Source organism: Bacillus sp. JKS001846 (assembly GCF_900176455.1).
In the GTDB taxonomy this organism is placed as follows: Bacteria; Bacillota; Bacilli; order Bacillales; family Bacillaceae_G; genus Bacillus_A; species Bacillus_A cereus.
In genome coordinates, this window is sequence record NZ_FWYG01000001.1 from 150,001 (window position 1) to 206,195 (window position 56,195).

Here is a 56,195-nt window from a genome sequence, read left to right on the forward strand (position 1 = left end):
CCACTGTCTCTAATAATTTGAAAGGTGGAGATATCGTCTTATTACACGCATCCGATTCTGCCCTTCAAACAAATAGAGCTTTACCGCTGCTCCTGCAAAAAATAAAAAGTGATGGATATGAGCAAATATCCGTATCACAACTTATTTCCAACACAAGTACGAAAAGTGAAGATGTGAAGTAGCTTCTTCCCTACCACTCTTCACGCATAAAAAGCTCTACTACCTTTCAAGAAGGTGGTAGAGCTTTTTGAATCATACCATTTCCAGCATTATAACTGCTGGTGTATAAAATCTCTCTATTAAGCTGATTTACTTGTTTTTCCGATTAAACGATGTAATACAAGTAATTGATATGCGTTACATAACAATAGCGGTATAACCATTAAATATAACCAATCTGTATCATTAATCCGAAGCGCTGGTACCCATTCAAGGATCGTTACAACAACCATAAAGAACAGAGCTGGCACAAATGCTTTTTTATTTGTTTCTTTGCTTTTTACATAAGCAACAATTGCTCCAAACACAAATAATATTCCAGCAACAAGTATGTTATTCCCTAACGAGACTTCCCCATTTGCAATAAGTACAGATCTTAAATACACAAAATCAAATAATACGAATGCAATAAAGAAGAGCTGGACTGCATTCCATAAAGAAGATGAGCGGAACATCCCTAGTCCAAAACGGTGGATTGTTAAATATGCAAAGAATCCCATTTGACTTATAACACTAAAAATAAATCCTACACCCATCAGCCAGAAAGATACTGCTAAAATCTCCTTACCGTCGAAATTTTGAAAAAATTTATTGTACTTGTCCCACTCCAAAACAAAACCAATAATAACTGTGCTAATTCCACCAAGAAACAACGTCGTTAAAAATAGTCGTACCCACTTGCGGCTATTCACAACACATCCCCCATTATCCTTATATTTCTAATTAAATTGTATCAATGACAATTTCAAAAAGCTAGCCATGTTCATGTATAAATTCCTTAAAGATATTTATATTAAAAAGAGAGAACTGTGCTGAAAGGAGTTCCAACTTATGAAACGGATGCTATTCATTTTCGTTTCTTCTTTTCTACTTATCGCACTTGCAGCATGCGCACAAGGAAAAGAAACGAAATCCGAACTAGATTACGATCAAACAAAGAAAATGATTGTTGATATTTTAAAAACAGATCAAGGTAAGAAAGCTATTCAAGATGTATTAACTGATGAAAAAATGAAACAAGCACTCATACTAGATGAAACAGTAGTAAAGAAAACGATTGAAGATGCCATGGTATCCGATAAAGGGCAACAATTCTGGGAAAAGCTCTTTAAAGATCCTGAGTTCTCATCGAAGTTCGCTAAAAGTATGGGGAAAGAACAAACCCAATTAATGAAAACCTTATTAAAAGACCCTGAATACCAAGCAGGCGTTATAGAAATTATGAAAAATCCTGAAGTAGAAAAAATGATGTTACAAACAATGAAGAGTAAAGAATACCGTCAATATCTACAACAAGTACTAACAGAAACTGCTGAAAGTCCACTCTTCCAAGCCAAGATGATTGATATCATTAGTAAAGGTGTGCAAAAAGCTGAAAAAGGCGGATCTGGTAAGAAAGAAGCAGGCGGTGACGGTGGTTCTCAAGGCGGGAAGAAGGAAGAATAGTAAAAAATAATAACTATAATAACGAGTGGACAATTTATACATTGTTCACTCGTTATTACTTTATCTTGCTATTAACAGACGAAATGGCCCCCTCTAGTTAAGCGAAAGGTTTACTAGCAACAAAAGCCTTATTGTTGTCAGTAACAGGTGAACCCCACTGATTAAAGTTTCACTTTATTTTTGTGTAACAGCTGTTCTATCAATTACTGTTTCAGCTATTTTACTATAAATAATGCCCGTTGTATGTGTATCTTCATATACTGAAGGAGCAAAGTCTTCTTTATTCCAATCGGGTTGTTGTAGCGGAATGCGACCAAGAACATTCGTTTGTAATTCGGTAGCTAACTTATCTCCCCCGCCTTTTCCAAATACATATTCTTTCTCACCAGTTACCTTACTTTCAAAATATGCCATATTCTCAACAACACCAAGAATACTATGTTCAGTGCGCAATGCCATCGCTCCAGCACGCGCTGCTACAAACGCAGCTGTTGGATGAGGCGTCGTTACAATAATCTCTTTGCAAGATGGCAACATTGAGTGCACATCTAACGCAACATCACCTGTGCCTGGTGGCAAATCTAGTACTAAATAATCTAAATCGCCCCATTCTACTTCTGTGAAGAAGTGGTTTAACATTTTCCCAAGCATAGGTCCTCTCCAAATAACTGGTGCATTATCCTCTACAAAGAAGCCCATTGAGATTACCTTTACACCTAAACGTTCCACCGGAATTATCTTGTCACCTCTTACGATAGGACGTTTTTCTATCCCCATCATGTCTGGCACACTAAAACCGTAAATGTCCGCATCAATAATACCAACTTTTTTTCCTAAACGAGCTAAAGCAACTGCAAGGTTAACGGAAACAGTTGATTTTCCCACGCCACCTTTTCCACTCGCTACTGCTAAGAATGTTGTTTTTGAATTAGGTGACAATAAAGATTCACTTTGCTCTTCTTCTTGTTCCGGTGCAAACTGAGCTAATTCCTCTTCTGTAAATTCTGCAAAACGAAGTCCAACTGTTGCTGCCCCAAGTTCTTTTACTAACTTTACAATTCCAGACTGCAACTGCATTTGTTCCGCTGTACCGGTTTTTACGATTGCAATTTTGACACTCACATGTTCCTTCTCTGGCTTGACTGTTACCTCTTTAATTGCACTTGTTTCTTTTAATGTTTTATGTAAAAACGGATCTACAATCCCTTCTAACGCTTCAACCACTTGCTCTTTCGTTATCATAATTAGCCCAGCCCCCTGTATGAAAAATAACGTAATGTTAATTTAATTTATCTCTGCTTATCCTTGAAATAAATGCGTTTACATTTCCAGTATAACATATTTTCCGAAAACTTCGTTAACGAGAGAAGCTCAAAAAAATCCTCCTTATTCTGGAGGATTTCCTTTTTCCGTGAAATAACGTAATATACCACGGTATATTGCAGCTGCTACCTTTTGCTGATATTTCTCCGAATTTAACATATACCTTTCGTTCACATTCGATAAAAAGCCAGCTTCAATTAAAGCACCTGGTGTTTTAGAATACTTTAATAAATATACATGCGAAATTGTCTTAGCAGAACGATTCGTGTTTTCTAAACTTGTTCTCAATTCAGCCTGTATAAATTTTGCAGCACGTTCATTTTCAATCGAAGAGCGGTAATAGAACGTTTGTGCGCCTTTCGATCCACTACTAGTTAAAGCATTTAAATGAATACTTGCAAAAAAGTCTACATCAGGTTTATTGATGATTTCTACACGTTTTTTTAAATCCTCTGCTTTACGTCTACTATATGACTTTGTATCTTTGTTAGCTAAATCATAATCTCCCTCACGCGTTAAAATAACTAGTGCACCTTGTTCTTGTAAATAGTCTTGTACCTTTTTTGTAATTTCAAGCGTAATATCCTTTTCTATAATATCCTTTCCACCAACAGCCCCTCCATCTGGTCCACCATGCCCAGCATCTAATACAATTACTTTCCCTGATAAGGGTAAATTCCAAGCTCGCCACGATTTTGTAATTTGAAATTCTTGTTTAACTAAAAAAAACAATACAACCGCAGCGAGTGCAAAAGAGATAATTCGAATTCTCTTCATACCTTTCCTCCTCCAGCTAGTCCCTCTAATTACTTATATGGGACAAGAGGAAAGTTTATGCTTGTCTTAATGAAGCTTTAATCGATATCTTCTTTCACCTTTTTCATACCCTTCTTGCCACCACAATCCTATAAACTGCTGACAAGATTCAAAAAGTAATTCCTCATCTTTCAACTTTATTTCTCGCATAGTCATACTCGTTAAAAATTGAAATAGCGTTTCAGTTAATTGTTGTTCTTCTTCTAAAGCTCTATATTTCACATCAAAAAACGATTCACCATAATAACCAAATTTACTGTATCTCGCTCCTAATAAATAAGATTCTATCCCTAATTCAATACAGTAATCTTCATACTGACGATGAAGCTCTTGCATTTGAAAGGCATCACGAATATTTGAACGCAATGTTTTTAATGATAATTCCCGCAACATCTTCCGCTCGTATTTTAACTGCTTTTCTTTTTGTTTTTCTTGTAAGCTGACAATGACATTCATAGTACTTATAAACCTCCCTAATACGTATTAGTCTAAACTTCTAAAGAAGAAGCATACGCGTGGCGGTAGCACTAAAATATTCCAAGCTATAAAAATTGCAAAAGAGGAATGAAACATAAAAAAACCCCAACCAAAATGGTTGGGGTTTGTAGTTCGCAAAAATTAACGTTTTGAGAACTGAGGTGCACGACGTGCGCCTTTAAGACCGTATTTTTTACGCTCTTTCATACGTGCGTCACGAGTTAATAGACCTGCACGTTTTAGTGTTAGACGGTATTCTGGATCAGCTTTTAATAAAGCGCGAGAAATACCGTGACGAATAGCACCAGCTTGACCAGTGTATCCACCACCATTTACGTTTACAAGTACATCGTAGTTACCTAAAGTTTCTGTTGCAACTAGAGGTTGTTTCACTACTTCACGTAATGCAGCAAATGGGATATAGTTTTCAAAATCACGACCGTTAATGATAACGCGTCCTTCGCCTGGAACTAGGCGTACGCGCGCTACTGAACTCTTACGACGTCCAGTGCCATAGTATTGAACCTGTGCCAAAGTAAGCCCTCCTTTAATTAATTATCCGCGAAGTTCGTAAACTTCTGGTTTTTGTGCTTGGTGTGGATGCTCTGCTCCAGCATACACGTTAAGTTTCTTAGAAACTTGACGGCCTAAGCGTCCTTTTGGAAGCATGCCTTTAATTGCAAGCTCTAACATTTGTACAGGGTAGTTTGTACGCATTTCAAGAGCTGTTCTTTGCTTAAGTCCACCTGGGTGGTTAGTGTGACGGTAGTAAATTTTATCGTTTAATTTATTACCTGTTAAATGAATTTTCTCAGCGTTAATAATAATTACATGATCACCCGTGTCAACGTGTGGTGTAAATGTAGGTTTGTTTTTACCACGTAAAATGGATGCTACTTCACTAGCAAGGCGACCTAAAGTTTGACCTTCAGCATCAACCACATACCATTTACGCTCAACTTCGTTAGCTTTTGCCATAAAAGTCGTACGCATGTGTTTCCCTCCTCGTTATCTTTTCCATAGAAAAAATCTATTGTTTATCTTAAACACGATTTCCTTCCGGGGCTAATCGTGGTTTTAGAAACAATACCATATGTTATGATATACTTTTGAGTTTCTAATGTCAAGCAAATGTTACACCAGGATTAGTTGTTATAGTTTACCTCCCATAAGTAAAGCCCATGACCTGGAGCCATCTTTCCAGCAAACTGACGATTTTGTTTCGCTAAAATCTCTGGAATGCTATCAGGATCAAGCTTTCCTTGCCCTACGCTAAGTAACGTACCAACAATAATTCTGACCATATTATATAAAAATCCATTACCTACAAAACGAAAAATTATTTCATCATTTTGTTCAATTAACTCGATTTCATAAATTGTTCGCACTTTATCTTTTTTGTCAGTTTTTGCCGAACAAAAAGAAGTGAAATCATGTGTTCCAATAAAATAAGGAATTGCTTTTCTTATAGAGTTGATTTCGAGCGGATATGGATATTGATATACGTAATTTCTACGGAATACATCCGCAGTCTTTGATAATAATACACGATAACGATATTCTTTTTTCTCAACACCGTAACGTGCATGAAATTCTTCTGTTTTTTTCTCTACTTGCCTAATAACAATATCATCTGGCAACATTGTGTTTAAAGCATTAATCCATTGCCACTCTTCAAGAGACAAAGGAGTATCAAAGTGTATTACTTGTCCTTTTGCATGAACTGTAGAATCTGTTCTACCAGATGCCTGAACACGAACAAGTTCTCCCTTATGCAATTTCTGCAATGCTTTTTCTATCTCCTGTTGAACAGTACGATGGTTCGGCTGAATTTGATAACCACAAAAATGCATGCCATCATATGCAACCGTACATTTTATTCTATCCATTTCTCTATTCTCCATTACGATCGCACCCATGCCAAAATACAAGCTAAACAAAATAAGCTGACAATCGTTACTGTATCGCTTGTTTTCCAGCGTAGTTGCCTAAATTTAGTACGTCCTTCACCACTTTGATATCCACGAGCTTCCATCGCAATGGCTAAGTCCTCTGCACGCTTAAAAGCACTGATAAACAGAGGAACGAGCAGTGAAATAATAGCTTTCATTCTATCTTTTATCGGTCCCCCGGCAAAATCAATACCACGTGACGCTTGTGCTTTCATTATTTTACTCGTTTCATCCATTAATGTCGGGATAAAACGAAGAGAAATTGACATCATTAATGCGATTTCATGAACAGGAACCTTTATACGCTTCAACGGCTTTAATAACGTCTCCAAACCATCTGTAATTTCAATAGGTGTCGTCGTTAACGTTAATAATGTCGTCATTAAAATAATAACGAAGAATCGTACAGAAATGTATATCCCTTGCTCTAATCCTTTTTCATATATCGAAAACCAACCAAGCTGGAATAGTACATCCCCCTCCTTATTTGTAAAAATATGCAGGAAAAATGTAAAAAGAAAAATCCATAAAATTGGTTTTAAGCCCGAAAGTACATAACGAATCGGCACTTTTGCAAAAAATAAAGCAATGAGTGCATATAAAAATAAAAATCCATATGAAATCGCATTATTTGCTAAGAAAACAACAAATACATATAAAAAGACAATCAGCAGCTTCGTACGTGGATCAAGTTGATGAATAAGTGAATTCCCCGGGATATATCTCCCAATAATCAACTGCTGCATGATTCATGACCACCTTTTCGTAACACCTGCACAACTTCATGAGTAAGATCCTCTAAAGATAAGGTAGCCTTTGGAATTGAAATACCAAACTTCTCTTCAATTGCACGTTTATACTTTAATGACATAGGAAGATCCACACCAATTTTCTCTAGTTCATCGGCATGTGAAAATACTTCCTCTGCACTTCCTTGCAAAAAGACCGTTCCTTTATGCATAACTACAATCTGCTCCGCATACTGAGCAGCATCCTCCATATTATGCGTTACAAGGATAACTGTAAGCCCCTTTTCCTTGTGCAGCTTATAAAACATCTCCATAAGTTCGTTCTGCCCTTTTGGATCTAGTCCTGCTGTAGGTTCATCTAATACAAGCACTTCAGGTTCCATCGCCAGTACACCCGCTATAGCAACACGTCTCATTTGTCCACCACTTAATTCGAACGGAGAACGTGTTAACAGTTCCGGTTCTAGCCCTACAAGTTCAATTGCCTTTCTAGCCTTTTGCCTTGCTTCGTCTACAGATACTCCAAAATTAGTAGGGCCGAAACAAATATCTTTCTCCACAGTCTCTTCAAACAACTGATGTTCTGGGAATTGAAAGACAACCCCTACTTTTTTACGTAGTGGCTTTAACTTTTTTTCTTTCTTTCCTGCCGAAATCAAATGTTCACCAATTTGAACTGTACCATTTGTCGGCTGCAATAAACCATTTAAATGTTGAATCATCGTTGACTTACCTGAACCAGTATGACCAATAATGGCATAATAGCCCCCACTTGGAAACGACACATCTACATCATAAAGTGCGCGTCTTTCAAATGGAGTTTTATATTGATAACGATGCTCTACTTTTTGGAATGTAATCTCCAAAGTTCGTTCACCAAGCTTTCCATTGTAAGATGCGTATTTTGCAAGAGAATTTCATTTCTTTTTAATAATTCTGCTATTTTCACTGAAAACGGTACATCTAAGCCAATTTCTTGGAGCATATGAGAGGATTTGAAAATTTTTTCTGGAGTCCCTTCCTCTAATATTTCTCCCTTATTTAAAATAATGACACGATCTGACTGTGCCGCTTCTTCTAAATCGTGCGTAATCGATAACACGGTAATATCTTTTTGAGTAACAAGTTGTCTAACCGTTTCTACTACTTCACGTCTCCCTTGAGGGTCTAACATTGACGTTGCTTCATCTAATATTAAAATAGATGGTTGAAGTGCTAAAACGCCTGCTATTGCCACTCGCTGCTTTTGCCCACCAGATAAGGAATGAGGCTCATCATTAAGAAAATCTTCCATACGGACAAGTCGCAAGGCCTGTTCTAATCTTTCAATCATTTGTTCTCTTGGCATTCCGATATTCTCTAAGCCAAACACAACATCATCTTGCACTGTTGTTCCAACAAATTGATTATCTGGATTTTGAAATACCATTCCAATTTGTTTTCGAACATCCCATACCGTTTCCTCTGATAAAACCATTGTATCATTTACTGTAATAGTCCCTGCTTCTGGCAAAAACAAACCATTCAATAATTTTGCAAGTGTAGACTTTCCTGAACCGTTTTGTCCAATAATAGATACCCATTCTCCCTCATATAAGGAAAATGAAACATCTTTTAATGCATAAGTGGCTGCCCCAGGATATTGAAATGATATATTTTCTATCCGAAGTTTCTCTTTTTTCAATAGAAGGCACCCTTTCCTTCGCACAGTTAGCCTATTTTTATATTTAAAAAAAAGGGCCATGACCAGTTTCTTGAAAAGAACTGTCCTGCCCTTTTAATTATCATTATACTAACTCGATAATTACCATTGGTGCTGCGTCTCCGCGACGTGGACCAATTTTTGCAATACGAGTGTATCCGCCTTGGCGCTCAGCATAGCGTGGAGCTACATCAGCGAATAGTTTTTGAAGTGCATCTTGACCAGTCTCAGCGTTAGCTACTTCATTGCGAATGAAAGCTGCTGCTTGACGACGAGCATGAAGATCTCCGCGTTTACCTAAAGTGATCATTTTTTCCACTACAGAACGAAGTTCTTTTGCACGAGTTTCTGTCGTTTGGATGCGCTCGTTGATAATTAAATCAGTAGCTAAATCACGTAACATAGCTTTACGTTGCGCACTTGTACGGCCTAATTTTCTGTATGCCATTCGTAGTTCCCTCCTTTGTTGATGGGTTTAAATCCTCAGTCGTCTTTACGTAAACCTAAACCTAATTCCTCAAGTTTATGTTTAACTTCTTCTAAGGATTTACGTCCTAAGTTACGAACTTTCATCATATCTTCTTCTGTTTTGTTCGCAAGCTCTTGTACAGTATTAATTCCTGCACGTTTTAGGCAATTATAAGAACGAACAGAAAGGTCTAGTTCTTCGATAGTCATCTCAAGAACTTTCTCTTTTTGATCTTCTTCCTTCTCGACCATAATCTCAGCATTTTGTGCTTCATCAGTTAAACCAACAAAGATATTTAAATGCTCAGTTAAGATTTTGGCACCTAAAGAGATAGCTTCTTTTGGCCCGATGCTTCCATCCGTCCATACATCAAGCGTAAGCTTATCATAATTAGCCACTTGTCCGACACGTGTCTTTTCCACTTGGTAAGTCACACGTGATACTGGAGTATAAATAGAATCAATAGGAATTACTCCTATTGGTTGATCTTCGCTTTTATTTGCATCAGCTGGCGTATACCCACGGCCACGCTTTGCAGTTAAACGCACGCGGAAATGCGCATCTTTTGCTAACGTTGCAATGTGTAAATCTGGATTTAAGATTTCTACATCACTATCGTGAGTAATATCAGCAGCTGTGACAATACCTTCGCCCTGTACATCAATTTCCAACGTCTTCTCTTCTTCAGAGTAGATTTTAAGAGCTAACTTTTTCAAGTTTAAGATGATCGTCGTAACGTCTTCTACTACGCCCTCAACTGTTGAAAATTCATGTAATACGCCATCGATTTGGATAGCAGTAACAGCGGCACCAGGGAGTGAGGATAAAAGAATACGACGTAAGGAGTTACCCAAAGTAGTACCATATCCACGCTCAAGCGGTTCAATTACGAATTTACCATATTTAGCATCTTCGTTAAGTTCAACCGTTTCGATTTTCGGCTTTTCGATTTCAATCATTAACTAAACCCTCCTTCAAAACGTCGAAACCCCGGTTAAACAAAGGTATAACCCCTGTCTAACCGAAAGTCCCCCTTAGGCAGTTCCCGATTGTGCACAACAAGCGATGTTTCTGTACGAAATTTCTCGATAATGCATCATATCCATTATAGACAAAAGGGAAAATTCTATACAGAAAAATTACACACGACGACGTTTTGGTGGACGACATCCATTATGAGGAACTGGAGTAACATCTCTAATTGCTGTTACTTCTAGACCTGCAGCTTGAAGAGCACGAATTGCAGCTTCACGACCAGCACCAGGACCTTTAACAGTAACCTCTAAAGTTTTTAAACCGTGTTCCATTGCAGCTTTAGCAGCAGTTTCAGCAGCCATTTGCGCAGCGAATGGAGTAGATTTACGAGATCCACGGAAACCAAGTGCACCAGCACTAGACCAAGAAAGTGCGTTACCGTGAGTATCTGTAAGTGTTACGATTGTGTTGTTGAAAGTAGAACGAATATGAGCTATACCAGCTTCAATATTCTTTTTCACACGTTTTTTACGAGTGTTTGTTTTACGTGCCATTGTTAGTTCAACCTCCTTTACTTATTATTTCTTTTTATTTGCTACTGTACGACGTGGACCTTTACGTGTACGAGCATTGTTTTTAGAGTTTTGACCACGAACTGGTAAACCACGACGGTGACGAAGACCACGGTAAGAACCGATCTCCATTAGACGTTTGATGTTAAGAGATACTTCACGACGAAGGTCTCCCTCAACTTTAATACGATCGATGATATCACGGATACGTCCTAATTCGTCTTCCGTTAAATCACGAACTCGTGTTTCTTCAGAAATACCTGCTTCTGCAAGAATTTTTTCAGCAGTTGTGCGACCAATGCCGAATACGTAAGTTAAAGAAATAACAACGCGTTTGTCTCGAGGAATATCTACACCTGCGATACGTGCCATTACGAATGCACCTCCTTCTGATTAACCTTGTTTTTGTTTATGTTTAGGGTTTTCACAAATAACCATTACTTTTCCACGTCTACGAATAACTTTACATTTTTCGCAGATTGGTTTAACTGACGGTCTTACTTTCATGTCTCGAACCTCCTTAAAGATTACGGAGTGCTATATTATTTAAAACGGTACGTAATACGACCACGATTTAAATCGTACGGAGATAATTCTACCGTAACTTTGTCTCCTGGTAAAATACGAATGAAGTTCATACGGATTTTACCAGAAACGTGAGCCAATACGACATGCCCATTCTCTAATTCTACTTTGAACATAGCATTTGGCAACGTTTCAAGAACGGTACCTTCGACTTCAATTACATCATCTTTAGCCATTCAATAGTTCTCCCTTCTTCAAATCAGTAACATTTTACACTGCTCTGAAATCCCGGAGAGCCAGCTACTTATAAAGTGGTAAGGATTTCGTATCCTGCTTCTGTAAGAGCAATCGTGTGCTCAAAATGGGCACACCATTTACCATCTACCGTTACCACTGTCCAGTCATCAGATAGTGTTTTTACATATCGTCTTCCTTGATTCACCATCGGCTCAACACAGATGACCATTCCCGGCTTTAATCTAGGGCCTCTATTTGGTGGACCATAGTGCGGGATTTGAGGGTCCTCATGTAAGTCTTGCCCGATTCCGTGACCAACATACTCCCTAACGATCGAGAATCCATTCTCTTCAGCATGGGTTTGAACCGCATGTGAGATATTTGATAATCTCTCGCCTGGTTTTACTTGTTCTAGACCAAGATACAACGATTTTTCTGTGACATCAAGTAGCTTTTGAACAGATTCAGAAATGTTTCCAACTGGATACGTCCATGCAGAATCTCCATGGTACCCATTGTATTTCGCACCAATATCGATACTGATGATATCGCCCTCTTTGAGCTTGCGCTTCCCTGGAATTCCGTGTACAAGCTCTTCATTTACAGAAGCACATATGCTCCCCGGAAATCCGTTGTATCCTTTAAAAGATGGCGTAGCACCATATTTTTGAATCGTCTTTTCCGCTATTTGATCGAGCTCTTTCGTTGTAATTCCTGGAGTAATGTGCTGTTTCAACTCTTGATGAGTCAAAGCAACGATCCTGCCAGCTTCTCGCATGATTTCTATCTCGCGAGGAGTTTTGCAGATTATCATTACGCTAAGCCTCCGATGAGAACATCGATATCAGCAAATACTTTATTGATATCTTGCTCACCATTAATGCTTTGTAAGTAACCAAGCTCTTCGTAGAAATCAAGCAAAGGTTTTGTTTGCTTAATATTTACATCTAAACGATTTGCTACAGTTTCTTCATTGTCATCAGAGCGTTGATATAATTCGCCACCACATTTATCGCACACATCAGCTTTTGCTGGTGGATTGAATTCTAAGTGGTAAGTCGCACCGCACTCTTTACAAATGCGACGGCCTGTAAGGCGTTTTAATAACAACCCTGAATCCACATTAATGTTTAAAACATAGTCGATTTTTTTGCCAAGATCTTTCATAATTTCTTCAAGAGCTGATGCTTGTGCAACAGTTCGTGGGAAACCGTCTAGTAAGAAACCTCTTACGCAGTCGTCTTGACTTAAACGTTCACGAACGATTCCGATCGTAACTTCATCTGGAACAAGTGCACCTTTATCAATAAAAGATTTTGCTTGTAGACCCATTTCAGTTTCAGCCTTCATAGCTGCACGGAACATGTCTCCTGTTGAAATGTGAGGGATGTTATACTTGGCAACAATCTGTTCGGCTTGTGTACCTTTACCAGCACCAGGAAGCCCCATTAAAATTAAGTTCATCCTTGTTCCCCCTCAGAGTACATGAGCATGTAGGGAAGACAATTCTTCCCACTTACTCACTGCTTGATAAACCCTTTGTAATGGCGTTTTACCAGTTGGCTTTCTAGCTGCTTCATTGTTTCTAAAGCAACGCCGACAACGATTAACATACTCGTTCCACCGATCTGTGCAGATGGAGGAAGATTTCCCAATTTCGTAAAGATAACTGGTAAGATTGCAATCGCTGCTAGGAAAATTGATCCTACAAAGGTCAAACGATACAAGATTTTTGTTAGATATTGTTCCGTATTCTTACCCGGACGAATACCTGGAACATATCCACCTTGCTTGTTTAGATTCTCTGACATTTGCTCTGGATTAACCTGAACAAATGCATAGAAATATGTGAAGGCTACAATGAGCGCAACATATATGATCATTCCCACTGGGTGAGAATAGTTAAAGTTTGCAATAATCCACTGCGATACATCATGTTTCGGGAAGAACTGTGCAATAGTCGGAGGCGTAATTAAGAATGAAACAGCAAAAATTACTGGAATAACACCAGCACTATTTACCTTAAGCGGTAAATGTGTGTTTTGTGCTCCAGCATAACCACCATTTCCTCCTGTTACACGCTTCGCATATTGAATTGGGATCTTTCTAACAGCCTGTTGAATGAAAATAACACCCACAATAACTGCTAGCACAGCTAGTAAAATCAATGCAACTTTAACGATACTCATGAACAATTGATCTCCGATATTTTGAAACTGTTGCTGATACACTTGAGATATAACACTTGGGATCGCTGCGGCAATACCGCCAAAGATAAGGATGGAAATACCATTACCTACACCTTTAGCTGTAATCTGTTCACCTAACCACATTAAAAATGCAGTACCAGCAGTCAGTACCGTAGCAATGTATAAATAAGTGCTCCAACCTGGATTCAAAATTAATTGTCCACCTACCATACCGTTAAAACCGATTGACATACCAAACCCCTGAATAAACGCAAGAACAATTGTAAAGTAACGCGTGAATTGCGTTAATTTACGACGGCCCATTTCACCTTGCTTCGACCATTCCGAAAATTTAGGAACAACATCCATCTGCAATAATTGCACGATGATGGATGCTGTAATATACGGCATGATTCCCATCGCAAAGATGGAGAAGTTTTTCAAGGCTCCACCGCCAAATGTATTTAGAATACCTAAAGCATTTAATTGATCTTGTGCCTTCAGTACGTCTCCATTTGTAAATGGCACGGGGATAAACGTGCCAATCCTGAATACGATTAACATCGCTAAAGTGAATAATATTTTACGTCTTATCTCAGCAACGCGCATAAAGTTGGAGATTGTACGAAACATTAGATCACCTCAACTGATCCGCCAGCTGCTTCAATTGCTTCTTTAGCACTTGAAGAGAACTTGTGCGCTTTAACAGTTAGTTTTTTCTCTACTGCTCCGCTTGCAAGAACTTTAACACCGTCGTTTAACTTGCTGATAACGCCAGTTTCCAGCAATAATTCAGGTGTTACTTCTGTACCATCTTCAAAACGATTTAACGTTGATAAGTTTACAATAGCAAACTCTTTACGGTTAATGTTTGTGAAGCCGCGTTTTGGTAAACGACGGAATAATGGAGTTTGACCACCTTCGAAGCCAAGACGAACACCGCCGCCAGAACGTGCGTTTTGTCCTTTATGACCTTTACCAGCAGTTTTACCGTTACCAGAACCGATACCACGACCGACACGGTTACGTACTTTACGAGAACCTTCTGCAGGTTTTAATTCATGAAGTTTCATTCCCAGGCACCTCCTTATATTAATGAGTTATCCTTAAGCTTCTTTTACAGTTACAAGGTGAGAAACTTTGTTGATCATACCAAGAATAGCAGGAGTTTCTTCCTTAACTACAGTTGAATTCAACTTTTTAAGACCTAAAGCTTCTACCGTCGCACGTTGATCTTGTGGACGACCAATTACACTACGAGTGAGGGTAATTTCTAACTTTTTCGCCATTTGTTTTCCCTCCTTAACCTAGTAGCTCTTCTACAGATTTACCGCGTAATTTTGCAACATCTTCAGCGCGCTTAAGTTCGCTTAATCCGTTCACAGTAGCGCGAATCATGTTGATTGGTGTGTTAGAACCAAGAGATTTCGAAAGAATATCTTGTACACCAGCTAATTCAAGGACCGCACGAACAGGTCCACCAGCAATAACACCAGTACCCTCAGCAGCAGGTTTTAAGAATACTTCACCAGCGCCAAAATGACCGTTGATTGTGTGTGGAATTGTTGTACCAACTAATGGTACAGCGATTAAGTTTTTCTTAGCGTCTTCGATAGCTTTACGGATTGCGTCTGGTACCTCTTGTGCTTTACCAGTACCGAATCCAACATGACCGTTTTTATCGCCAACTACAACTAGTGCAGCAAAGCGGAAACGACGACCACCCTTAACAACTTTCGCGACACGATTTATCGTAACTACACGTTCTTCAAGTTCTAATTTACTTGGGTCAATGCGATGCATCAATTTTCCCTCCTTTGACCATTAAAATTGTAATCCAGCCTCACGAGCAGCTTCAGCTAGAGCTTTAACACGGCCATGGTATAAGTAACCACCGCGATCAAATACTACTTCTTTAACGCCTTTCTCTACAGCACGCTTAGCAACTGATTCTCCAACTTTCGTAGCAGCTTCAATATTGCTAGTACCGTTAAGAGCAAGGTCTTTATCAAGAGTAGATGCACTTACTAACGTTACACCATTCACATCATCAATAACTTGAGCGTAAATATGTTGGTTAGAACGGAACACGTTTAAACGTGGACGCTCTGCAGTACCAGTAAGTTTAGCACGTACACGTGCATGTCTTTTCTTACGAGTCGCATTTTTATCAGCTTTAGTGATCATTCTTGTCACTCCTTTCTCTCACCTAACGGGTTTACTTAGCAGTTTTACCTTCTTTACGACGAACAACTTCGCCTTCGTAACGAATACCTTTACCTTTGTAAGGCTCAGGAGCACGTACAGCACGGATGTTAGCAGCGAATTCGCCAACACGTTGCTTGTCGATACCTTTAATTACGATCTTAGTTGGTGCAGGTACTTCAACTTCAAGACCTGCTTCCGGAGTCATTTCTACTGGATGAGAATAACCTACGCTTAATACAAGTTTATCACCTTGTTTTTGAGCACGGTAACCAACACCGACTAATTCAAGTCCGCGTGCGAAACCTTCAGTTACACCTTCAACCATGTTTCCGATTAAAGCACGAGTTGTACCGTGTAATGCACGGTGTTCCTTCTGTTCAGATGGACGCTCAACTGTTAATGTATTCTCTTCAATTTTGATAAGCATATCAGCATTGAAAGTACGAGTTAATTCACCTTTAGGGCCTTTTACTGTTACAGTATTGTCTTCTGCAACTGTAATAGTAACACCTGCAGGGATTTCAAGAATCTTTTTACCAATACGAGACATGTGGTCACACCTCCGTTCGTTTTAAATATATATTACCAAACGTATGCTACTACTTCTCCACCAGTTTGTAATTGACGAGCGTCTTTGTCTGTCATTACTCCCTTAGATGTAGAAACAAGAGCGATACCTAATCCGTTAAGTACACGTGGTACTTCGTCAGCTTTAGCGTAAACGCGTAAGCCAGGTTTACTGATACGTTTTAATCCAGTGATTACACGTTCATTGTTTGCACCATATTTCAGGAAAATACGAAGGATACCTTGTTTGTTATCCTCGATGTATTCTACATCACGAATGAAACCTTCACGTTTTAAAAGTTCAGCGATCTCTTTTTTGATTTTAGAAGCAGGAACCTCTAATTTCTCATGACGTACCATGTTCGCATTACGGATGCGAGTAAGCATGTCTGCAATTGGATCTGTCATCACCATGTGTTTTACCTCCTTCCCATTTGTGGGTTTTACCAACTAGCTTTTTTAACACCAGGAATTTGACCTTTATATGCAAGTTCACGGAAACAAATACGGCAAAGTTTAAATTTGCGGTATACAGAATGCGGACGACCGCAGCGTTCGCAACGTGTATACTCTTGTACTTTAAACTTAGGAGTACGCTTTTGTTTCGCTATCATAGATTTTTTAGCCACGTTTTCGCCTCCTCTACTTAGCGTTGGCTTCCATTATTTTTGGAATGGCATACCGAATTGTGTTAAAAGTTCACGAGCTTCTTCATCAGTTTTCGCTGTAGTAACGATTACGATGTCCATACCGCGGACTTTGCTTACTTTATCATAATCAATCTCAGGGAAAATAAGTTGCTCTTTAACACCTAATGTATAGTTTCCACGACCATCGAATGATTTCTTAGAAACACCACGGAAATCACGTACACGTGGTAAAGAAACTGATACTAATTTGTCGAAGAACTCATACATTTGCTCGCCGCGTAAAGTTACTTTCGCACCGATTGGCATACCTTCACGAAGACGGAAACCAGCGATTGATTTTTTAGCACGAGTTACAACAGGTTTTTGACCTGTGATTTGTGTTAATTCTTCTACTGCGTTGTCTAACGCTTTTGAGTTAGATACCGCGTCACCAACACCAGTGTTGATTACGATCTTTTCGATTTTTGGTACCTGCATTACAGATTTATAGTTAAACTTGCTCACTAGAGCAGGAGTAATTTCCTTTTGGAACTTCTCTTTAAGGCGATTCAATGAAGTGACCTCCTTTCTTAAGAAAATTATTTATCTAATAATTCACCAGATTTTTTTGCAATACGAACTTTTTTACCATCTTCTACTTTGAAGCCTACACGAGTAGGTTCACCTGTTTTCGGATCTAAAATCATAACGTTAGAAACGTGAATAGGTGCTTCTTTAGTAATAATTCCACCTTGTGGATTTAATTGAGATGGCTTAGAGTGCTTCTTAACGATATTGACACCCTCAACGATAACACGGTTTTGCTTTGGGAAAGCCACAAGGATAACGCCTTGTTTTCCTTTGTCTTTACCAGTGATTACCTGTACTTTATCACCTTTTTTTACATGCATCTTAATTCTGCACCTCCTTAGCAAGGCAATACCTTAAATTATAGAACTTCTGGAGCTAAAGAAACGATCTTCATGAAGTTGCTATCACGTAATTCACGAGCTACTGGTCCGAAGATACGAGTACCACGTGGGCTCTTATCGTCTTTAATGATAACCGCTGCGTTTTCATCAAATTTGATGTAAGAACCGTCCGGACGACGAGCTCCGCTCTTCGTACGTACCACTACTGCTTTAACAACGTCACCTTTTTTAACAACGCCACCTGGTGTTGCTTGTTTTACCGTAGCAACGATAATGTCACCAATGTTAGCATATTTACGCCCAGAGCCGCCTAATACTTTAATTGTTAAAAGTTCACGTGCACCAGAGTTGTCAGCAACTTTCAAACGAGATTCTTGTTGGATCATGTTATGAAACCTCCCTTCGGACTAAAAATTCCGATTCGTCTATTTAGATAATAACCGCTTCTTCAACGATTTCAACTAAACGGAAACGCTTAGTAGCAGAAAGCGGGCGAGTTTCCATGATTTTAACGATATCGCCAAGTTTCGCTTGGTTTTGCTCATCATGGGCTTTGTACTTCTTAGAATACTTAACACGTTTTCCGTACAAGGAATGAGTTTTGTAAGTTTCAACTAAAACTGTAATCGTTTTGTCCATTTTGTCAGACACTACACGACCAGTATAAACTTTGCGTTGGTTACGTTCGCTCACTATGCAAACCTCCCCTCAATTTATCGATTAATTCCGATCTCTCTTTCACGAACTACAGTTTTCATACGAGCAATTGCTTTACGCACTTCACGAATGCGAGTTGGATTCTCTAATTGTCCTGTAGCAAGTTGGAAGCGAAGATTAAACAACTCTTCCTTTAAAGCTTTAACTTTTGTTTCGATTTCGGCAGTGGTTAATTCACGAATATCATTAGTTTTCATTAGATTCACCACCATTTTCTTCACGTTTTACGAATTTACATTTCACAGGTAACTTGTGAGCTGCAAGACGTAATGCTTCGCGTGCTACCTCTTCAGATACACCCGCGATTTCGAACATAATTTTCCCAGGTTTTACTACTGCTACCCAGCCTTCTGGTGCCCCTTTACCGGAACCCATACGTACTTCTAGAGGTTTTGCAGTGTAAGGTTTAGAAGGGAAAATTTTAATCCATACTTTACCGCCACGTTTCATGTAACGAGTCATTGCACGACGAGCAGCTTCGATTTGACGGTTTGTAATCCATGAAGCAGCTTGTGCTTGTAAACCGAATTCACCGAAAGCAATTTCAGTTCCACCTTTAGCACGACCACGCATTTTACCACGATGCTCTCTACGATATTTTACGCGTTTTGGCATTAACATATTATTTTCCTCCTTCCTCAGAAGCTTTCTTTTTTGTAGGAAGGACTTCTCCACGGTAGATCCATACTTTTACGCCTAATTTACCGTATGTTGTATCAGCTTCAACTGCTGCATAGTCAATATCAGCGCGAAGTGTATGAAGTGGAACAGTTCCTTCACTGTAAGATTCTGCACGAGCGATATCAGCTCCGCCAAGACGACCAGAAACCTGTGTTTTAATACCTTTAGCACCTGCACGCATAGCACGTTGAATAACTTGCTTTTGTGCACGACGGAATGATACACGGTTTTCTAATTGACGAGCGATGTTTTCGCCTACTAATTTAGCGTTAAGATCAGCTCTCTTAACTTCTAAAATGTTGATGTGTACACGCTTGCCTGTTAATTGGTTAAGAGCTTTACGAAGTGCTTCAACTTCAGTACCACCTTTACCAATTACCATACCAGGTTTTGCAGTGTGAATTGTAACATTTACACGATTTGCTGCACGTTCGATTTCTACTTTAGCAACAGCAGAATCTTTTAAGCGTACATTAATGTACTCACGGATTTTGATGTCTTCATGTAATAATGTAGCGTAATCTTTCTCAGCGAACCAACGAGATTCCCAGTCACGGATAACGCCGACACGAAGACCAATTGGATTAACCTTTTGACCCATCGATTATCCCTCCTTCTTTTCTGATACCACAACTGTGATGTGGCTTGTGCGTTTGTTAATTTGGCTTGCACGACCCATTGCACGTGGACGGAAACGTTTTAACGTTGGACCTTCGTCAACGAAAACTTTTTCTACAACTAGGTTGTTAATGTCCATCTCATAATTGTGCTCTGCATTTGCGATTGCAGATTTTAAAACTTTTTCTACAACTGGAGAAGCAGTTTTTGGTGTGTGGTTAAGGATAGCAATCGCTTCACCCACTTGCTTACCTCGGATTAAGTCTACTACTAAACGAACTTTACGAGGAGCAATACGAACTGTTCTCGCTACTGCTTTAGCTTGCATTGAAGTGCCTCCTCTCATTATCTTCTAGTTTTCTTATCGTCAGCAAGGTGACCTTTGTACGTACGAGTTGGTGCGAATTCACCTAACTTATGGCCAACCATATCCTCAGTGATGTACACAGGTACGTGTTTACGACCATCATATACAGCGATTGTGTGTCCGATGAACTGAGGGAAGATTGTTGAACGGCGAGACCAAGTTTTAACAACTTGTTTTTGCTCAGATGCAACTAATTTTTCCATTTTGCTCATTAAGTGATCATCGACAAATGGTCCTTTTTTTAAGCTACGAGCCATTTTGGTGCCTCCCTTCGTGATTGGCGTACGGTTCTAGAAATGAACCGTACTACAATCCCATTATTTTTTACGACGACGAACGATGAATTTGTCAGACGCTTTGTTTTTCTTACGAGTCTTGAATCCAAGAGTTGGTTTACCCCATGGAGACATTGGAGACTTACGTCCGATTGGAGAACGTCCTTCACCACCACCGTGTGGGTGATCAACCGGGTTCATTACAGAACCACGAACTGTTGGGCGTTTACCTAACCAGCGAGAGCGACCTGCTTTACCGATTTTGATAAGTTCGTGTTGTTCGTTACCTACTTGACCGATTGAAGCGCGACAAGCAGATAATACAAGACGTACTTCACCAGAAGTTAAACGTACAAGTACGTATTTACCTTCTTTACCAAGTACTTGAGCAGATGTACCAGCAGAACGAACTAATTGTCCGCCACGACCAGGCTTAAGCTCGATGTTATGAACAACAGTACCTACTGGAATGTTGATTAATGGTAATGCGTTACCGATTTTAATGTCAGCTTCTGGGCCAGACATAACTTCCATACCTACTTCTAAAGATTTAGGAGCAAGAATGTAACGTTTTTCACCGTCAACGTAGTTAATTAATGCGATATTCGCAGAGCGGTTTGGATCGTATTCGATCGTAGCAACGCGTCCTGGAATTCCATCTTTGTTACGCTTAAAGTCGATGATACGGTATTGACGCTTATGTCCGCCACCTTGATGACGTACAGTGATTTTACCTTGGTTATTACGACCAGCCTTCTTGCTTAAAGGAGCAAGTAATGACTTTTCGGGTCTATCAGTCGTGATTTCAGCGAAATCATTCGTAGTCATATTACGACGACCGTTAGTAGTTGGATTATACTTTTTGATTCCCATCTCAATTTCCCTCCTTCTTTAGTAAGAATTAAACGCCTTGGAAGATTTCGATTTCTTTGCTGTCAGCAGTTAGCTTAACGATTGCTTTACGACGACGGCTAGTAAAACCAGCGTGACGACCAACGCGTTTTGCTTTCGGCTTGTAGTTCATGATGTTCACTTTTTCTACTTTAACACCAAAGATCGCTTCAAGAGCATCTTTAACTTCTGTTTTATTAGATTTAACGTCCACATCGAACGTGTATTTTTTTTCAGCCATCATTTCCATAGAACGTTCAGTGATAACTGGGCGCTTAATGATATCACGAGGATCTCTCATTATGCAAGCACCTCCTCTACTTTTTCCACTGCCGCTTTTGTCATGATTAGCTTATCATGATGAAGCACGTCTAAAACGTTTACGCCATCAGCAGTGATTACTGTTACTCCAGGGATATTGCGAGCAGATAACTCTACAGATTCGTTTGCATCAGCAGTTACGATAAGAGCTTTCTTCTCAACAGTTAATCCTTTAAGTACTGCTAGCATATCTTTTGTTTTTGGTGCATTTAACACTAGGTCTTCAAGAACTACAATGTTGTTCTCAACTACTTTAGTAGCTAATGCAGATTTGATTGCTAAACGACGAACTTTCTTAGGAAGTTTGTACGCATAGCTTCTTGGTGTAGGTCCGAATACCGTACCACCACCACGCCATTGAGGAGAGCGGATAGACCCTTGACGAGCACGTCCAGTTCCTTTTTGACGCCATGGTTTACGACCACCACCGCGAACTTCAGAGCGAGTTTTTACTTTGTGTGTACCTTGACGTAAAGATGCACGTTGCATCATTACAGCTTCGAAAAGTACAGCTTCATTTGGTTCGATACCGAAAATAGCTTCAGCTAATTCGATTTCACCAACCTGTGAACCAGTTTGGTTATATACAGTAACTTTTGGCATTGGAATTCCTCCTTCCTATTGTGAATTATTTGCTAACCTTCACAGCGCCTTGAACAACTACAAGAGATTTCTTAGCACCTGGAACGTTACCTTTTACTAGTAATAAGTTGCGCTCAGTGTCAACTTGAACGATTTCTAAGTTTTGGATAGTAACTTGGTCTCCACCCATACGTCCAGCAAGTTTTTTGCCTTTGAATACACGGTTCGGAGCAACTGGGCCCATTGAACCTGGACGACGGTGATAGCGAGAACCATGAGACATAGGTCCGCGAGATTGTCCGTGGCGTTTGATAACACCTTGGAAACCTTTACCTTTAGAAATTCCTGTTACATCAACGATTTCACCTGTAGCGAATACGTCAACTTTTACCTCTTGACCAACCTCTAATCCGTCCACGTCTGCATCGCGGATTTCGCGAATGAAGCGCTTAGGAGTTGTAGATGCTTTAGCAGTGTGGCCTTGTTCAGGTTTGTTAGTTAACTTTTCACGTTTATCTTCAAATCCTAACTGGATTGCATTGTAGCCATCAGTTTCAGTTGTTTTCTTTTGAAGAACAACGTTTGGATTAGCAGCGATAACTGTTACTGGGATTAACTCACCGTTCTCAGCAAATACTTGAGTCATACCGATCTTTCTTCCTAAGATTCCTTTGGTCATGAGTTACACCTCCTACATTTTTAAGTTATATAAATTATAGTTTGATTTCGATATCTACACCAGATGGTAAGTCTAAACGCATTAATGAATCTACTGTTTGCGGAGTAGGACTCACGATGTCGATTAGACGTTTGTGCGTGCGCATTTCGAATTGCTCACGAGAATCTTTGTACTTATGAACAGCACGAAGAATTGTGTAAACAGTTTTTTCAGTTGGTAATGGGATCGGACCAGAAACTGTTGCCCCAGAACGCTTAGCTGTTTCTACAATTTTCTCAGCTGACTGATCAAGAATACGGTGATCGTAAGCTTTTAAACGGATACGAATTTTTTCTTTTGCCATTATTTTCCCTCCTTCGTTCGCCTATTTCTAAAATAGACCTTCTCCATGGAAATTTCCCCACACCATGCCATGGCAAAGCGGCCGGGTGTGTCAGCAACCTTCCACTTCATCGCAGTCAAAGACCAACATTGTCTATTATACAATGTTATTCGTCTAGATGCAAGCATCTTTTTGTTTGCATCTGCTTTTCTCTACTTTTGCTATTATACATGGCACTTTAAAGAATTTCAAGTTTTCATCTAACAGAATTCATTTTACAGTTTCTGGATTATCTTTTGTTGTTTTTATATTACTATAGAAGAAACTCGTCAAAACAAAAAAACACTCTCTTCTCCCTTATATAAACGCAAACAAAAAACCTAAGGGAAAATCCCTTAGGTTTTTTTATATCAGTTAAGATTACTCAACGATAGTAGCAACTACACCGTAACCTACTGTACGTCCACCTTCACGAATAGAGAATTTAGTTCCCTCTTCGATAGCGATTGGAGCGATAAGTTCGATAGTCATTTCGATGTTGTCACCAGGCATTACCATTTCAGTACCTTCTGGTAATTGGATGATACCAGTTACGTCAGTTGTACGGAAGTAGAACTGAGGACGGTAGTTAGCGAAGAATGGAGTGTGACGTCCACCTTCTTCTTTAGATAATACGAAAACTTCAGCTTTGAATTTAGCGTGAGCTTTTACAGAACCGCTTTTTGCAAGTACTTGTCCACGTTGGATGTCTTCACGAGCAACCCCACGAAGTAAAGCACCGATGTTGTCTCCAGCTTGAGCTTGGTCAAGAAGTTTACGGAACATCTCTACACCAGTTACAGTTGTAGAAGCATTTTCTTCAGCAAGACCGATGATTTCTACTACGTCACCAACTTTAACGATACCGCGCTCAACACGACCAGTAGCAACTGTACCACGACCTGTGATAGAGAATACGTCCTCTACAGGCATTAAGAATGGTTTGTCAGTTTCACGTTCTGGAGTTGGGATGTAAGCATCAACTTCAGCCATTAATTCAATGATTTTTGCTTCCCAATCAGCTTCTCCTTGAAGAGCTTTAAGAGCAGAACCTTTGATTACAGGAATGTCGTCGCCTGGGAATCCGTATTCAGATAATAGGTCGCGAACTTCCATTTCTACTAATTCTAATAATTCTTCGTCATCTACCATGTCGCATTTGTTTAAGAATACAACGATGTAAGGAACACCTACTTGACGAGAAAGAAGGATGTGCTCACGTGTTTGAGGCATTGGGCCATCAGCAGCAGATACTACTAAGATACCGCCGTCCATTTGAGCAGCACCAGTGATCATGTTTTTAACATAGTCAGCGTGACCTGGGCAGTCAACGTGTGCATAGTGACGAGTTTCAGTTTCGTACTCAACGTGTGCAGTTGAGATTGTGATACCGCGCTCTCTTTCTTCTGGAGCAGCATCGATTTGATCGTATCCGCGTGCTTCAGCACCACCAGCTTTTGCAAGAACTGTAGTGATCGCAGCAGTTAATGTAGTTTTACCATGGTCAACGTGGCCGATTGTACCGATGTTAACATGGGGTTTAGAACGTTCGAATTTAGCTTTAGCCATTCTAAATTCCTCCTTAGTTTATATAGGTTATTTTATATTTAGACTAGAAAGTGAAACTTACGTCCCACTTTCTAAGCTTACATAAGTAGTTATACTTGAACAATCGATAAAAATCAATTATTCACCTTTATTTTTTTTGATAATTTCTTCAGAAACAGACTTTGGTACTTCTTCATAGTGGTCAAACACCATAGAGAATGTTCCGCGTCCTTGAGTGTTAGAACGTAATGACGTTGCATAACCGAACATTTCAGAAAGTGGAACCATAGCGCGAACAACTTGTGCGTTACCGCGAGCTTCCATACCTTCTACACGTCCACGACGAGATGTTACGTCACCCATAATGTCACCCATGTACTCTTCAGGAATTACAACTTCAACTTTCATCATTGGCTCAAGAATTACTGGGCTACATTTAGAAACCGCAGCTTTAAGTGCCATAGATGCAGCGATTTTGAACGCCATCTCAGATGAATCGACATCATGGTAAGATCCGTCAACTAATGCAGCTTTAATGTCAACTAGTGGATAACCAGCTAGTACACCATTTTTAAGTGCATCTTCAAGACCTGCTCCAACAGCTGGGATGTATTCACGAGGAACTACACCACCGACGATCTTGTTTTCGAATTCGAATCCTTTACCTTCTTCGTTAGGTTCAAACTCAATCCAAACGTGACCGAATTGTCCACGACCACCAGATTGACGAGCGAACTTACCTTCAACTTTCGCAGCAGCGCGGAAAGTCTCACGGTATGCTACCTGAGGAGCACCAACGTTTGCTTCCACTTTGAATTCACGACGCATACGGTCAACGATGATATCAAGGTGAAGTTCACCCATACCAGCGATGATAGTTTGGCCAGTTTCTTGGTCAGTGTGAGCACGGAATGTTGGATCTTCTTCAGAAAGCTTAGATAATGCTGTACCCATTTTATCTTGGTCAGCTTTAGATTTTGGTTCGATAGCTACAGAGATAACTGGCTCTGGGAATTCCATAGACTCAAGGATAACAAGGCTCTTCTCGTCACAAAGAGTATCACCAGTAGTAGTATCTTTTAAACCTACAGCAGCAGCGATATCACCAGCGTAAACTGTTGAAATCTCTTCACGGCTGTTAGCGTGCATTTGTAGGATACGACCTACACGCTCACGCTTACCTTTAGTTGAGTTTTTCACGTATGATCCAGAGTTTAACACACCAGAGTACACACGGAAGAACGTTAACTTACCAACATAAGGGTCAGTCATGATTTTGAATGCTAAAGCTGCGAATGGTTCTTCATCGCTAGACTTACGTTCTACTTCTTCATCTGTATCCGGTAGAGTACCTTTAATAGCAGGTACATCTAGTGGAGATGGAAGGTAGTCGATAACTGCGTCTAACAGAATTTGAACACCTTTGTTTTTGAATGCAGAACCACAGATTACTGGGAAGAATTCTACAGAAGTTGTAGCCTTACGGATACCAGCTTTAAGCTCTTCTACAGTGATTTCTTCACCTTCTAGGTACTTCATCATCATTTCTTCATCAAGCTCAGCTACCGCTTCAATAAGTTTTCCACGGTATTCTTCAGCTAATTCTTTGTGCTCTTCAGGAATTTCAACACGTTGAATGTCTGTTCCTAAATCGTTACCGTACATGTAAGCACACTCTTCAACAAGGTCAATGATACCATTGAACTCATCTTCAGCACCGATTGGTAACTGAATTGGATGTGCGTTTGCTTGTAAACGATCGTGGATTGTTCCTACAGAGTATAAGAAATCTGCACCGATCTTATCCATTTTGTTAACGAATACGATACGAGGTACGCCGTAAGTAGTAGCCTGACGCCAAACAGTTTCTGTTTGTGGTTCTACACCAGATTGCGCATCAAGTACTGCTACAGCGCCATCAAGTACGCGTAAAGAACGTTCTACTTCTACTGTGAAATCTACGTGTCCTGGAGTATCAATGATGTTTACACGATGACCTTTCCATTGTGCTGTAGTTGCAGCAGAAGTAATTGTGATACCACGCTCTTGCTCTTGCTCCATCCAGTCCATCTGAGATGCACCTTCGTGAGTTTCACCGATTTTATGAATACGTCCTGTGTAGTACAGAATACGCTCAGTTGCTGTTGTTTTACCAGCATCGATGTGAGCCATGATACCAATATTACGAGTGTTTTCTAAAGAGAACTCTCTTGCCATTTGGTGTCTTGCTCCTTCCATATATGGATTGGATTTTTTTATTTTAAGTAGCAAAAAAGCCACTTTATATTGTTACACATGTCAGTATGTCCAGTACTCTCATTATGTAAAACGAGCGCCCGATGAAAGGGAGAGGCATTCTCCCTCTCCACACTTCCATAAGCGACAAATAAAGCGGTTTATGCTTACATTTATTTTACGTTGAATCCTACCAACGGTAATGAGCAAATGCTTTGTTAGCTTCTGCCATTTTATGAGTGTCTTCACGTTTCTTAACAGATGCACCAGCGTTGTTAGCTGCATCTAAGATTTCGTTAGCAAGACGCTCTTCCATAGTTTTTTCACCACGAAGACGAGCGTAGTTTACTAACCAACGAAGACCTAAAGTTGTACGGCGTTCTGGACGAACCTCAACTGGAACTTGGTAGTTAGCACCACCAACACGACGAGCGCGTACTTCAAGAACAGGCATGATGTTCTTAAGAGCTTGCTCGAATACTTCCATTGGCTCTTTACCAGTACGTTCGTTTACGATATCGAACGCATTATAAAGAATTGTTTGAGATTTACCTTTTTTACCGTCAACCATCATTTTGTTGATAAGGCGTGTTACTAGCTTCGAATTGTACATTGGATCTGGTAACACGTCACGTTTCGCAACAGGTCCTTTACGAGGCATATTGAGTTCCTCCTTTCATTTTAAAGTTATTATTTTTTAGCAGGTTTTGGTCTCTTAGTACCATATTTAGAACGTCCTTGCATACGTTTGTCAACACCAGCTGTGTCAAGCGCACCACGAACGATGTGGTAACGTACCCCCGGTAAATCCTTTACACGACCACCGCGAATTAATACTACGCTATGCTCTTGTAGGTTATGACCGATACCTGGGATGTAAGCTGTAACCTCGATACCGTTTGTTAAACGTACACGAGCGTATTTACGTAACGCTGAGTTAGGTTTCTTTGGAGTCATTGTACCAACACGAGTACATACACCACGTTTTTGAGGTGCAGAGATATCAGTTGATTTTTTCTTTAAAGAGTTAAAACCTTTGTTTAACGCAGGTGATTTAGATTTCCATACTTTATCAGTACGACCATTTCTCACTAATTGGTTAATAGTAGGCATTTGATTATCCTCCCTTCGCATGTTTGTATGACCACATATCCAGGTGGTTCATTATTAGTTGAAAACAAAGTTTTTGCAAGGAAGAGCAAATGCTCTCTCCTCACAAAAACAGTTTTAACTTATTATTCCTATTGCTGAAGCTCCCACTTGAATCCCCGAAGCTTTACCAAGCTTACGAACTGATTCAACTTTTGTTATGGGCACGTTATATTGCATTGCAACACGAATGATAGCATGGGTTAACCGCATGTCAGCATCCTCTGCGATGACAACTTCTTTAACTGTACCATTTTTGATTGCCTCCAATGTGCGTTTATGACCAACGACTACATTTTCAGCAGTTGATACTTTTTGATAAGACATATAAATATCCTCCAAAGCATCGTTCAGGAGCAACCTTGATTATAGTAACATTTTGACTCATACAATGTCAACTAAGATTAATTGTTTTTATACAAAATTTATGCCGGAAAATTTTACTGTTCCACATAAACCTCATCGTTTTCTACATTCATGTCATCTTGTGTTGTTTTTACAAGATCCACTTTGCGATAACGATTCATACCTGTTCCAGCAGGAACAAGTTTACCGATAATAACATTTTCTTTTAATCCTAGAAGTTCATCGCGTTTACCCTTAATTGCTGCATCAGTTAAGACACGAGTTGTTTCTTGGAACGATGCTGCAGATAAGAATGAATCTGTTTCAAGTGAAGCTTTTGTAATACCAAGTAGAACAGGTCTAGCTGTTGCTGGTTGCTTACCTTGCAGTAAGACCTTAGCATTCGCATCAGTGAACTGATGGATATCTAGTAATGTTCCTGGTAATACATCTGTTTCACCTGCATCACTTACACGAACTTTACGTAACATTTGACGTACCATTACTTCTACGTGTTTGTCACCAATTTCTACCCCTTGCATACGGTATACTTTTTGAACTTCACGTAATAAGTATTCTTGAACCGCCGTAATGTCCGTTACTTTTAGTAATTCTTTCGGATCAATAGAACCTTCTGTTAACTCTTTACCGTGGCTAATTGGCTGTCCTGGAGTTACTTTCAGACGAGCACCGTAAGGAATAGCATACGTACGAGCTTCAACTTCACCCTGTACAACTACTTCTTGGCGATCTTTAACGTCGTTGATCGCTGCGATAACACCGTCGATTTCACTGATAACTGCCTGACCTTTCGGATTACGAGCTTCGAAGATCTCTTGGATACGAGGTAAACCTTGAGTGATATCATCTCCGGCAACCCCACCTGTATGGAATGTACGCATCGTTAACTGTGTACCTGGCTCACCGATAGATTGAGCTGCGATAATACCTACCGCTTCTCCTACTTCTACGTCTGTTCCAGTTGCTAAGTTACGACCGTAACACTTCTTACATACACCGTGGCGAGTGTTACACGTAAACGCTGAACGAATGTTTACAGTTTCAACACCCGAATTTTCAACGATATGAGCGATATCTTCAGTAATTAATTGATTTTCAGCAACTAATACTTCACCTGTTTCAGGATGTTTTACAGTTTTTCTTGCAAAACGTCCAACAAGACGATCATATAATGACTCGATAACTTCATTACCCTCTTTAATCGCACCGATTAATAAACCGCGATCTGTTCCACAATCATCTTCACGAACGATTACATCTTGTGCAACGTCAACAAGACGACGTGTTAAGTAACCAGAATCGGCAGTTTTAAGTGCTGTATCAGCAAGACCTTTACGCGCACCGTGCGTAGAGATGAAGTACTCAAGTACTGTTAAACCTTCACGGAAACTCGATTTGATTGGAAGTTCGATGATACGACCAGATGGATTGGCCATAAGACCACGCATACCAGCAAGCTGAGTAAAGTTAGATGCGTTACCACGGGCACCTGAGTCACTCATCATGAAGATTGGGTTGCGTTTATTCAAGGATTTCATCAGTTTTCCTTGGATAACATCTTTTGCATTACTCCAAATAGAGATAACGCGATCGTAACGTTCTTCTTCCGTGATTAAACCGCGACGGAATTGTTTAATTACATTATCTACTTTTGCTTGTGCTTCGTGGAGAATTTCATCTTTTTCGCCTAATACAAGAATGTCAGATACCCCAACTGTAATACCAGCTTTTGTAGAGTACTTGAATCCTAAGTTTTTCATACGGTCAAGCATGCGAGACGTTTCTGTAATTTGGAAACGTTTGAATACTTCCGCAATGATGTTACCAAGGATTTTCTTGCTAAATGGCGCCACTTCTTCGCGACTAGCAATAATTTCTTTAATGTTCGCACCTTTTTCAACGAAATATTTCGCTGGTGTTTCTTTTTCAAGGTTTGAATTTGTTGGTTCATTAATATAAGGGAACGACTCTGGTAAGATTTCGTTAAATATTAATTTACCAACTGTTGTTAATAGAAGCATACTCTTTTGCTCTTCAGTAAATGTTGCGTTGTTTACTGCACTTGCAGCTACTGCAACACGTGTATGAAGATGAACATATCCATTTTGATATGCAAGCAATGCTTCGTTTGCATCTTTGAAGACCATACCTTCACCGATTGCACCTTCACGCTCAAGTGTTAAGTAATAGTTACCTAATACCATATCCTGAGATGGAGTAACAACTGGTTTACCGTCTTTCGGGTTCAAGATGTTTTGTGCCGCTAACATAAGAAGACGAGCTTCAGCTTGAGCTTCTGATGATAAAGGTACGTGAACGGCCATTTGGTCACCGTCAAAGTCCGCGTTGTATGCAGTACATACAAGTGGGTGAAGACGGATTGCGCGACCTTCTACTAATGTAGGTTCAAACGCCTGGATACCAAGACGGTGAAGTGTTGGTGCGCGGTTTAGAAGTACTGGATGTTCTTTAATCACAGACTCTAAAACGTCCCAAACTTCAGGTTGTACACGCTCGATTTTACGTTTCGCACTCTTAATGTTATGTGCTAATCCTTTTTCAACTAACTCTTTCATTACGAAAGGTTTGAACAGTTCAAGCGCCATTTCTTTTGGTAATCCACATTGATACATCTTTAAGTTCGGTCCTACAACGATTACAGAACGACCAGAGTAGTCAACACGTTTACCTAATAAGTTTTGACGGAAACGTCCTTGTTTACCTTTAAGCATGTGAGATAGTGATTTTAATGGACGGTTACCTGGTCCAGTAACTGGACGGCCACGACGACCATTATCGATTAATGCGTCTACAGCTTCTTGTAACATACGTTTTTCGTTTTGAACGATGATGCTTGGTGCACCTAAGTCCAATAGACGTTTTAAACGATTGTTACGGTTAATTACACGACGGTATAAGTCGTTTAAGTCAGAAGTAGCAAAACGTCCACCGTCTAACTGTACCATTGGGCGTAGTTCTGGTGGAATTACTGGTAGAACATCTAAGATCATCCAAGACGGTTCATTTCCAGAGTTACGGAATGCTTCTAATACTTCTAGACGTTTAATAGCACGAGTACGACGTTGTCCTTGTGCTGTTTTTAATTCTTCTTTTAAGAAGTCTACTTCTTTATCTAAATCGATGTCTTGTAGTAGCTTTTTAATTGCTTCTGCACCCATAGCAGCTTGGAATGTGCTACCATATCGATCACGATATGCACGGTATTCTTTTTCAGAAAGTAATTGCTTCTTATCAAGTGGTGTATCTCCACTTTCTGTTACAACATAAGAAGCGAAATAAATTACTTCTTCAAGCGCGCGAGGGGACATGTCTAAGACAAGTCCCATGCGGCTCGGGATACCTTTGAAATACCAAATATGAGATACAGGAGCAGCTAATTCGATATGACCCATACGTTCACGACGTACTTTTGCACGCGTTACTTCAACGCCACATCGATCACAAACTACACCTTTATAACGTACACGTTTGTATTTTCCGCAATGACATTCCCAGTCCTTTTGTGGTCCGAAAATACGCTCACAGAACAAGCCATCTTTTTCAGGCTTTAACGTACGATAGTTAATAGTTTCTGGTTTCTTAACTTCACCGTATGACCAAGAACGAATCTTGTCAGGTGAAGCAAGTCCAATCTTCATATATTCAAAGTTATTTACATCTATCAAGGGGCCTACCTCCCTTTTAGTCTACAGGTTATCCCAATTATTCCTTAGTTGTCTCAACTTCGACATTCAATTTATCTGCTGATTGATGATCATCGTCATCTTCTGTATCACGCATTTCAATTTCTGTATCGTCGCTAGACATCATTTTAACGTCCATACCTAAACTTTGCAGCTCTTTAATCAATACTTTGAATGATTCAGGAACGCCTGGTTCTGGAACATTTTCGCCTTTAACAATTGCTTCATAAGTCTTAACACGTCCAACAACATCATCAGACTTCACTGTTAAGATTTCTTGAAGAGTATAAGCAGCACCGTAAGCTTCAAGTGCCCAAACCTCCATCTCACCGAAACGCTGTCCACCGAACTGAGCTTTACCTCCAAGAGGTTGCTGCGTTACAAGTGAGTATGGTCCAGTAGAACGAGCATGAAGTTTATCGTCAACCATGTGCGCAAGTTTGATCATATACATGACACCAACAGATACGCGGTTATCGAATGGTTCACCAGTACGTCCGTCATACAGGATTGTTTTCGCGTCATTTGCCATACCAGCTTCTTCAATTGTGCCCCAAACATCTTCCTCACGAGCACCATCGAATACTGGTGTTGCAATGTGAATGCCAAGGTATCTTGCTGCCATACCAAGATGAAGCTCTAATACCTGACCGATATTCATACGAGATGGTACCCCTAATGGGTTTAACATGATATCGATTGGCGTACCGTCTGGTAAGTAAGGCATATCTTCTTCTGGTAAAATACGAGAAATAACACCTTTGTTACCGTGACGTCCGGCCATCTTGTCACCTTCAGAAATTTTACGTTTTTGAACGATATATGCACGTACAAGTTGATTCACGCCTGGTGGCAATTCATCGCCATCTTCACGGTTGAATACTTTTACGTCTAAGATAATACCGCCACCACCGTGTGGTACACGTAGTGATGTATCACGTACTTCACGCGCTTTTTCTCCAAAGATAGCATGTAATAGACGTTCTTCAGCTGTTAATTCTGTTACACCTTTAGGTGTTACTTTACCAACAAGTAAATCTCCATCTTTTACTTCAGCACCAACGCGAATGATACCGCGCTCGTCAAGGTTACGTAATGCGTCTTCCCCAACGTTTGGAATGTCACGTGTAATTTCTTCTGGTCCAAGCTTCGTATCACGAGCTTCTGATTCATATTCTTCAATATGAATAGAAGTGTACACATCATCTTTTACAAGGCGCTCACTCATGATGATCGCATCCTCGTAGTTATAACCGTCCCAAGTCATGAAGCCAACAAGCACGTTACGTCCAAGTGCTAGTTCACCTAATTCCATAGAAGGACCATCCGCAAGGATTTCACCTTTTACAACTTCATTTCCAACACTTACGATTGGACGTTGGTTGTAACAAGTTCCTTGGTTAGAACGAATGAATTTTTGCATTTTGTAGCGATCTAAGTCGCCTTTTACTGTTTGACCGTCAACTTCTACATAGCGACGTACCCAAACTTCACGTGCTTCTACGCGCTCAACAACACCAGGATGTTTACAGATTACTGCAGCACCTGAGTCTTTTGCTGATACGTACTCCATACCTGTACCTACAATCGGAGATTCCGGATTCATTAACGGAACCGCCTGACGTTGCATGTTCGCTCCCATAAGTGCGCGGTTAGAGTCATCGTTTTCTAAGAACGGAATACAAGCTGTCGCTGCCGACACTACTTGTTTTGGAGATACATCCATGTAGTCGATGCGTTCTCTATTTGTGACAATGTTTTCACCACGGAAACGAGCTACGATATCTTCACTTAGGAATTCACCTTCGTCAGATAATTTCATATTCGCTTGGGCTACAACATAATTATCTTCTTCATCTGCTGTTAAGTAATCAACATGCCCTGTTACAAGACCAGTTTCTGGGTCAACACGACGGTATGGTGTTTCAATGAAACCAAACTCATTTACTTTCGCGAACGAAGATAATGAGTTAATCAAACCGATGTTTGGTCCCTCTGGTGTTTCAATCGGACACATACGACCGTAGTGAGAGTAATGAACGTCACGCACTTCAAAGCCTGCGCGCTCACGCGTTAAACCACCAGGTCCTAATGCAGATAGTCTTCGTTTGTGAGTTAACTCTGCTAATGGGTTTGTTTGGTCCATAAACTGAGATAACTGAGAACTTCCGAAGAACTCTTTAATAGATGCAATAACAGGACGAATATTAATTAGTGCCTGTGGTGTAATCGCATTTGTATCTTGGATCGACATTCTCTCACGAACAACACGTTCCATACGAGAAAGACCGATACGGAATTGATTTTGTAATAGTTCTCCAACAGAACGCAGACGACGGTTTCCTAAATGGTCAATATCATCTGTATCCCCTACTTTGTATAGTAGGTTGAAGAAGTAACTGATAGAAGCAAGGATATCACCTGGTGTGATGTGTTTCACATCACGAGTAATGTTTGCATTACCAATTACATTAATTACGCGTTCGCCTTCCGACTCAGGAGCATAAATCTTAATAGATTGCAGCTCAACATCGCCTTCTACCACTCCACCCATTGGTTTCGCTGTTTTGAATCCAATGTTTTTCTCTAAGTAAGGTAAAATGCGATCAAGTGTACGACGATCTAAGATTGTTCCTTCTGCCGCTAAAATTTCACCAGTTTCTGGATCCACTAATGTTTCAGCTAAACGTTGATTAAACAATCTGTTTTTAATGTGTAACTTCTTGTTGATCTTATAGCGACCTACATTTGCTAAATCGTAGCGCTTTGGATCGAAGAAACGAGACACAAGTAAGCTCTTAGCATTTTCTACTGTTGGTGGTTCACCAGGACGTAGACGCTCATAAATTTCAAGCAATGCTTTTTCTGTGCTATCTGTGTTGTCTTTTTCTAATGTGTTGCTTAAGTATTCGTTATCACCTAAAAGCTCGGTGATTTCTTGATCAGAGCCAAACCCTAATGCGCGTAACAAAACAGTTACAGGAAGTTTACGCGTACGGTCAATACGCACATATACAACATCCTTAGCATCTGTCTCATACTCTAACCAAGCTCCGCGGTTTGGAATTACAGTAGCAGTAAAACCACGTTTTCCGTTTTTATCCACTTTGCCACTATAGTATACGCTTGGAGAGCGAACTAACTGGGAAACGATAACACGTTCTGCACCGTTAATTACGAATGTTCCAGTCTCTGTCATGAGTGGGAAATCTCCCATGAACACATCTTGTTCTTTTACTTCACCAGTTTCCTTGTTGATTAGACGCACTTTTACACGAAGTGGTGCTGCATACGTCACATCACGCTCTTTGCATTCGTCTACAGAGTATTTAGGTTCACCTAAGCTGTAGTCGATAAATTCAAGCGATAGATTTCCCGTAAAGTCTTCAATCGGAGAAATGTCTTGGAACATTTCTCGCAAACCCTCATCAAGAAACCACTGATAAGAAGAGGTTTGAATTTCGATAAGATTTGGTAACTCTAATACTTCACTAATACGGGCATAACTTCTTCGTTGGCGGTGGCGTCCGTATTGAACTAGTTGACCTGTCAACTGCTTCACCCCTCAAATCATGAGTATTATAAATGCACAAAAAAATTTGTGCAAAATCACAAATAAATACAACTACTGCTATTAGCGTAGTCTCTTTCTCTTAAAGATAAATACGTTGAGTCTTTCTACCTGCTCAAAAAAGAAAAATGGCTTCTATAAGAAAACCATCATTCTGTTTCATAATCTGCTGATTTTACTATCTTTTCCAAGAGAAACAAAAATATACATCTTTCTCAACGCAGAAAATCATATATTGGCATTGTATAATGTTAACATAGCCAAAAATAACCGTCAACGTTTTTTTGATTTTATGATATAATATCCTTTTTTCTTTTCTACAACCTCAACTTCAGAAAATACTTCTTCTAGTTTTTTTAGCGCAGACGGTGCACCTTGTTTCTTTTGAATAACAATCCAAAGCTCTCCATCTGGAACTAAATACTCCACAGCTTTTTCTAAAATCTCATGTACGATATCTTTACCCGCACGAATTGGAGGGTTAGATAGAATAGCAGCATACTTACCATCTACATTTTCATAGACGCTACTTTGAAAAATACGTATATTCTCGATTTTGTTATTAGCGGCGTTTTCTTTCGCAAGCCCAAGTGCCCTCTCGTTCACATCCACCATGTGAACTTCACGACCTTGAAACTCTTTCGCTAACGACAAACCAATAGGACCGTATCCGCAACCTACGTCTAATATATCACCTTTAATATCTGGCATTTGAAACGCTTCAATTAAAAGACGGGAACCAAAGTCCACTTCGTTTTTCGAGAACACCCCATGGTCAGATAAGAAAGTGAATCGAGATCCACGAAGGGCAAACTCCCATCGCTTACGATCACTTTTACTAGAAGGGTCGTTAGAAAAATAATGGTCTGCCATATGGCCACCTCTTTTCTTTACAGTTAAAAAAAAAGCTCGCATGAGAGCGAGCTTTTTTTAAAGCATCAAAAGTTAATTACTTAACTTCTACAGCAGCGCCAACTTCTTCAAGTTTAGCTTTGATTTCTTCAGCTTCTTCTTTAGCAGCAGCTTCTTTGATTACTTTTGGAGTGTTGTCAACTAATTCTTTAGCTTCTTTTAAGCCAAGACCAGTGATTTCACGAACAACTTTGATAACTTTGATTTTTTGTGCACCAGCGCTAGTTAGTTCCACATCAAATTCAGTTTTCTCAGCAGCAGCTTCTCCAGCGCCACCAGCAACAGCTACAGGAGCAGCAGCAGTTACGCCGAATTCTTCCTCGATAGCTTTTACTAAGTCGTTAAGTTCTAATACAGTCATAGATTTAACTGCTTCAATGATTTGTTCTTTAGTCATTGTAAATATCCTCCCTTAAATAGGTTTGTATTGTTTTATCGATAATACGTAATTATCTTTTAAAAAATTAAGCGCCTTGCTCTTCCTTTTGGTCTGCAACTGCTTTAGTAGCAAGTGCAAGGTTACGGATTGGAGCTTGAAGAACGCTAAGAAGCATAGAAAGTAAGCCTTCACGTGATGGAAGAGTAGCGATTGCTTTAACCTCATCAAGTGTTACAAGTTTACCTTCGATTACGCCCGCTTTAATTTCTAAAGCTTCATGATCTTTAGCGAAGTCGTTTAATACTTTCGCAGGAGCAACTACATCCTCGTTACTGAACGCGATTGCGTTTGGTCCTGTTAAGAATTCATTTAACTCAGCCATTTCAGCAGATTCTGCAGCACGACGAGTTAGAGAGTTTTTGTAAACTTTGAACTCAACGCCAGCTTCACGTAATTGCTTACGTAATTCTGTTGCTTCAGAAACTGTTAAACCACGGTAGTCAACAACGATTGTAGATTTACTAGCGCGAAGTTTGTCCGCGATTTCAGTTACAACTTGTTGTTTAGTTTCGATTACTTTGCTCATGTTATTACACCTCCTGTAGATTATATAGAAGATGTACCGAAAGTGCACTAAAAACCTCCATGCCCAACTTGTAGACATAGAGGCATATAGTCACAGAAAAAAGATTCCGCTTCGTATATTAACACCTAGGTAGGAAATTAAGTCTATTGACACCTACTGTCTACGGTACACTAATTAAATTCACAACATAAATGATTATATTAAAACTTCTTTATGAAGTCAACTTCCAAAATTTACGCTAATGTAGAAACGTCTACACGTACGCCAGGTCCCATTGTAGAAGCAACTGTTACGTTCTTCATGTAAGTACCTTTTGCAGCAGCTGGCTTAACTTTTTGTAAAGTGTCAGCAATTGTTTTGAAGTTTTCTACTAATTTAGCATCTTCGAAAGATACTTTACCGATTGGAACGTGGATGTTACCAGCTTTATCAACGCGGTATTCAACTTTACCAGCTTTGATTTCGTTAACAGCTTTAGTTACATCGAAAGTAACTGTTCCAGTTTTAGGGTTTGGCATTAAACCTTTAGGTCCTAATACGCGACCAAGTTTACCAACTTCACCCATCATGTCAGGAGTTGCTACTACTACATCGAAATCGAACCAACCTTGTTGGATTTTACCGATGTAATCAGTATCGCCTACGAAGTCAGCTCCAGCAGCTTCAGCTTCTTTAGCTTTTTCACCTTTAGCAAATACTAATACACGTTGTACTTTACCAGTACCGTGTGGAAGAACAACTGCACCACGGATTTGTTGGTCAGCTTTCTTAGGGTCAACACCTAAACGGAATGCAGCTTCTACAGTTGCATCAAATTTAGCTGTGTTTGTTTTCTTTACTAATTCTACTGCTTCTGTTGCAGAGTAAGCAGCTGCACGATCAACAAGCTTTGCAGCTTCTACGTACTTTTTACCTCTTTTAGCCATTTTTATTTCCTCCTCGAATGTGGTTTTAGCGGAATAACCTCCCACGTTTACGCCTGTTTTCAGGTATAACCTGAGGATGAGCGCCATCCATTTATTTAAAAACGATAATCATTTACGATAATAAAGGTTGCGAATTGGAATTCCAGACCCGCAACCTTTTTTAAAAACAAATCGAATTAGTCTTCGATAACGATGCCCATACTGCGTGCAGTACCTTCAACCATACGCATTGCAGCTTCTACGCTAGCAGCGTTTAGGTCAGGCATTTTAGTTTCAGCGATTTCGCGTACTTTATCACGCTTAACAGTTGCCACTTTATTACGGTTTGGTTCACCAGAACCAGACTCAATACCAGCTACTTTCTTAAGAAGAACAGCAGCAGGAGGAGTTTTAGTAATGAAAGTGAATGAACGGTCCTCAAATACCGTAATTTCAACAGGGATGATAAGACCAGCTTGATCTGCTGTACGAGCGTTAAACTCTTTACAGAAGCCCATGATGTTAACACCTGCTTGTCCTAATGCTGGACCAACTGGTGGAGCTGGGTTAGCTTTACCTGCAGGAATTTGAAGCTTTACCATTTTAATTACCTTTTTAGCCACGAGACACACCTCCTTAAGTCCGTGATGTGGTCAATTGGACAGTGATTTGCCCTCCCACGTCATATTTTATCTGTAAGGATAAAATCTTTCAAAAAACGTCTCCGATAACGAAGACGTACTGACTTAAAAGATATTATCACTTTTTACAATTCATTTCAAGTTTCATTTTATAATTTTTCAATTTGATGGAAGTCAAGTTCAACTGGAGTCTCGCGACCAAACATATCCACAAGCACGCTAACCTTTTTCTTCTCCACATCAATTTCTTCAATAGCACCTGTATAATCTGCGAATGGCCCCTCATTTACACGTACTGTCTCATGAAGTTCAAAGTCGAAATCAACCACTTCGTTGTCCATTCCCATATGTTTCATAATGGTAACAACTTCCTCTTCTAATAGAGGTGATGGTTTAGATCCAGAACCAGAAGAACCAACGAACCCAGTTACACCCGGCGTGTTACGTACAACATACCAAGAGTCATCAGTCATGATTAATTCTACTAATACATAACCTGGGAACACTTTTCTTTTCATTAATTTTTCTTTTCCGTTTTTCATTTCTACTTCTACTTCTTCCGGGACAACAACACGGAAAATTTTATCTTGCATACCCATTGATTCTACACGTTTCTCTAGGTTTGCTTTTACTTTATTTTCATATCCAGAATAAGTATGGACAACATACCAACTTTTTTCCATTCATTTAGGACGAGCGTCCTTCCCTCCCTGACGTACATTTTTTTGCGCAAATGAAAAAACCCGTTCACCGGGCTTTTACACAGTTCTTATAAATAACATTATATCATGGATAAGTGCTTCTTATTCAAGAATTAACCAAGAATTAACCGAATTAAAGAAGAAATGCCCATATCAACTACTGCGAAGAAAATCGCAAAGAACACAACTGTAGCAACAACAGTCGCTGTTGAGCGGAGTAATTCATCTTTTTTAGGCCAACTTACTTTTTTCATTTCGCGACCTACATCGCCGAAAAAGTTCGTTAAACGCATCTGCGGGACCTCCAGTGTATTATTTCAATTATTTATTTTGTTTCCTTGTGAACTGTATGCTGATTGCATGTTTTACAAAACTTTTTTATTTCAAGTCGCTCTATTGAGCTCGTATCTTTCATAGTAGAGTAGTTTCGATTTTTACACTCTTCACATGAGAGTACAACTTTTTTCCTCATTAGTTACACCAACCTTGTAACATTATGTCCCTAAAAATGTATCATACAATAAAAGACAATGTCAATGACATGCATTTTGTACTCTCTACAAAAGAAAACAGGTGATTTATTTTACACCTGCAGCACTTGTTACTTCTTATGAATTTAAAGTTGTACTTTCTCTCATTTCCATATATCGTTCCAATTTCCTCTTTACTCTTTGTAAAGCGTTATCAATAGATTTCACATGCCTGTTTAACTGTTCTGAAATCTCTTGATAAGAACGACCATCTAAATATAAAGAAAGCACTTTCCTTTCTAAATCGCTTAATAATTCAGATATTTTTGATTCTATGTCTGTATATTCTTCCTGGCTAATGATCATCTCTTCAGGATCAGTCACCTTCGCTTCAGAAATAATATCCAATAACGTTCGATCAGATTCCTCATCGTAAATCGGCTTATCTAAAGACACATACGAATTTAAAGGAATATGTTTTTGTCTTGTTGCCGTTTTAATAGCGGTAATAATTTGTCGAGTGATACATAGTTCAGCAAATGCTTTGAATGAAGACAGCTTGTCCTCTTTATAATCACGAATTGCTTTAAACAACCCTATCATACCTTCTTGAACAATGTCTTCTCGATCGGCACCCACTAAAAAGTAAGATCTTGATTTCGCACGAACAAAGTTCTTATACTTGTGAATTAAATATTCTAGAGCGTCAGTATTACCTTTTCGAACTAACTCAACGATTGCCTCATCCTCTAAATCACGAAATGTAACGTCGCCTATACTTACGAAGCCTGCTTCCACCTTGATCCCTCCGACCGCTATTTATTTAGCAATATTATACAGTAAAAAGATAAAGAGCGTCAATGCTTCAACGCTCTCCTCTTCTTAATTTTTCTAATTTTTCTGTAATATCCTTACTAAATATCTTTCGCATGGCGGGCTGCTGTTCTTTCGTGTCTTTTGTACGCCTTCTTACTTGTTGTTCCATCGCTTGTACTTCCAACTCTAATTCACGCGCAGATTTTCGAAGGGCACCTTGCCCAAATATAACCCATTGTTCTGTATAATCAGAAGTCGCAACATATATTTGTGTATTTATATTTCTAAGCTCTATCGCAAGTTGCTCTATCTTTTCGTCTGCAGTTTGATTCTTTCGTGTGAATATTACTTCTACACGAGATTGTTTCATCTTTTTTTCAATACCATGGACTGTATAGGCATCAAAGACTATCATCACTTTTGTGCCTGTATAACCTTGATAATCCGCCATCTTATCAATAAGCGCATCTCTTGATGATTGTAAATCTACATCCCGCAGTTTCTTCAAATCTCCCCAAGCTCCGATAATGTTGTAGCCGTCAACGATTAAAATATCGTTCATTTTTTATTTACCAATTTCGTGACGTTTACGATATACCTCATACATTAACAAACTTGCGGCTACTGAAGCATTTAAGGATGTAACTTTACCAACCATCGGTAGAGTGATTAAGAAATCACACTTTTCACCAATAATACGACTCATACCTTTTCCTTCACTACCAATTACTAATCCAATCGGCATTGTACCATCTAAATTACGGTAATCCGTTTTCCCTTTGGCATCTGTACCAGCAATCCAAAGTCCACGCTCTTTTAATTCATCAATTGTACGAGATAAGTTTGTTACGCGCGCAACAGGAATGTATTCAATCGCTCCTGTTGATGCTTTCGCAACTGATGCGGTAAGTCCCACAGCTCTTCTCTTCGGAATAATAATTCCATGAGCTCCTGTTGCATCAGCAGTACGCATAATAGAACCTAGATTATGCGGATCTTCAATCTCATCTAAAATCAAGAAGAACGGATCTTCATTACGTTTTTCTGCCACTTTGAATAAATCTTCTAACTCTGCATACTGATATGCAGCTACTTGAGCAATTACACCTTGATGATTACCCTCAACTAATTGATCTAACTTTTTCTTTGGTGCATGTTGTAAAATAATCTTATTTTCTTTCGCTAACGCTAGTACAATTTGTACTTGTCCTTTGGCAGCACCTTCTGCGATCCAAATTTTATTAATATCTCTCCCTGATCTTAACGCTTCAATTACAGGGTTACGTCCGATAATATATTCACTAGTCATGATGATGTGCCCCCTTCCTTTTCTTCTAAAACTGCAATTGCCTTATATACAATTTCGTCTAATCTTTCACGATTATTTAATAAATGATGATAACCAATTAGTGCTTCAAAGGCTGTACTATGTCGATATGTTTGTACATCCGTATTTTTCGGAACTGTACCTGAATTTGCATTACGCCCTCTTCTTAATACCGCCTCTTCTTCCTCTGTCAAAAATGCCGTCTCTAATAAATGATAAACAACTTTCGCCTGTGCTTTTGCTGAAACAAAGCTCGTCCCTAAGCGATGTAATTGATTAGGGCGAACTTTTCCTTTTTGAAGGAGGTGATAGCGGATATATTGTTCATATACCGCATCACCCATATACGCTAACGCCAAGCTGTTTAATTGCTTTGCATCAATCATCCTTATCCTCTTTTCCATCTTGTACCTTGAGCGGTATCTTCTAAAATAATATTACGTTCTTTTAAATCGTCACGAATTTGATCAGACAATGCGAAATCGCGATTTTTACGAGCTTCAATGCGCTTTTGGATAAGCTCTTCAATTTCTTCATCCAGTAATTCTTCTTTTGATAATTCTAATCCTAAAATATCAAATAACGTTTCCAGTTGTTTTACGTATGCTTCAATCACAACTTTAGATGTATGCTCTTCAAGTAAATATTGATTTGCATGATTTGCTACGTTGTATAATTCGGTAATTGCATTTGCAGTGTTAAAGTCATCATTCATTGCCTCTTCAAATGCAGTCTGGAATTTCTCTATTTCAGCTAACCATTTCTCATTATGGTCCGTTAAATCCGTACTACTCTCCATACGATGCTTTAAGTTTCCATAAGCTGTTTTAATTCTTTCCAGTCCATTATTCGTACTTTGTAATAACTCTTCACTAAAGTTAATCGGGTGACGATAGTGTACTGATAACATAAAGAATCTAATTAACTGCGGGTCGTATTGCTTAATAATATCGTGAACTAAAATAAAGTTACCCAGCGATTTAGACATCTTCTCATTGTTAATATTAATATATCCATTATGCATCCAGTAACGTGCAAACGTTTTTCCAGTCAATGCCTCTGACTGCGCAATTTCATTTTCATGATGCGGGAACGCCAAGTCTTGCCCACCAGCATGAATGTCAATTGTATCCCCTAAATACTTACGCGCCATTGCTGAGCATTCAATATGCCATCCTGGACGTCCTTGCCCCCAAGGGCTTTCCCAGAAGATTTCTCCTTCTTTCGCAGCTTTCCATAAAGCAAAATCAAGAGGGTCTTGTTTCTTTTCCCCTACCTCAATACGAGCACCGTGACGTAAATCTGCGATTGGTTGATGTGATAATTTACCGTAACCTTCGAATTCCTTCGTCTTAAAGTACACATCACCCTCTGATTCATATGCATACCCTTTATTCACAAGTTCTTGAATAAATTCAATAATGATATCCATATTTTCTGTTACACGAGGATGAACTGTTGCGTGTTTGCAACCTAGTGCTGTTACATCTTCAAAGTACGCTTCAACAAAACGATCAGCAATCGTTGGTACATCTTCACCTAATTCATTTGCCGCTTTAATTAATTTATCATCTACGTCCGTAAAGTTAGATACATATTGCACATCGTATCCTTTGTATTCTAAATAACGACGCACTGTATCGAATACCATAGGAGGTCTTGCATTCCCAATATGAATGTAGTTATAAACTGTAGGTCCGCATACATACATCTTTACCTTATTTTCTTCTAATGGAACAAACTCTTCTTTTTGACGTGTTAACGTATTATAAATGTGAATAGTCATTTTTATCCTTCCTTTCTACCTTTAATTCCAATTGTTTCTTCAATTTATCAAGTTCTACTTCCATAGCCTTTAATTTATCAAAAATCGGATCTGGAAGGTCAGAGTGATTTAATTCTTGACCAATCTTTACTCCATTTTGAATAACGACACGGCCAGGTATACCTACAACTGTAGAATGTGCAGGAACTTCTTTTAATACGACAGACCCTGCTCCGATTTTAGAATTCTCTCCCACAGTAATAGACCCAAGAACTTTAGCACCCGTCGCAATTAATACATTATCCTGAATTGTTGGGTGCCTCTTCCCTTTTTCTTTTCCTGTACCACCTAATGTAACCCCTTGATAAATCGTTACATTATCACCAATTTCACAAGTTTCTCCAATTACAACTCCCATTCCATGATCTATAAAAAAGCGTCGACCAATAGTTGCTCCTGGATGGATCTCAATGCCAGTAAAAAAGCGGCTCACTTGTGAAACAAAACGTGCAAGAAAGAAAAAATTTCTTTTATAAAAAGCATGTGCAATTCGATGGGCCCAAACTGCATGTAATCCAGAGTAAGTTAAAATGACTTCGAAATAACCTCTTGCCGCTGGATCCTGTTCAAAAACGACTTCAATATCTTCCCGAAGCCTCTTAAACATCGGTGTTCCCTCCCCTTTATGGGCTGCTTTTTTGTCGAACGAACTAACTCCCCTAACTCATCACTTCTCCCCTAATTCTTTATATAAGGAGATAAATTCTATATTCATACCTATTTACACGGTATAAAAAAAAGGCGTCTCTGTCATATTGACAGAGACGCCTTTTAAGCGCGGTTCCACTCTGTTTAGGCTTAAAAAAGCCTCAAACTCATCCATGATAACGGTGTACACCGCTTCTGCTTACTTTGCGGCCTAAGACATCCCACGAAGCAATTCGCTGTTCAGCAGAAGACTCGAAGGGGCATTTCAAAAATCCGCTTATAAACCACTCCCAGCCTAAAGGTGGTTCTCTCTGTAAAAAGCCTGATTTTCTACTTCTCCTTCTCGTCGCTTTTCCTTATTAGGTTTTAGGTATACTTATTATATTTCTAAACCTAGAAAATGTTAACCAATTACTTTTTGAAGACGATTTAAAACTTTTTCTTTTCCAAGAAGTGCAATAGCATTCGGAAGCTCTGGACCATGCGTTTGTCCTGTAGTTGCAACACGGATTGGCATAAATAAATTTTTACCTTTATGTCCTGTTTCCTTTTGAACTGCTTTAATCGCTGCCTTAATTGCTGCTGGCTCCATTGCCTCTAGAGCTTCTATTTGACCAGAAAATGCACGAAGTACTTCAGGTACTTGTTCACCATTTAATACTTCTTGTCCTTCTTCTTCATAATCAACATGATCTTTAAAGAACATTTCAGAAAGCTCTACAATTTCAGCTCCAAAACTCATTTGTTCATGGTATAAAGCAATTACATCACGAATCCAAGCTTGGTCTTGTTCGCTTAAAGTTTCTCCCACACGTCCAGCTTTCACTAAATGCGGTAAGCTTAACTCTACAACCGTATCTAAATCTTGCTTTTTCATATACTGGTTGTTCATCCATTTTAGTTTTTGAGAATCAAATAATGCAGGTGATTTTGATAAACGAGCTGCATCGAACATTTTGATAAACTCATCTTTAGAGAAGATTTCTTCTTCTCCTACCGGAGACCAACCTAGTAGTGCAATAAAGTTAAAGATTGCTTCTGGAAGATACCCAAGCTCTTTATATTGCTCAATAAATTGAATAATAGATTCATCACGCTTACTTAACTTTTTACGACTTTCATTAACAATTAGAGTCATATGACCGAATTGTGGAATATCCCAGCCGAAAGCTTCATAAATCATCATTTGTTTCGGTGTATTTGAAATATGATCATCACCACGAAGTACATGTGTAATTTCCATTAGATGATCATCTACTGCTACTGCAAAGTTATAAGTTGGAATTCCATCTTTTTTCACAATAACAAAATCACCGAAATCATTTGAATGGAACGCAACTTCATCTTTTACAATATCTTTGAATGTGTAGTCACGATCAGCTGGTACACGGAAACGAATACTTGGAATACGTCCCTCAGCTTCAAATTCTTTCACTTGTTCTTCAGTTAATTCACGGTGGTTACCTGCGTAACGAGGTGTTTCACCGCGAGCGATTTGTCCTTCACGCTCTGCTTCTAGCTCTTCTTCTGTCATATAACATTTATAAGCTAGACCACGCTCTAATAAATCTTCATATAATTTTTTATAAATATCTAAACGCTCTGTTTGGCGATATGGTCCAAATTCACCACCAACATCAACACCTTCATCCCAGTCCATACCGAGCCATTTCAAGTATTTTAATTGGCTTTCTTCTCCACCAGCCACGTTACGTTTTACATCAGTATCTTCAATACGAATAATAAATTTGCCATCTAAATGACGAGCAAATAAATAATTAAATAATGCCGTACGCGCATTTCCGATATGTAAGTGTCCTGTTGGACTTGGCGCGTAGCGTACTCTCACTTGCTTTTCCATAATTGGTACACCTTCCATCCTTAATGTCAACACATTCTATAATTGTACACCAAAAAAATGTGATTATCCATCTTACGAATTAAAAACCATTATTTTTTCTGTAATAAAACAACCGCTTGAGAAGCAATCCCTTCTTCTCTACCTGTAAATCCTAATTTTTCTGTTGTTGTTGCCTTTACATTAATGTTATCGATAGACGTTTCTAACAGTTCACTAATGCGCTTACGCATGCTCTCAATATGTGGTGCCATTTTTGGTTGTTGAGCAATAATTGTACAATCTAAATTTCCTAACTCGTAACCTTGTTCACGCACAAATTCCCAAACTTTTTGTAACAATACAGCTGAATCTGCATCTTTAAAAGCTGGGTCTGTATCAGGAAAGTGCTTTCCGATATCTCCTGCTGCAATCGCACCTAAACATGCATCAGCAATCGTATGTAACAATACATCTGCATCTGAATGACCGATTAATCCTTTCTCGTGTGGAATTGTAATTCCACCAATAATCAACGGGCGCCCTTCCGCAAATTCATGTACATCAAAACCTTGTCCAATTCGAAACATCCTTACTTCCTCCTTAAGCTAAACTACTGAGCTTTATGACTCTATATTATATCGCTATCCTTATAAAGAAAAGCCCGGCTGTTGCCGAGCTTTTCTTTATTAACACATCATCAACGTTATTTCTTCTGAACACGTAGGAAACTTTCAGCAATTAATAGATCTTCCGGAGTCGTCACTTTAATATTATAGTAACTCCCCTCTACTACACCTACTTGCTTCCCAACACGTTCTACGAGACTTGCATCATCTGTGCCAAGAAAACAACTTTGCTTTGCGCTTCTATGAGCTTCTAGCAAAAGAGAAACAGAGAATCCTTGTGGTGTTTGTACAGCGTTAAGTTGAGATCGCTCTACCGTTTCTACAACAACACCCTGCTCTACTTTCTTAACAGTATCTTTTACTGGCACTGCACAAATGGAAGCTCCATATTTTTCTGCTGCAATTAATACATCGCGAATCACTTTATTCGTTACGAACGGGCGCGCCCCGTCATGCACAAGAACATATTCGACACCACTCGCATACTGAAGTGCGTTATATACGCTATCTTGTCTTTCGGCTCCACCCTGAATAAATTGTACGTGCTTTTCAATCTGGTACTTCTGCATTAACTCTTCAAAATACGGGCGTTCTTCTTCGTTAATTGCCATAATAATACTTTTGCACGCTTTATCTTTTTCAAAAGCACGCAATGTGTGCACAATAATTGGTACTTCATCTATAAGTAAAAATAACTTATTTTTACCAGCACCCATTCGTTTTCCTTGGCCCGCTGCCGGAATAATTAATGTATACATATTAATAATCCTCTACTTATAATGCTTTTTCTAGCAATTTACGTTTTGCAAAAATCATACGACCAGCCGATGTTTGTAATACGCTAGTAACAAGTACGTCAAGTTGTGAACCCACATACTCTCTACCATCTTCTACTACAATCATCGTACCATCATCTAAGTATGCAACACCTTGATTTTGTTCTTTACCATCTTTCACAACATAAACACTTAATTCTTCACCAGGGAGTACGACTGGTTTAATCGCATTAGCTAAATCATTAATGTTTAACACCGTAACCCCTTGTAATTCAGAAACTTTGTTTAAATTGAAATCGTTTGTTACTACAGTTCCACCAGTGATTTTTGCCAACTTTACAAGCTTGCTATCTACTTCTTGGATATCATCGAAATCGCCTTCATAAATTTCTACCGGAATTGGCATCTCCTTTTGAATACGATTTAAAATGTCTAGCCCTCTGCGGCCACGATTACGCTTTAAAGCATCTGAAGAATCGGCAATATGCTGAAGCTCTTCTAATACGAATTGCGGAATGACAATTGTTCCTTCTAAAAACTTTGTTTGGCAAATATCTGCAATACGTCCGTCAATAATTACACTCGTATCGAGAATTTTCCAATGAGTCGTAGATTTTTCTGCTTCGACCTCTACCTCTTCATTCTCACTATTGTTTTTCTTCTTACCTCCGCGTTGGGGTAATGTAAATAATCCTAGCAATTCATTCCTCTTTTTAAATCCTACTTGGAATCCTAAATATCCAAGTAAAAGGGTGAAGAACACTTGCAACACCGTACTAATAACTGGAATTGTAAATTCACGAATTGGTATCAAAATTAAATATGCAACAATAAGACCAGAGATTAATCCTAATGTACCAAATAAAACATCTGCTACAGGCGCCTTTACAAGAGCCTCTTCAATATGCTTAATAAGTTGAACAATATAATCTACAAGCCAAAATGTTGTTAAAAATAAAATAATTGCACCAATAATTGCACGAACATACGATCCTTCCAACAAAGGAACCGCACCGATATCTAATACATTAATAATTTTTGGGATTAAGTAAATCCCTAACGCTCCCCCGATCACTAAAAAGAAGAGCTGTACAATCCGTTTTAACATCCAACCACCTCCTACTCATTATTAACCATTGTTTCGCTAATCAAAACGCCGAATGCAAAAGCGGACGTGTTTTTTTGTAAATAGTTTTATTTACCAATATATCATATCATATACCAAAAATGTTCTAGTGTCGTTATATTATAGAATCAATGTAATATTCTTAATTGTGTCTACTCATATAGAGATGCTCTTGAATTCTTTTTAGACCTTCTCGTATTTTCTTCGCTCTCACTTCTCCAATTCCTTCCACATCATCCAATTCATTAATAGTTGCTCGGCAAACACCTTGCAATGTTTTAAATCGATTAATTAAATTCTCGATAATAAGTGGCGGAACACGAGAAATCTTGCTTGTGATTCGGTACCCTCTAGGTGTCACACTTTCTTCTAAACTTGTTTGTCCTGGATACCCAAGTAATTTAACTAAATCACTATCCTCTAAAAGTTGTGTATTTGCAAGATCTTGTAACTTTTTCAAGATTTGATGATGGTCTTGTGTTTTCTCCTGGTGATAATCTTTAATTAACAATGCTGCCTCTGCCTCTAAATCAGCTAGTAATTCTGTAAGCTGTAAACGAATTAACCTACCTTCTGTTCCTAGCTCATGAATATAGCTCAATATTTCATTTTTTATACGCAGCACCATTTCAACACTATGTAAAACGTGAACCACCTCGGACATTGTAACGACCTCTTCAAATTCTAGAATACCCAAATTCGTAATGCCGTCATTCCATACAGCCTTATATTTTTCTAGCGTTTGAATTGCTTGATTTGCCTTCGTTAAAATGACACCTATATCTTTTAGTGTATAACGTAAGTTCCCTTGATATAGCGTAATTACATTACGTCTTTGTGAAATGGCCACAACAAGGCTGCCCGTCTGCTTTGCTACACGCTCTGCTGTTCGGTGACGCATACCTGTTTCAATAGAATCAATAGATGAATCCGGAACTAACTGTGCGTTTGCAATTAAAATTTTACTTCCAGTTTCATTTAAAATAAGTGCTCCATCCATTTTTGCTAATTCATATAAACTAGCAGGAGAGAATGCGCAATTAATATGAAAACCACCATCAACAATGCTTTTAATCTGCTCATTATACCCAAGAACAATTAGTCCCCCTGTTTGTGCACGAAGTACATTATCTATCCCTTCGCGCAGTGGTGTTCCCGGGGCCACGAGCTGTAAAATATTAATTATACTTTTGACACGTTGCTTATTTTCTTCCATAGCCTAGCCTCCTAATGTCAAACGAAGCGCTTCTCCTAAATTAGAAACACCTACAACCTCAATCCCCTCTGGAATTGTCCACCCCCCTAAATTTTTTCTAGGAATGATAGCACGTTGAAATCCTAATTTAGCTGCTTCTTGTACACGTTGTTCGATTCTTGATACTCTTCTTATTTCTCCAGTTAATCCAACTTCTCCTATTACCGCATCAGTTGGTGCCGTAGATTTATCTCTAAAACTTGAAGCTATACTTAAGGCAACAGCTAAATCAATTGCCGGTTCATCTAATTTCAAACCACCAGCTACTTTTAAATACGCATCTTGATTTTGTAATAGTAAACCTGTTCTTTTCTCTAGTACCGCCATAATAAGCGAGACACGATTATGATCAATTCCTGTCGCCATTCTTCGAGGATTTCCAAAACTAGTAGGGGAAATTAATGCCTGTATTTCTACTAAAACTGGTCTTGTTCCTTCCATTGAGGCAACTACTGTTGAACCTGCAACTCCAACTGGTCTTTCCTCAAGGAAAATTTCAGAAGGATTTAAGACTTCTGCAAGGCCAAGTTCTTTCATTTCAAAGATACCCATTTCATTCGTAGAACCAAAACGATTCTTTACAGCTCGTAAAATACGATATGTATGGTGTCGATCTCCTTCAAAGTAAAGAACTGCATCGACCATATGTTCTAACATACGCGGCCCCGCAATTGCACCTTCTTTTGTCACATGTCCTACGATGAAAATTGGGATTCCCTTTGTTTTTGCAAGTTTCATTAATTCTGCTGTACATTCACGTACTTGCGCCACGCTACCAGGAGCTGATGTCACCTCAGGTAAATGTATCGTTTGAATAGAATCAATAACAACAAAAGCAGGATTCATCTCTTCAATATGTGTTGCAATACGCTGTAAATCTGTCTCTGATACAACAAATAGATTACTACCATTTACATGTAAACGATCTGCACGAAGTTTAATCTGCTTTGCTGACTCCTCACCTGATATATACAATACATCATATGAAGCATCTGCTAATTGCGAGGAAATCTGTAATAATAACGTTGATTTTCCAATCCCAGGGTCCCCACCAATAAGTACTAAAGATCCATCTACAATTCCGCCACCTAGTACACGGTTAAACTCCTGAAATTTTGTTTCAATACGTGCCTCAGACTTTGTTTCTACTTCTGTAAGACGTCTTGGTTTTGTTACTTCTGTTTGAATTGCATTTGCATAATTTAGGCGTCTGGATGATACAACGGGTTCCATCTCTTCAACAAGCGAATTCCATTGACCACACCCTGGACATTTACCCATATATTTTGGTGATTGATAACCACACTCTTGACATGTGAATTTTGTTTTCTTTTTAGCCATATCTTTTTATATTTCACTTCGCTTTCATCTATAAACATTTGACCTTCTCGTACAAGAAAGAGGGCTATCTCGTAGCCCTCTTAGTTTGTCTATACTTATTTTACCTTTTCAGCACTATGAATGACAAATGTTTCCCCTTCTACATCAAAGATAACTTTTTGTCCTTTCTCAATAGCACCTTTTAAAAGTTCTTCCGATAGTCTATCTTCTACATGCTTCTGAATTGCTCTACGTAGTGGACGAGCACCATATTCACGATCAAACCCTTTATCAGCAATAGCTGCAATCGCCCCTTCTGTTAATTGCAATTCAATTTCTTGTTCTTTTAAGCGATTCACTAACTGATTTACCATAAGAGTCACAATTTCTTGAATATGTTTTTTCTCAAGCATATGGAATACGATAATTTCATCAATACGGTTTAAGAATTCTGGACGAAATGCCTTTTTCAGCTCATCCATTACTTTACCTTTCATATCCGAATAATCACGACTTTCATCTTGTACGTTAAATCCAAGATGTTTGTTACGTTTTAACGCCTCAGCACCAACGTTAGACGTCATAATAACAATCGTATTACGGAAGTCAACTGTACGTCCTTTAGAATCAGTTAAACGACCATCTTCCAATACCTGTAGTAAAATATTAAATACATCAGGATGCGCCTTCTCTACTTCATCTAATAGGACAACTGAATACGGCTTACGACGAACCTTCTCTGTTAATTGTCCGCCTTCTTCATACCCAACATATCCTGGAGGAGAACCAACTAAGCGAGAAGTTGAATGTTTCTCCATATACTCAGACATATCAATGCGAATCATTGCATCCTCATCACCGAACATAGATTCTGCCAATGCTCTTGCTAATTCTGTTTTACCTACACCTGTTGGTCCTAAGAAAATAAATGAACCAATTGGACGTTTCGGATCTTTCAGTCCTGCTCTTGCACGACGAACAGCTTTCGCTACAGCCACTACCGCTTCATCCTGGCCGATGACACGATCATGAAGAATGGATTCTAAGTTTAATAATTTATCAGTCTCTGTTTGTGCAAGTTTAGAAACAGGGATACGTGTCCATGTAGAAACGACATTTGCAATATCTTCTACCGTAACCTCTGAATTTTCTTTTCCTTGTTGTTCTTTCCACTGACGCTTTGTATCTTCCAATTTCTCACGTAAGCGTTGTTCCATATCACGTAAGGAAGCAGCCTTTTCAAACTCTTGACTTTGTACAGCCGCATCTTTTTCTTTTCGAATTTCCTCAAGATTCACTTCAAGCTCTTTTAAGTTTGGTGGTGTTGTATAAGAACGTAAGCGAACCTTTGAAGCAGCTTCATCAATTAAATCAATTGCTTTATCTGGTAAGAAACGATCCGTAATATAACGATCGGAAAGTTTCACAGCTGCATCAATTGCATCATCTGTAATAGACACACGGTGATGGGCCTCATAACGATCGCGTAAACCTTTCAAGATTTGAGTTGATTCTTCTAGACTCGGCTCATCAACATGAATTGGCTGGAAACGTCTCTCTAAAGCTGCATCCTTTTCAATATATTTACGATACTCATCTAAAGTTGTCGCACCAATACATTGTAATTCTCCGCGTGCTAAAGATGGTTTTAAAATATTTGATGCATCGATTGCACCTTCTGCTCCACCTGCACCGATTAATGTATGAAGTTCATCAATAAATAGAATAATATTCCCTGCTTGACGTATTTCATCCATTACTTTCTTTAAACGATCTTCAAACTCACCACGATATTTCGTCCCAGCTACCACTGTTCCCATATCTAGTGTCATAACACGCTTATCTCTTAACGTTTCAGGAACTTCATTATTTACGATTTGCTGTGCTAACCCTTCAGCAATTGCTGTTTTACCTACACCAGGCTCTCCAATTAACACTGGATTGTTTTTTGTTCTACGGCTTAACACTTCAATTACACGTTGAATTTCTTTACTACGTCCAATAACAGGATCCAAACGATTCTCACGTGCAACAACTGTTAAGTCGCGCGCTAAACTGTCTAGTGTCGGTGTATTGGCATTTGTCGATGAACCACCTTGGTGACCTGAACTTGCCTCGTTACTTCCAAGAAGTTGTAACACTTGTTGTCTTGCTTTGTTAAGGCTGACGCCTAAATTATTTAAAACACGTGCCGCTACACCTTCACCTTCACGGATTAAGCCAAGTAAAATATGTTCTGTTCCAACGTAAGAATGTCCTAGCTTACGCGCTTCATCCATAGACAATTCAATAACTTTTTTAGCACGAGGTGTATAATGTACAGTTTGAGAAGCTTCTGTTCCACGTCCAATTAACGCTTCTACCTCTTTTTGCACTTTCTCCGGGCTCAATCCAAGAGCAATTAACGCTTTTGCTGCAATTCCTTCACCTTCGCGTACAAGCCCAAGTAAAATATGTTCTGTTCCAATATTATTATGCCCAATGCGAATTGCTTCCTCTTGAGATAAAGCTAATACTTTCTGTGCTCTTTCTGTAAATCTTCCAAACATCATAGAAATCGCCTCCTACTTGCGCTTAGTTTTTTTCAATACGTAATCGCTCACGGATTAAGGTTGCTCTTCGATAATCTCTTTCTTCTGGTCCTAAAGGTCCTCCTGCGTATTGTTGTAAAATACCTGGTTGCGTAAGAACCATTAGCTCAGTCAAAATATTTCTCGATATACCTTTTATATATCCTAGATCAATACCAAGTCGTACATCCGATAAGCAAGTTGCCGCTTCTGCAGATTGAATTAAACGACTATTTGCTAGTATACCGTAAGAACGATAAACCTTATCTTCAAGCTCAATACTCGAATTTTGTACAATTAATTCTCTGGCCAATTTTTCTTGTTGTATAATTTGCTGCATGACACTCTTTAAATCTGCAATAATATCTTCTTCGGATTTCCCTAGCGTCATTTGATTTGATACTTGAAATATATTACCTAACGCTTCGCTACCTTCACCGTATATTCCTCTTACTACTAAACCTAATTTTTGAATTACTTGTATAATACGGCTAATTCTTTTTGTTAAAACCAGCCCTGGTAAATGAATCATTACAGAAGCTCTTAATCCTGTACCAACGTTAGTAGGACAACTCGTAATATATCCAAGTGATTCATCAAAAGCATATTCAACCTCTTTCTCAATCCAATTATCTATTTGATTGGCGCTTTGAAGCGCCTTTGATAACTGTAGTCCTGGAAATAGGCACTGAATCCTAATGTGGTCTTCCTCATTAAGCATCACACTAATGTGTTCGCTTTCTGATAACAGACATGCTCCATATTCAGTCCCTGCTAGATTTGGACTAATTAAATGCTTTTCGACTAAAACTCTCCTTTGAAGAGGCGTTAATTCATTCATTTTTAATAGTCCAAACTTCCCAAAGGGCTCTACCGCTTTATTTATAAATTTCTTTTTAAATAATTCTTGAACCTTTTGAGCTTCCTCTTCGTTTTGCATAGTAGAAAATTGATATTGCTTAAAATTACGAGCCAAACGAATTCGACTACTTAAAACAATATCAGAATCAGGGCCATCCCCCTTCATCCATGGACTAATCGCTTCATTCATAATTTTGTCCAGTGACATAGAACTACTCCCCCTCTCTATGCTCACTAAGCTGAGTTTCAAGCCCTCGAATTTCATCTCTTACCTCAGCAGCTTTCTCAAACTCCTCATTCTGTACATATTGTTTCAGAATAAGTTTTAGTTCATCTAATTCTTTCTTTAAGTGGATATTTCCTTCCATTCGTTCCGGAATTTTTCCACAATGTTCTGTATGTCCACCATGAAGTCGTTTTAACAATGGGTTTAAGTGTCCTTTAAATGTATCGTAACAAGAAGCACAACCAAGGCGTCCCACCTTTGTAAAATGTTCGTATGTCATCTTACAACCTGGACATCTTATTGTATTTGTATTTGAAAACCCGTTTTTTCCTT

The 56,195-nt window shown here is 39.1% G+C and carries 72 protein-coding genes and 2 other annotated features (2 of these 74 only partly in view); of the genes, 2 read left to right on the forward strand and 70 right to left on the reverse strand.

Annotated features, from left to right (window positions below; translation table 11 throughout):
• Positions 1-182 carry the 3' end of a polysaccharide deacetylase family sporulation protein PdaB gene (gene pdaB / locus B9A45_RS00845; RefSeq protein WP_000464705.1) on the forward strand. 583 nt of this gene lie to the left of the window's left edge, so only the last 182 of its 765 coding nucleotides appear in the window; its start codon lies beyond the left edge, outside the window; its stop codon occupies positions 180-182.
• 117 nt (positions 183-299) lie between these two features.
• On the opposite strand, the gene kbaA is transcribed toward pdaB, so the two are convergent.
• Positions 300-911, reverse strand: coding sequence for a KinB signaling pathway activation protein KbaA (gene kbaA, locus B9A45_RS00850; RefSeq protein ID WP_001088526.1), 612 nt, complete (start codon positions 909-911; stop codon positions 300-302).
• Between the two features lie 139 nt (positions 912-1,050).
• Here kbaA and gerD point away from each other — a divergent pair, with 139 nt between their 5' ends.
• Entirely contained in the window at positions 1,051-1,665 is a 615-nt protein-coding gene (gene gerD / locus B9A45_RS00855) for a spore germination lipoprotein GerD (protein WP_000827296.1), read from the forward strand.
• Between the two features lie 174 nt (positions 1,666-1,839).
• On the opposite strand, the gene B9A45_RS00860 is transcribed toward gerD, so the two are convergent.
• The 69 genes from B9A45_RS00860 to B9A45_RS01205 form a co-directional block, all read right to left on the reverse strand.
• A complete protein-coding gene (locus B9A45_RS00860; RefSeq protein WP_000628846.1) occupies positions 1,840-2,907 on the reverse strand; it encodes an Mrp/NBP35 family ATP-binding protein in 1,068 nt (355 codons plus the stop codon).
• Between the two features lie 144 nt (positions 2,908-3,051).
• Positions 3,052-3,765 carry an N-acetylmuramoyl-L-alanine amidase CwlD gene (gene cwlD / locus B9A45_RS00865; RefSeq protein ID WP_000822439.1) on the reverse strand — a complete coding sequence of 238 codons (714 nt, stop codon included), beginning with the start codon at positions 3,763-3,765 and terminating at the stop codon, positions 3,052-3,054.
• Positions 3,766-3,831: 66 nt separating this feature from the next.
• Complete coding sequence (locus tag B9A45_RS00870; RefSeq protein WP_001101005.1) at positions 3,832-4,260, reverse strand: DUF2521 family protein; 429 nt, start codon at positions 4,258-4,260, stop codon at positions 3,832-3,834.
• A 162-nt stretch (positions 4,261-4,422) separates the two neighbouring features.
• Positions 4,423-4,815, reverse strand: a complete 393-nt coding sequence (rpsI, locus tag B9A45_RS00875) for a 30S ribosomal protein S9 (RefSeq protein WP_000079986.1) — start codon at positions 4,813-4,815, stop codon at positions 4,423-4,425.
• 21 nt (positions 4,816-4,836) lie between these two features.
• Positions 4,837-5,274: a 50S ribosomal protein L13 gene (gene rplM, locus B9A45_RS00880; RefSeq protein WP_001260793.1), complete on the reverse strand. Its 438-nt coding sequence runs from the start codon at positions 5,272-5,274 to the stop codon at positions 4,837-4,839.
• Between the two features lie 152 nt (positions 5,275-5,426).
• Positions 5,427-6,170 (reverse strand): tRNA pseudouridine(38-40) synthase TruA, encoded by a 744-nt coding sequence (truA, locus tag B9A45_RS00885; RefSeq protein WP_002098927.1) that lies wholly within the window; start codon positions 6,168-6,170, stop codon positions 5,427-5,429.
• Positions 6,171-6,184: 14 nt separating this feature from the next.
• On the reverse strand, positions 6,185-6,979 hold the full coding sequence (locus tag B9A45_RS00890) for an energy-coupling factor transporter transmembrane component T family protein (protein ID WP_001186526.1): 795 nt from the start codon (positions 6,977-6,979) through the stop codon (positions 6,185-6,187).
• Positions 6,967-7,848 (reverse strand): energy-coupling factor ABC transporter ATP-binding protein, encoded by an 882-nt coding sequence (locus B9A45_RS00895; protein ID WP_000406535.1) that lies wholly within the window; start codon positions 7,846-7,848, stop codon positions 6,967-6,969. The genes B9A45_RS00890 and B9A45_RS00895 overlap by 13 nt, the downstream gene beginning before the upstream one ends.
• The gene (locus B9A45_RS00900) at positions 7,824-8,666 is read right to left on the reverse strand and encodes an energy-coupling factor ABC transporter ATP-binding protein (protein WP_142263036.1); all 843 of its coding nucleotides are present in this window, start codon (positions 8,664-8,666) and stop codon (positions 7,824-7,826) included. Before B9A45_RS00900 ends, B9A45_RS00895 begins: the two co-directional genes overlap by 25 nt.
• A gap of 103 nt (positions 8,667-8,769) precedes the next feature.
• The gene (gene rplQ / locus B9A45_RS00905; protein ID WP_000331490.1) at positions 8,770-9,132 is read right to left on the reverse strand and encodes a 50S ribosomal protein L17; all 363 of its coding nucleotides are present in this window, start codon (positions 9,130-9,132) and stop codon (positions 8,770-8,772) included.
• A 35-nt stretch (positions 9,133-9,167) separates the two neighbouring features.
• Complete coding sequence (locus tag B9A45_RS00910) at positions 9,168-10,112, reverse strand: DNA-directed RNA polymerase subunit alpha (protein ID WP_000569643.1); 945 nt, start codon at positions 10,110-10,112, stop codon at positions 9,168-9,170.
• A 180-nt stretch (positions 10,113-10,292) separates the two neighbouring features.
• A complete protein-coding gene (gene rpsK, locus B9A45_RS00915) occupies positions 10,293-10,682 on the reverse strand; it encodes a 30S ribosomal protein S11 (protein ID WP_000101798.1) in 390 nt (129 codons plus the stop codon).
• 24 nt (positions 10,683-10,706) lie between these two features.
• Positions 10,707-11,072 (reverse strand): 30S ribosomal protein S13, encoded by a 366-nt coding sequence (gene rpsM / locus B9A45_RS00920; RefSeq protein WP_000090788.1) that lies wholly within the window; start codon positions 11,070-11,072, stop codon positions 10,707-10,709.
• Between the two features lie 21 nt (positions 11,073-11,093).
• A complete protein-coding gene (gene rpmJ, locus B9A45_RS00925; RefSeq protein WP_000868344.1) occupies positions 11,094-11,207 on the reverse strand; it encodes a 50S ribosomal protein L36 in 114 nt (37 codons plus the stop codon).
• Between the two features lie 35 nt (positions 11,208-11,242).
• Complete coding sequence (gene infA / locus B9A45_RS00930) at positions 11,243-11,461, reverse strand: translation initiation factor IF-1 (protein WP_001029884.1); 219 nt, start codon at positions 11,459-11,461, stop codon at positions 11,243-11,245.
• A gap of 68 nt (positions 11,462-11,529) precedes the next feature.
• A complete protein-coding gene (map, locus tag B9A45_RS00935) occupies positions 11,530-12,276 on the reverse strand; it encodes a type I methionyl aminopeptidase (protein WP_000582539.1) in 747 nt (248 codons plus the stop codon).
• A complete protein-coding gene (locus tag B9A45_RS00940; protein ID WP_001048989.1) occupies positions 12,276-12,926 on the reverse strand; it encodes an adenylate kinase in 651 nt (216 codons plus the stop codon). The genes map and B9A45_RS00940 overlap by 1 nt, the downstream gene beginning before the upstream one ends.
• A gap of 56 nt (positions 12,927-12,982) precedes the next feature.
• Positions 12,983-14,284 carry a preprotein translocase subunit SecY gene (gene secY, locus B9A45_RS00945; protein ID WP_000490117.1) on the reverse strand — a complete coding sequence of 434 codons (1,302 nt, stop codon included), beginning with the start codon at positions 14,282-14,284 and terminating at the stop codon, positions 12,983-12,985.
• Positions 14,284-14,724: a 50S ribosomal protein L15 gene (rplO, locus tag B9A45_RS00950; RefSeq protein WP_000766081.1), complete on the reverse strand. Its 441-nt coding sequence runs from the start codon at positions 14,722-14,724 to the stop codon at positions 14,284-14,286. Before rplO ends, secY begins: the two co-directional genes overlap by 1 nt.
• A gap of 33 nt (positions 14,725-14,757) precedes the next feature.
• Positions 14,758-14,940: a 50S ribosomal protein L30 gene (rpmD, locus tag B9A45_RS00955; protein WP_001085234.1), complete on the reverse strand. Its 183-nt coding sequence runs from the start codon at positions 14,938-14,940 to the stop codon at positions 14,758-14,760.
• Between the two features lie 13 nt (positions 14,941-14,953).
• On the reverse strand, positions 14,954-15,454 hold the full coding sequence (rpsE, locus tag B9A45_RS00960) for a 30S ribosomal protein S5 (protein WP_000554646.1): 501 nt from the start codon (positions 15,452-15,454) through the stop codon (positions 14,954-14,956).
• A gap of 21 nt (positions 15,455-15,475) precedes the next feature.
• The gene (gene rplR / locus B9A45_RS00965; protein WP_000628816.1) at positions 15,476-15,838 is read right to left on the reverse strand and encodes a 50S ribosomal protein L18; all 363 of its coding nucleotides are present in this window, start codon (positions 15,836-15,838) and stop codon (positions 15,476-15,478) included.
• 31 nt (positions 15,839-15,869) lie between these two features.
• Complete coding sequence (gene rplF, locus B9A45_RS00970) at positions 15,870-16,409, reverse strand: 50S ribosomal protein L6 (RefSeq protein WP_000086558.1); 540 nt, start codon at positions 16,407-16,409, stop codon at positions 15,870-15,872.
• A 32-nt stretch (positions 16,410-16,441) separates the two neighbouring features.
• Complete coding sequence (gene rpsH, locus B9A45_RS00975; RefSeq protein WP_000245511.1) at positions 16,442-16,840, reverse strand: 30S ribosomal protein S8; 399 nt, start codon at positions 16,838-16,840, stop codon at positions 16,442-16,444.
• 29 nt (positions 16,841-16,869) lie between these two features.
• On the reverse strand, positions 16,870-17,055 hold the full coding sequence (gene rpsN, locus B9A45_RS00980) for a 30S ribosomal protein S14 (protein ID WP_001085700.1): 186 nt from the start codon (positions 17,053-17,055) through the stop codon (positions 16,870-16,872).
• A gap of 33 nt (positions 17,056-17,088) precedes the next feature.
• Positions 17,089-17,628: a 50S ribosomal protein L5 gene (rplE, locus tag B9A45_RS00985; protein ID WP_001080831.1), complete on the reverse strand. Its 540-nt coding sequence runs from the start codon at positions 17,626-17,628 to the stop codon at positions 17,089-17,091.
• Between the two features lie 26 nt (positions 17,629-17,654).
• Positions 17,655-17,966 carry a 50S ribosomal protein L24 gene (gene rplX / locus B9A45_RS00990; protein WP_000558200.1) on the reverse strand — a complete coding sequence of 104 codons (312 nt, stop codon included), beginning with the start codon at positions 17,964-17,966 and terminating at the stop codon, positions 17,655-17,657.
• A gap of 38 nt (positions 17,967-18,004) precedes the next feature.
• Complete coding sequence (gene rplN, locus B9A45_RS00995) at positions 18,005-18,373, reverse strand: 50S ribosomal protein L14 (protein WP_000615912.1); 369 nt, start codon at positions 18,371-18,373, stop codon at positions 18,005-18,007.
• Positions 18,374-18,416: 43 nt separating this feature from the next.
• Positions 18,417-18,680: a 30S ribosomal protein S17 gene (gene rpsQ, locus B9A45_RS01000; protein WP_000004106.1), complete on the reverse strand. Its 264-nt coding sequence runs from the start codon at positions 18,678-18,680 to the stop codon at positions 18,417-18,419.
• A 20-nt stretch (positions 18,681-18,700) separates the two neighbouring features.
• The gene (rpmC, locus tag B9A45_RS01005; RefSeq protein ID WP_000855718.1) at positions 18,701-18,901 is read right to left on the reverse strand and encodes a 50S ribosomal protein L29; all 201 of its coding nucleotides are present in this window, start codon (positions 18,899-18,901) and stop codon (positions 18,701-18,703) included.
• The gene (rplP, locus tag B9A45_RS01010) at positions 18,891-19,325 is read right to left on the reverse strand and encodes a 50S ribosomal protein L16 (RefSeq protein WP_000928969.1); all 435 of its coding nucleotides are present in this window, start codon (positions 19,323-19,325) and stop codon (positions 18,891-18,893) included. Before rplP ends, rpmC begins: the two co-directional genes overlap by 11 nt.
• A gap of 1 nt (position 19,326) precedes the next feature.
• The gene (gene rpsC / locus B9A45_RS01015) at positions 19,327-19,986 is read right to left on the reverse strand and encodes a 30S ribosomal protein S3 (protein WP_000529956.1); all 660 of its coding nucleotides are present in this window, start codon (positions 19,984-19,986) and stop codon (positions 19,327-19,329) included.
• Between the two features lie 3 nt (positions 19,987-19,989).
• Positions 19,990-20,331 (reverse strand): 50S ribosomal protein L22, encoded by a 342-nt coding sequence (gene rplV / locus B9A45_RS01020; protein ID WP_001148024.1) that lies wholly within the window; start codon positions 20,329-20,331, stop codon positions 19,990-19,992.
• A 17-nt stretch (positions 20,332-20,348) separates the two neighbouring features.
• Complete coding sequence (gene rpsS / locus B9A45_RS01025) at positions 20,349-20,627, reverse strand: 30S ribosomal protein S19 (protein WP_000124454.1); 279 nt, start codon at positions 20,625-20,627, stop codon at positions 20,349-20,351.
• Positions 20,628-20,687: 60 nt separating this feature from the next.
• Positions 20,688-21,518 carry a 50S ribosomal protein L2 gene (gene rplB, locus B9A45_RS01030; RefSeq protein ID WP_000511583.1) on the reverse strand — a complete coding sequence of 277 codons (831 nt, stop codon included), beginning with the start codon at positions 21,516-21,518 and terminating at the stop codon, positions 20,688-20,690.
• Positions 21,519-21,546: 28 nt separating this feature from the next.
• A complete protein-coding gene (rplW, locus tag B9A45_RS01035; RefSeq protein WP_001205558.1) occupies positions 21,547-21,837 on the reverse strand; it encodes a 50S ribosomal protein L23 in 291 nt (96 codons plus the stop codon).
• Complete coding sequence (gene rplD, locus B9A45_RS01040) at positions 21,837-22,460, reverse strand: 50S ribosomal protein L4 (protein ID WP_001127258.1); 624 nt, start codon at positions 22,458-22,460, stop codon at positions 21,837-21,839. The genes rplW and rplD overlap by 1 nt, the downstream gene beginning before the upstream one ends.
• Positions 22,461-22,485: 25 nt before the next feature.
• Entirely contained in the window at positions 22,486-23,118 is a 633-nt protein-coding gene (rplC, locus tag B9A45_RS01045; RefSeq protein WP_000160207.1) for a 50S ribosomal protein L3, read from the reverse strand.
• A gap of 34 nt (positions 23,119-23,152) precedes the next feature.
• A complete protein-coding gene (gene rpsJ / locus B9A45_RS01050) occupies positions 23,153-23,461 on the reverse strand; it encodes a 30S ribosomal protein S10 (RefSeq protein ID WP_001040596.1) in 309 nt (102 codons plus the stop codon).
• Positions 23,462-23,860: 399 nt separating this feature from the next.
• Complete coding sequence (tuf, locus tag B9A45_RS01060; RefSeq protein ID WP_001029614.1) at positions 23,861-25,048, reverse strand: elongation factor Tu; 1,188 nt, start codon at positions 25,046-25,048, stop codon at positions 23,861-23,863.
• A gap of 117 nt (positions 25,049-25,165) precedes the next feature.
• Positions 25,166-27,244, reverse strand: a complete 2,079-nt coding sequence (fusA, locus tag B9A45_RS01065; protein ID WP_000090370.1) for an elongation factor G — start codon at positions 27,242-27,244, stop codon at positions 25,166-25,168.
• Between the two features lie 208 nt (positions 27,245-27,452).
• On the reverse strand, positions 27,453-27,923 hold the full coding sequence (gene rpsG, locus B9A45_RS01070; protein ID WP_001137491.1) for a 30S ribosomal protein S7: 471 nt from the start codon (positions 27,921-27,923) through the stop codon (positions 27,453-27,455).
• Between the two features lie 29 nt (positions 27,924-27,952).
• Entirely contained in the window at positions 27,953-28,375 is a 423-nt protein-coding gene (gene rpsL, locus B9A45_RS01075) for a 30S ribosomal protein S12 (RefSeq protein WP_001142341.1), read from the reverse strand.
• Positions 28,376-28,489: 114 nt separating this feature from the next.
• Positions 28,490-28,738 (reverse strand): 50S ribosomal protein L7ae-like protein, encoded by a 249-nt coding sequence (locus B9A45_RS01080; RefSeq protein WP_000121837.1) that lies wholly within the window; start codon positions 28,736-28,738, stop codon positions 28,490-28,492.
• 113 nt (positions 28,739-28,851) lie between these two features.
• Entirely contained in the window at positions 28,852-32,463 is a 3,612-nt protein-coding gene (rpoC, locus tag B9A45_RS01085) for a DNA-directed RNA polymerase subunit beta' (protein ID WP_000567939.1), read from the reverse strand.
• Positions 32,464-32,500: 37 nt separating this feature from the next.
• Positions 32,501-36,034, reverse strand: a complete 3,534-nt coding sequence (gene rpoB / locus B9A45_RS01090; RefSeq protein WP_000147553.1) for a DNA-directed RNA polymerase subunit beta — start codon at positions 36,032-36,034, stop codon at positions 32,501-32,503.
• 291 nt (positions 36,035-36,325) lie between these two features.
• The gene (locus B9A45_RS01095; RefSeq protein ID WP_000763262.1) at positions 36,326-36,925 is read right to left on the reverse strand and encodes a class I SAM-dependent methyltransferase; all 600 of its coding nucleotides are present in this window, start codon (positions 36,923-36,925) and stop codon (positions 36,326-36,328) included.
• Between the two features lie 76 nt (positions 36,926-37,001).
• Positions 37,002-37,361, reverse strand: a complete 360-nt coding sequence (gene rplL, locus B9A45_RS01100) for a 50S ribosomal protein L7/L12 (protein WP_000159736.1) — start codon at positions 37,359-37,361, stop codon at positions 37,002-37,004.
• 67 nt (positions 37,362-37,428) lie between these two features.
• Positions 37,429-37,929 carry a 50S ribosomal protein L10 gene (gene rplJ, locus B9A45_RS01105; protein WP_000048716.1) on the reverse strand — a complete coding sequence of 167 codons (501 nt, stop codon included), beginning with the start codon at positions 37,927-37,929 and terminating at the stop codon, positions 37,429-37,431.
• A gap of 39 nt (positions 37,930-37,968) precedes the next feature.
• Positions 37,969-38,113 (reverse strand) — a sequence feature (ribosomal protein L10 leader region).
• A 49-nt stretch (positions 38,114-38,162) separates the two neighbouring features.
• A complete protein-coding gene (gene rplA / locus B9A45_RS01110; protein WP_001987630.1) occupies positions 38,163-38,855 on the reverse strand; it encodes a 50S ribosomal protein L1 in 693 nt (230 codons plus the stop codon).
• Positions 38,856-39,031: 176 nt separating this feature from the next.
• Complete coding sequence (gene rplK / locus B9A45_RS01115; RefSeq protein WP_001085872.1) at positions 39,032-39,457, reverse strand: 50S ribosomal protein L11; 426 nt, start codon at positions 39,455-39,457, stop codon at positions 39,032-39,034.
• Positions 39,458-39,624: 167 nt separating this feature from the next.
• Positions 39,625-40,158: a transcription termination/antitermination protein NusG gene (nusG, locus tag B9A45_RS01120; RefSeq protein WP_000415794.1), complete on the reverse strand. Its 534-nt coding sequence runs from the start codon at positions 40,156-40,158 to the stop codon at positions 39,625-39,627.
• A 131-nt stretch (positions 40,159-40,289) separates the two neighbouring features.
• A complete protein-coding gene (gene secE, locus B9A45_RS01125; RefSeq protein WP_001241323.1) occupies positions 40,290-40,469 on the reverse strand; it encodes a preprotein translocase subunit SecE in 180 nt (59 codons plus the stop codon).
• A gap of 32 nt (positions 40,470-40,501) precedes the next feature.
• Complete coding sequence (rpmG, locus tag B9A45_RS01130) at positions 40,502-40,648, reverse strand: 50S ribosomal protein L33 (protein WP_014481927.1); 147 nt, start codon at positions 40,646-40,648, stop codon at positions 40,502-40,504.
• Positions 40,649-40,784: 136 nt separating this feature from the next.
• Positions 40,785-41,444: an RNA polymerase factor sigma-70 gene (locus tag B9A45_RS01135; RefSeq protein WP_084063809.1), complete on the reverse strand. Its 660-nt coding sequence runs from the start codon at positions 41,442-41,444 to the stop codon at positions 40,785-40,787.
• Between the two features lie 67 nt (positions 41,445-41,511).
• The gene (locus B9A45_RS01140; protein ID WP_000997886.1) at positions 41,512-42,024 is read right to left on the reverse strand and encodes an NYN domain-containing protein; all 513 of its coding nucleotides are present in this window, start codon (positions 42,022-42,024) and stop codon (positions 41,512-41,514) included.
• A gap of 3 nt (positions 42,025-42,027) precedes the next feature.
• Positions 42,028-42,771: a 23S rRNA (guanosine(2251)-2'-O)-methyltransferase RlmB gene (gene rlmB, locus B9A45_RS01145; protein WP_000200237.1), complete on the reverse strand. Its 744-nt coding sequence runs from the start codon at positions 42,769-42,771 to the stop codon at positions 42,028-42,030.
• Positions 42,768-43,175, reverse strand: a complete 408-nt coding sequence (locus B9A45_RS01150; RefSeq protein ID WP_000564261.1) for a Mini-ribonuclease 3 — start codon at positions 43,173-43,175, stop codon at positions 42,768-42,770. Before B9A45_RS01150 ends, rlmB begins: the two co-directional genes overlap by 4 nt.
• A 2-nt stretch (positions 43,176-43,177) precedes the next feature.
• Entirely contained in the window at positions 43,178-44,575 is a 1,398-nt protein-coding gene (cysS, locus tag B9A45_RS01155) for a cysteine--tRNA ligase (RefSeq protein ID WP_000152276.1), read from the reverse strand.
• The gene (cysE, locus tag B9A45_RS01160; RefSeq protein ID WP_000476497.1) at positions 44,556-45,221 is read right to left on the reverse strand and encodes a serine O-acetyltransferase; all 666 of its coding nucleotides are present in this window, start codon (positions 45,219-45,221) and stop codon (positions 44,556-44,558) included. The genes cysS and cysE overlap by 20 nt, the downstream gene beginning before the upstream one ends.
• Before the next feature lie 150 nt (positions 45,222-45,371).
• Positions 45,372-45,618: a binding site (T-box leader), on the reverse strand.
• Between the two features lie 47 nt (positions 45,619-45,665).
• Positions 45,666-47,123, reverse strand: a complete 1,458-nt coding sequence (gltX, locus tag B9A45_RS01165; RefSeq protein WP_084063810.1) for a glutamate--tRNA ligase — start codon at positions 47,121-47,123, stop codon at positions 45,666-45,668.
• Positions 47,124-47,212: 89 nt separating this feature from the next.
• Positions 47,213-47,689, reverse strand: coding sequence for a 2-C-methyl-D-erythritol 2,4-cyclodiphosphate synthase (gene ispF / locus B9A45_RS01170; RefSeq protein ID WP_000488391.1), 477 nt, complete (start codon positions 47,687-47,689; stop codon positions 47,213-47,215).
• A gap of 116 nt (positions 47,690-47,805) precedes the next feature.
• The gene (gene ispD, locus B9A45_RS01175) at positions 47,806-48,486 is read right to left on the reverse strand and encodes a 2-C-methyl-D-erythritol 4-phosphate cytidylyltransferase (RefSeq protein ID WP_000288282.1); all 681 of its coding nucleotides are present in this window, start codon (positions 48,484-48,486) and stop codon (positions 47,806-47,808) included.
• Between the two features lie 16 nt (positions 48,487-48,502).
• Entirely contained in the window at positions 48,503-49,612 is a 1,110-nt protein-coding gene (locus B9A45_RS01180) for a PIN/TRAM domain-containing protein (RefSeq protein ID WP_000919677.1), read from the reverse strand.
• A 160-nt stretch (positions 49,613-49,772) separates the two neighbouring features.
• Positions 49,773-50,846 (reverse strand): DNA integrity scanning diadenylate cyclase DisA, encoded by a 1,074-nt coding sequence (disA, locus tag B9A45_RS01185; RefSeq protein ID WP_000392158.1) that lies wholly within the window; start codon positions 50,844-50,846, stop codon positions 49,773-49,775.
• A gap of 3 nt (positions 50,847-50,849) precedes the next feature.
• A complete protein-coding gene (radA, locus tag B9A45_RS01190) occupies positions 50,850-52,226 on the reverse strand; it encodes a DNA repair protein RadA (RefSeq protein WP_084063811.1) in 1,377 nt (458 codons plus the stop codon).
• 95 nt (positions 52,227-52,321) lie between these two features.
• The gene (clpC, locus tag B9A45_RS01195) at positions 52,322-54,757 is read right to left on the reverse strand and encodes an ATP-dependent protease ATP-binding subunit ClpC (protein WP_000971187.1); all 2,436 of its coding nucleotides are present in this window, start codon (positions 54,755-54,757) and stop codon (positions 52,322-52,324) included.
• Between the two features lie 22 nt (positions 54,758-54,779).
• Positions 54,780-55,844 (reverse strand): protein arginine kinase, encoded by a 1,065-nt coding sequence (locus tag B9A45_RS01200; RefSeq protein WP_000050842.1) that lies wholly within the window; start codon positions 55,842-55,844, stop codon positions 54,780-54,782.
• A 4-nt stretch (positions 55,845-55,848) separates the two neighbouring features.
• On the reverse strand, positions 55,849-56,195 hold the 3' portion of the coding sequence (locus tag B9A45_RS01205; protein ID WP_000128398.1) for a UvrB/UvrC motif-containing protein. 202 nt of this gene lie beyond the right edge of the window; only the last 347 of its 549 coding nucleotides appear in the window; the start codon falls outside the window, past its right edge; the stop codon is at positions 55,849-55,851.

Excerpts from the sequence above, each read along its gene's own strand:
- gerD (WP_000827296.1), top strand. The coding sequence starts at position 1,051 with ATGAAACGGATGCTATTCATTTTCGTTTCTTCTTTTCTACTTATCGCA.
- B9A45_RS00860 (WP_000628846.1), bottom strand. The coding sequence starts at position 2,907 with ATGATAACGAAAGAGCAAGTGGTTGAAGCGTTAGAAGGGATTGTAGAT.
- cwlD (WP_000822439.1), bottom strand. The coding sequence starts at position 3,765 with ATGAAGAGAATTCGAATTATCTCTTTTGCACTCGCTGCGGTTGTATTG.
- B9A45_RS00870 (WP_001101005.1), bottom strand. The coding sequence starts at position 4,260 with ATGAATGTCATTGTCAGCTTACAAGAAAAACAAAAAGAAAAGCAGTTA.
- rplM (WP_001260793.1), bottom strand. The coding sequence starts at position 5,274 with ATGCGTACGACTTTTATGGCAAAAGCTAACGAAGTTGAGCGTAAATGG.
- truA (WP_002098927.1), bottom strand. The coding sequence starts at position 6,170 with ATGGATAGAATAAAATGTACGGTTGCATATGATGGCATGCATTTTTGT.
- B9A45_RS00890 (WP_001186526.1), bottom strand. The coding sequence starts at position 6,979 with ATGCAGCAGTTGATTATTGGGAGATATATCCCGGGGAATTCACTTATT.
- rplQ (WP_000331490.1), bottom strand. The coding sequence starts at position 9,132 with ATGGCATACAGAAAATTAGGCCGTACAAGTGCGCAACGTAAAGCTATG.
- B9A45_RS00910 (WP_000569643.1), bottom strand. The coding sequence starts at position 10,112 with ATGATTGAAATCGAAAAGCCGAAAATCGAAACGGTTGAACTTAACGAA.
- rpsK (WP_000101798.1), bottom strand. The coding sequence starts at position 10,682 with ATGGCACGTAAAACAAACACTCGTAAAAAACGTGTGAAAAAGAATATT.
- rpsM (WP_000090788.1), bottom strand. The coding sequence starts at position 11,072 with ATGGCACGTATCGCAGGTGTAGATATTCCTCGAGACAAACGCGTTGTT.
- rpmJ (WP_000868344.1), bottom strand. The coding sequence starts at position 11,207 with ATGAAAGTAAGACCGTCAGTTAAACCAATCTGCGAAAAATGTAAAGTT.
- infA (WP_001029884.1), bottom strand. The coding sequence starts at position 11,461 with ATGGCTAAAGATGATGTAATTGAAGTCGAAGGTACCGTTCTTGAAACG.
- map (WP_000582539.1), bottom strand. The coding sequence starts at position 12,276 with ATGATAATCTGCAAAACTCCTCGCGAGATAGAAATCATGCGAGAAGCT.
- B9A45_RS00940 (WP_001048989.1), bottom strand. The coding sequence starts at position 12,926 with ATGAACTTAATTTTAATGGGGCTTCCTGGTGCTGGTAAAGGTACACAA.
- secY (WP_000490117.1), bottom strand. The coding sequence starts at position 14,284 with ATGTTTCGTACAATCTCCAACTTTATGCGCGTTGCTGAGATAAGACGT.
- rplO (WP_000766081.1), bottom strand. The coding sequence starts at position 14,724 with ATGAAACTTCATGAATTAAAACCTGCAGAAGGTTCTCGTAAAGTACGT.
- rpmD (WP_001085234.1), bottom strand. The coding sequence starts at position 14,940 with ATGGCGAAAAAGTTAGAAATTACCCTCACTCGTAGTGTAATTGGTCGT.
- rpsE (WP_000554646.1), bottom strand. The coding sequence starts at position 15,454 with ATGCATCGCATTGACCCAAGTAAATTAGAACTTGAAGAACGTGTAGTT.
- rplR (WP_000628816.1), bottom strand. The coding sequence starts at position 15,838 with ATGATCACTAAAGCTGATAAAAATGCGACTCGTAAGAAAAGACATGCA.
- rplF (WP_000086558.1), bottom strand. The coding sequence starts at position 16,409 with ATGTCTCGTATTGGTAAAAAGATTCTTGAAATCCCTGCAGGTGTTACT.
- rpsH (WP_000245511.1), bottom strand. The coding sequence starts at position 16,840 with ATGGTGATGACAGATCCAATTGCAGACATGCTTACTCGCATCCGTAAT.
- rplX (WP_000558200.1), bottom strand. The coding sequence starts at position 17,966 with ATGCATGTAAAAAAAGGTGATAAAGTACAGGTAATCACTGGTAAAGAC.
- rplN (WP_000615912.1), bottom strand. The coding sequence starts at position 18,373 with ATGATCCAACAAGAATCTCGTTTGAAAGTTGCTGACAACTCTGGTGCA.
- rpmC (WP_000855718.1), bottom strand. The coding sequence starts at position 18,901 with ATGAAAACTAATGATATTCGTGAATTAACCACTGCCGAAATCGAAACA.
- rplP (WP_000928969.1), bottom strand. The coding sequence starts at position 19,325 with ATGTTAATGCCAAAACGCGTAAAATATCGTAGAGAGCATCGTGGTAAA.
- rpsC (WP_000529956.1), bottom strand. The coding sequence starts at position 19,986 with ATGGGTCAAAAGGTTAATCCAATTGGTCTTCGTGTCGGCGTTATCCGT.
- rplV (WP_001148024.1), bottom strand. The coding sequence starts at position 20,331 with ATGCAAGCTAAAGCAGTAGCGAGAACAGTTCGTATTGCTCCTCGTAAA.
- rpsS (WP_000124454.1), bottom strand. The coding sequence starts at position 20,627 with ATGGCTCGTAGCTTAAAAAAAGGACCATTTGTCGATGATCACTTAATG.
- rplB (WP_000511583.1), bottom strand. The coding sequence starts at position 21,518 with ATGGGAATCAAAAAGTATAATCCAACTACTAACGGTCGTCGTAATATG.
- rplW (WP_001205558.1), bottom strand. The coding sequence starts at position 21,837 with ATGAGAGATCCTCGTGATATCATTAAGCGCCCAGTTATCACTGAACGT.
- rplD (WP_001127258.1), bottom strand. The coding sequence starts at position 22,460 with ATGCCAAAAGTTACTGTATATAACCAAACTGGTTCACAGGTTGGTGAA.
- rplC (WP_000160207.1), bottom strand. The coding sequence starts at position 23,118 with ATGACCAAAGGAATCTTAGGAAGAAAGATCGGTATGACTCAAGTATTT.
- rpsJ (WP_001040596.1), bottom strand. The coding sequence starts at position 23,461 with ATGGCAAAAGAAAAAATTCGTATCCGTTTAAAAGCTTACGATCACCGT.
- tuf (WP_001029614.1), bottom strand. The coding sequence starts at position 25,048 with ATGGCTAAAGCTAAATTCGAACGTTCTAAACCCCATGTTAACATCGGT.
- fusA (WP_000090370.1), bottom strand. The coding sequence starts at position 27,244 with ATGGCAAGAGAGTTCTCTTTAGAAAACACTCGTAATATTGGTATCATG.
- rpsG (WP_001137491.1), bottom strand. The coding sequence starts at position 27,923 with ATGCCTCGTAAAGGACCTGTTGCGAAACGTGACGTGTTACCAGATCCA.
- rpsL (WP_001142341.1), bottom strand. The coding sequence starts at position 28,375 with ATGCCTACTATTAACCAATTAGTGAGAAATGGTCGTACTGATAAAGTA.
- B9A45_RS01080 (WP_000121837.1), bottom strand. The coding sequence starts at position 28,738 with ATGTCTTATCAAAAAGTATCAACTGCTGAAAATGTAGTCGTTGGTCAT.
- B9A45_RS01095 (WP_000763262.1), bottom strand. The coding sequence starts at position 36,925 with ATGGCAGACCATTATTTTTCTAACGACCCTTCTAGTAAAAGTGATCGT.
- rplL (WP_000159736.1), bottom strand. The coding sequence starts at position 37,361 with ATGACTAAAGAACAAATCATTGAAGCAGTTAAATCTATGACTGTATTA.
- rplJ (WP_000048716.1), bottom strand. The coding sequence starts at position 37,929 with ATGAGCAAAGTAATCGAAACTAAACAACAAGTTGTAACTGAAATCGCG.
- rplA (WP_001987630.1), bottom strand. The coding sequence starts at position 38,855 with ATGGCTAAAAGAGGTAAAAAGTACGTAGAAGCTGCAAAGCTTGTTGAT.
- nusG (WP_000415794.1), bottom strand. The coding sequence starts at position 40,158 with ATGGAAAAAAGTTGGTATGTTGTCCATACTTATTCTGGATATGAAAAT.
- secE (WP_001241323.1), bottom strand. The coding sequence starts at position 40,469 with ATGCGTTTAACGAACTTTTTCGGCGATGTAGGTCGCGAAATGAAAAAA.
- rpmG (WP_014481927.1), bottom strand. The coding sequence starts at position 40,648 with ATGAGGAAAAAAGTTGTACTCTCATGTGAAGAGTGTAAAAATCGAAAC.
- B9A45_RS01140 (WP_000997886.1), bottom strand. The coding sequence starts at position 42,024 with ATGAACGATATTTTAATCGTTGACGGCTACAACATTATCGGAGCTTGG.
- rlmB (WP_000200237.1), bottom strand. The coding sequence starts at position 42,771 with ATGACTAGTGAATATATTATCGGACGTAACCCTGTAATTGAAGCGTTA.
- B9A45_RS01150 (WP_000564261.1), bottom strand. The coding sequence starts at position 43,175 with ATGATTGATGCAAAGCAATTAAACAGCTTGGCGTTAGCGTATATGGGT.
- cysS (WP_000152276.1), bottom strand. The coding sequence starts at position 44,575 with ATGACTATTCACATTTATAATACGTTAACACGTCAAAAAGAAGAGTTT.
- cysE (WP_000476497.1), bottom strand. The coding sequence starts at position 45,221 with ATGTTTAAGAGGCTTCGGGAAGATATTGAAGTCGTTTTTGAACAGGAT.
- gltX (WP_084063810.1), bottom strand. The coding sequence starts at position 47,123 with ATGGAAAAGCAAGTGAGAGTACGCTACGCGCCAAGTCCAACAGGACAC.
- ispF (WP_000488391.1), bottom strand. The coding sequence starts at position 47,689 with ATGTTTCGAATTGGACAAGGTTTTGATGTACATGAATTTGCGGAAGGG.
- ispD (WP_000288282.1), bottom strand. The coding sequence starts at position 48,486 with ATGTATACATTAATTATTCCGGCAGCGGGCCAAGGAAAACGAATGGGT.
- B9A45_RS01180 (WP_000919677.1), bottom strand. The coding sequence starts at position 49,612 with ATGTTAAAACGGATTGTACAGCTCTTCTTTTTAGTGATCGGGGGAGCG.
- disA (WP_000392158.1), bottom strand. The coding sequence starts at position 50,846 with ATGGAAGAAAATAAGCAACGTGTCAAAAGTATAATTAATATTTTACAG.
- radA (WP_084063811.1), bottom strand. The coding sequence starts at position 52,226 with ATGGCTAAAAAGAAAACAAAATTCACATGTCAAGAGTGTGGTTATCAA.
- clpC (WP_000971187.1), bottom strand. The coding sequence starts at position 54,757 with ATGATGTTTGGAAGATTTACAGAAAGAGCACAGAAAGTATTAGCTTTA.
- B9A45_RS01200 (WP_000050842.1), bottom strand. The coding sequence starts at position 55,844 with ATGTCACTGGACAAAATTATGAATGAAGCGATTAGTCCATGGATGAAG.